The following is a 57,671-nucleotide window of genomic DNA, read 5'->3' as shown; positions in this document are numbered from 1 at the left end:
GAAAATGTAGCTGTTTCTACAGAGATCAAAACATATCCTACCGATTTTTCTGCTAAATATGGTAAAACAAAGTTAGGTTCCGGAGGATCTCATACTTTGATGCATATCAATGTAGATGAAATTACTACATTTTTAGACGGTAATACAGAGGCCTTCAAATATTCCAACATAGCGGTGGGCACTGGCGCATCTTTGGGATCTGGTATTCTTGAAGGGAGAGTATCTGCTAAAACCATTACCAAAAAGTCAGATAATTCAACGGTGTTTACTTCGGATCCAGGACTTAGAATCCGTTTAAATAAAGATTTTTTTCAGACCAAGATTCTTGACAAAAACGGCAAGCCGGAGCTAATGGATGCTGCCAACTTTACAAGATATTTTAAGGGAATAAGACTTTCCGTAACGGATACAGACGGATATCTTTTACAGATGTCTCCTGATAATATGGAAATTATCATGTATTATACCAATGAGAAAAATACTAACGGAACTATTACAAGGCCGCAATCTACATTTAAATTCTCGTTGGCAGGAAATATTGGTAACGCACGTATCGGCCAGTATGAATATGACAGAACGGGTTCTGCTTGGGATGCTGCAAGGAATTCAATCAATCCAACGACCGGAGATAAGAAACTTTATCTTCAGGGAATGGGGGGGCCTTCAGTGCGCGTGAAAATACCGGAAGAAACCATTGAAGATCTTAAAACATTATATGAAAAGAATAAAGTAGCCATTGTAAGTGCTAAGATCAGAATTTATACAGATACTGACACTTGGAACAATAAATATAAGAGAACAGCTAATAACTTTACTCTTCTTCCTTTAACGAAGGATCCAAAGACAAACTTGGAGTTGCCTAAAGATTTTCTGACTGATACTTCTGTAGGCTTTAACTGGCTACAGTCTTATGATCTGGATAAAAATCCTTCTTATTATGAGTTTACAGTGACAAAAACAGTAAAAGATATTGTTGAAAAAGCAGCTGATGGAACAACTAAGGAAAATAAACCATTATTGCTTAATATGGGGAGATTTATCCTGTCTGATGGTACTACCAGGATAGGATACAGATTTACAGAAAGAGCATTTGCTACAGAAAGAGGGGTTTTTGTAGGATCAGATGAAAATAACCCTGAAAGAAGAATTCAGTTAAAAATCATTTACGGTACTAAAAAATAGTACAGATAAAAAAATAAACAAACACTATACAAAATAAAAATATGTGCGGAATTGTAGGATATACAGGGTTTCAAGATGCGTATGATATTGTAATCAACGGTCTTAGAAGATTGGAATACAGAGGATATGACAGTGCGGGAATTGTTTTAGAAGGTTCAAATAATAAATTTGAAGTAGAAAAAACAAAAGGCAAGGTCGATGATTTGGTGAATATTTCAGCGCAGTTGAAAGGTACAGCTAAAATAGGGATGGGACACACCAGATGGGCTACCCATGGAGTTCCAAGTGATCGAAACTCCCACCCTCACTTATCAAACAACGGAAAAATTGCTCTTGTACATAATGGTATTATAGAAAACTATGATACGATTAAAACAATGCTTAGCGAAAAAGGATTTACTTTCAAATCCGAAACTGATACGGAAGTATTGGTGAATCTTATCCAGTATTTCATGGATCTGAAATCTGAAACAGATTTCCCGACAGCTGTAAGATATGCTTTGAATGAGGTATACGGAGCATACGCTATCACTGTACTTCATGAAGATTATCCGGGAGTATTGGTAGTGGCAAGACTAGGTTCTCCATTGGCAATAGGATTGGGAGATAAGGAATATTTTATTGCTTCCGATGCTTCACCTTTCGTAGAATTTACCAAAGAAGCGATCTATCTTGAAGAAGGGCATATGGCTACAATTTCATTGGAAAATGGAGTAGATATCAGAACTATTAATGATAACTCAAGAATTGAACCTGAAGTTCAGGAGCTTAAATTAAGCTTAGAGCAGATTGAAAAAGGCGGATATGAGCATTTCATGCTTAAAGAGATCTTTGAACAGCCTAAATCTATCCATGATACGATGAGAGGGAGACTTCTTGTAGATGAAGGGATTATAAAAATGGCAGGTATCTGGGATCATTTAGAACGGTTTAAGAATGCCAACAGAATCATTATTATTGCCTGTGGTACTTCATGGCATGCAGGTCTTATCGGGGAATATCTTATTGAAGAATATGCAAGAATTCCGGTAGAGGTGGAATATGCATCAGAATTCAGATACAGAAACCCGATTATTACTGATAAAGATGTTGTTATTGCGATCTCCCAATCAGGAGAAACAGCAGATACAATGGCTGCATTGAAGCTGGCAAAAGAAAAAGGAGCATTTATATATGGTATATGTAACGTAGTGGATTCGTCTATTGCAAGAATTACAGATGCCGGTTCATATACTCATGCAGGGCCGGAAATCGGTGTGGCTTCTACAAAAGCATTTACTGCACAGCTTACCATCCTTAGCTTAATTGCGTTAAAATTAGGAAAACATAATGGTAATTTAGGAAATGCTGAATTCATGAGCTTAATTGCTGAATTGGATGCTATTCCTAAAAAGATCGAAGAGGTATTAAGTACAACCCACGAGCTGACTCAACACATTGCAAAAGACTTTATAAACACAACAAACTTCCTATATCTGGGAAGAGGATACAATTATCCTGCGGCATTGGAAGGCGCTTTAAAGCTGAAAGAAATCTCTTACATACATGCAGAAGGATATCCGGCAGCAGAAATGAAGCACGGACCTATTGCCCTTATTGACGAGAACATGCCAATCGTTATTATTGCTCCTAAAAAAGGACATTACGATAAGATTGTGAGTAACGTTCAGGAAATTAAGGCCAGAAAAGGAAAAGTCATTGCGGTAGTCAATAAAGGAGATAAGCAGGTAAGTGCAATGGCAGATTATGTTATTGAAATCCCGGAGACTTCAGAATGTTTCTCGCCAATCGTAGCATCAGTACCTTTGCAGCTATTAGCTTACTACATTGCTGTATACCGAGGAGCGAATGTAGATCAGCCGAGAAACCTGGCAAAATCTGTAACCGTGGAATAAAAAACAGTTGTAAATAAAATAAATTTAGATTTCTTCCGTTATTTCAAAAAAAATCTTAAAAGTTTCTTAAAAAAATTATATATTTACGGCTTAATTATAAAAATTAACATGAAAAGGATATTTCTTTTATTATTGTCTGCGTCGGTAGCATCAGTATCTTGTTCAGGTGGTGGCAGTTCTTCTGTAGGGAAACCTGGAACGAAAGGAGAATTGATACCAAGAGAAAAAACGAAATCATTTGTTGCGGAAAGACCATTTGGAATGGTTGGTATTCCTGCAGGTTCATTTGTTGCTGGTCTTGCAGATCAGGATCCAACAAATACTCCTGAAAAAGCTTCGTTGAAAACTGTTACTGTTTCCTCTTTCTTCATGGATGAAGCGGAAACTACCAATGCAGAGTACAGAGTATTTATCAATTATGTAAGAGATTCCATTGCGAGAACTCTACTAGCTGAAGCTGCTGGGGAAGGCGGTGAAGAAGGCGGACGTAGAGGAGCAAGCATCGGTGACTATGCATATCTTGCTAAAAAAGAAGAAAATTTAACACCTTATCAAGAATATTTAGAAGGCCAGGGAGGAAGAGAAGACGGAGGTTATGATGCAACGAAAAGATTAGACTGGAAAATCCCTTTACATTGGAGTACCGGAAAGTATCCTGATGTAGAATATGCGGAAGTTCTGGAATCTATGTATCTGCCTGCTTCTTCTAGAATCGGAAACGAAAGAGTTTTAGACGTTAGTAAATTAAAATATAACTATCAGTGGGAAGACATGGATGCCGCACTTGCTGAGAATGAAAGAGGAGCTAACTTCCTTAAAAGTTCCAGCATTGCGATTTATCCTGATACTACAGTGTGGGTAAAAGATTTCCACTTTGCATACAACGAGCCATTGTTCGAACAGTATTTCTGGCATAAAGCCTATAAGGATTATCCTGTAGTTGGGGTAACTTGGGACCAGGCAAGAGCTTACTGTAACTTCAGATCTAAACTGAAAACAGATTATAACGAAAGCTTAAAAAGAAAAAAACAAAGACCAATGAAATTCCGTCTTCCTACAGAAATCGAGTGGGAATATGCTGCCAGAGGCGGAATGCAAAATGCTACTTACCCTTGGGGAGGTCCATATTTAATGGATGACAGAGGTTGCTACCTTGCCAACTTTAAGCCTAAGAGAGGTAACTATATGGAAGACGATAAAAAAGGTACTTATACATATACAGCTCCAGTAAAGAAATTTAAGAAAAATGGATTTGGGTTATTTGATATGGCTGGAAACGTTTCTGAATGGACAGCATCTGCGTATAACAACTCTTCTTATGGATTCTCTTCTACGTTAAATCCTTCTACGAAAGATAAAAAGGATACGAAGAAGTCTGTAAGAGGTGGATCTTGGAAAGATATAGGATATGCACTTATGACTGGTGCCAGAGATTGGGAAAGAAAAGATTCCGCAAGAAGCTATATCGGATTCAGAACTGTACAGGATATTCCTGAAGCAGCTGTTAAGCCAAGAAGAGTTAACAGATAATTAACCAGACAATTTTTCAATAACAATTTTATTTAACATTAAAAAAACTAACTTAATATGTTTAAGACTAAAGATGCTTGGATGAATTTCTTTTATTCATTCGGTGCTGCAATTGTAATTCTTGGAGCTTGGCTTAAAATTACTCACATTACCTTGGGACCTATTAATGGTAATATCGCTCTTACTGTGGGACTTATTACGGAGGCTATTATCTTTATCATTTTCGCATTCGACCCTCCAAAATCAGAAGAATCTTATGCATGGGAAAATGTTTATCCTGAACTATTGGATAAGCATGCTAACCCAAACCCTTTACATTCTAATGTGTCATCCAAAAACAATGCACAGCAGTTTGCAGAATTAGAAAACTCTCTTTCAAATAAATTAGACAAAATGCTTCAGGAAGCAAAACTGGATGTTCAGTTATTTGACAGATTAAGAACAGGTATCGACAAGTTCTCCAACTCTGTTGATCAGATCAACCAGACTGTTGACGTATCTGCTTCTACTCATAAATATAACGACCAGCTTAACAAAGCAGCTCAGCATATGGAAAGTATGAATGCTTTATATGCCATGCAGCTGGAAAGCGGTAAAAGACAATCTGAATTTGCCAACAAATATGTTGCTGATATGCAGAAATCTGCAGAGCAGTCTGAAAAATTCAACCAAGAATTACAAGGTTTAACAACTAATCTTAACAGCTTAAACAGAGTTTATGGCGGTATGCTTACTGCTATGAAGTCTTAATTCCTAACCATTTCTAAATTAACTACTTAATCAAAAACTAAAAGAAAAGAGAATGGCACAAGGAAAACAGACCCCTCGTCAGAAGATGATCAACCTGATGTATTTGGTGTTCATCGCGATGATGGCCCTAAATATTGATGCAGAAATCATCAGATCATACTATGACTCTACCAGAGCATTGAATGAAACGAGAACTTTAACAGAAAATAAGAACGAAAAGATATTTGAAAAAACGCTTGAGGCTAAAGCACAGCAGGTTCCAGATACCTATGCGCAGCCTTGGGGACAGTATCAAGTTTTAAAAGGTAAAATTGATGCCTTAGTTTCTTCTGCTCAGGGAATCAAAGATGCTCTGAAAAAACAGTCGGATTTTCATGATAAAGATCCGAAAACTGGAAAAGATATTGATGTAAGCGAAAATTTTGCAGCATTAAATAATAATGAAGCGACTACAGAATATTTCTTCAAAGAAGGAGAAGAAAACACCCCTTCAAAAGGAGCTTTAGATTTAAAAGCTAAAATTGATGACGTAAGAAATTACATCAACGCAACTTTTGGCGGAAATCCACAATTAAAAGATTTGGTAGACAGAGCTAATAAATCTCTGATTGCAGAATATCCAAAAGGAAAATCTCCGAATGACAAGACTTGGTTTCAGAATAAATTCTATCATCAGCCGTTAATCGCTGCGATCTCTAACCTTGAGATCATCCAGAATGATGCCAGAAACGTACAGTCAGATGCATTGGCATTATTACTTCAGGAAAAAGTGGATGCGAATATTAAATTCTCAAGCTACGAACCTATCGTTTCAGGTCCGGTGGATATCCAGGCTGGAAAACAAGCAGAAGTAAAAGTAATGTTAGGTACTTATTCCAATAGCAACAAGATCAGTATTACTGGTGTTGGCAGAGTGGAGAATGGTAAAGGTATCACTTCAATATCAGGTTCTGGTATTGGTGAGCATAAACTTGGAGGAACAATTACTTTAATGGATGCTTCAGGAAAACCTCAGAGTTTCCCATGGACACATACCTATAATGTAATTGCAGGACCGAGAGAAGTAAAACTTGAAAAAGGATTATTACTTTCTGCTGATAAAATGAATGTAATGTATAGAGGACTTGAGAACCCTGTTTCAGGATCAATCTTAGGTGCTGATAATTCTAAACTTTCATTATCTGCTCCGGGAGCATCTGTAAGAAATACAGGTCCAGGAAAATGGATCGTTAAGCCTACGACAGGTAATACAGTTAGACTGACATTATCAGGAATAGACCCTTACGGAAAATCTGTATCTCAGGTGTTTGAATATAGAATTAAAAATGTTCCGCCGCCACAAGGTCAGATGAGAGGACAGAATGTATTGTCGATGCCGGCAACTTCTATTCCTAACCAATCTGTACAGGCAGCGATTCCAGACTTTGACTTCCCAGTTTCATTTAATGTTACCCAGTTCATGGTTAGAATTCCTGGAAGAGCAGCATTATTGGTTCACGGAAATTCATTAAACGATGCAGCAGGATTAGTTAAAAATCTTAGATCTGGAGATGTAGTTTCAATTTTCGAAATTAAAGCTACAGCACAAGGATTAGAAGGACAGCAGATTAAAAACATTACTCCTATAATTATTAATGTTCAATAGGACTAAAATTGTAATTTATTATGAAAAAATATATTAGCAGCCTTTTAGTATTAGTTTCGGGATTTGCTTTATCCCAGACTATTCTGAATGCTTCTTCTCCAGAAGAGTTCAGACAGATGAGAGAGGAAAACAAACAAAAAGTTGGTGATACTATTATTGATAACACAGTAAAGCCTCTTGAATATGGTTTTGTAGAAGATAAAGATATCCTTAAAAGTATGTTTGTTTGGGAAATCATTGACATGAATGATAAGATCAACCAGCCATTCTACTATGACAATCCGGATGGACTTCTTGCTACGCCTACCAGATCTTTGTACCAGTTATTATTGGACGGTGCATTAACCGGTAAGATCGAGCAGGTTTATGATGATGAAAACTTTACCGTGAAACTTTCACCGGAAGGTATTCAGAAAAGACTGGAAAAAGTAGTAATTAATGATGCTGCTATTGATATCCTTAACTCCGGAAGACAGTTAACTGAACAGGAGAAAAAAGAATATACCGACGTTTTCAAGACGACTACTGAAAAAGTAAAAGTTCTTAAGATCATGGGAATGTGGTTTATCGACAAGAGAGACGGACAGATGAAATACAGACCTCTGGGAATTGCAGCAATGGGACCAGATCCTGCTGTACAGGGAGTTATAGGACCAGATGGTAAGCCAATTGCAAGTAATGATGAGCTGATTGACTTATTCTGGATCTACTATCCGAATGCAAGAGATATTCTGGCAAACAACTATGTTTACAACAGAAAGAACTCTTCTGCTGACCTTTCGTTCGATGATATCATCAATGCAAGAAGATTCTCTTCAGTTATTTACAAATCATCAAGCGGTTTAGGTGACGGTACCATCAAGGACTATATTCCTAAAGATGCTGAAGATCAGTTGGATGAAAGCGAAAGAATCAAGGCGCAGATCCTGAGCATGGAAAACGATATGTGGAATTACTAAGATTTCACTTGATATTTATACAAAACCTGAGTACTTTTACTCAGGTTTTTTTATTATGAAACATATAGACTATATTATCGTTGGAGATGGATATGCAGGATTGTTCTTTGCTCATCAGCTCATTAAGAACAACAAATCTTTTGTACTCTTTTCAGAGGGCAGAAAGAGTGCTTCTCAGGTTTCTGCCGGAATTATCAATCCGGTAGTTCTCAAAAAATTCACGACCTTCTGGAAAGCACAGGAACAAATTGACTTTCTGAAAGAGACTTTAAATGAAATAGAATCTTATACCGGGAAGAATTATCTTATCAATTCCCCCATCCACAGAATTTTTCATGATGAGAACGAACAGAACCTTTGGCTGAAGAAATCAGATAATGAAGAACTTTCCGGCTTTCTTGACAAAAAATTCGATCATTTAGAGGTGGTAAAAAACGACTTTCAGACAGGAAAGGTCAATCAGTCTGCCAGGCTTCAGGTAAATGGTTTTTTCATGGATCTATTCGATTTTTTAGAGAAAAAAGAATTCTTGATCAAAGAAAAGTTTGATTATGAAAAATTAGATGCTTCTTCAACTGCTTATAAAGATTTTCAGTTTAAACATATTGTATTTTGTGAAGGAATGGGAGTGAAAGAGAATCCGTTTTTCTCAGATATTGCGGTAATTCCAAATAAAGGACATCATATTAAGGTAAAACTTTCCGAACCCATTCCAAAAGATAGGACGATCAAAAAGAAACACTTCTTATTTCCAACAGATAATGGGCTTCATTTCTATGGCGGAACCTATGACAGAGAACAGCTTCACCATCATGTTGACGAATCTGCAGTTACACAGCTTGTGAACGGGCTGTCAGAGATTTATCCCTATGATTTTGAAGTTGAAGAAGTAAATTTCGGTTTCAGACCGACAGTAAAAGACAGAAGGCCGATTATCGGAAGACATGCTTCATACAGAAATCTGTATGTATTCAATGGCCTTGGAGCAAGAGGAATTCTGAATGGCTGCTATTTTTCAAAAAGCCTTTATCAGTTTATTGAAGAAAATATTCCACTGCACGAAGAAGTTTCCAGTGACAGATTTAAATAAATGAAAGCTGAAAAGAGAGGTATTATTCGGCTTTATTAGTAAAATTTAATGAAACATTAAAAAAAGAACTGAAACTATGAATGAAAATATCCTGGGCATAATAGCTGGAGTCCTTACTTCCGTATCCATGATTCCCCAACTGATCAAAGTTATCAAAGATAAAAATGTAGATGATATTTCCCTGGTAATGCTTCTGGTCCTCATCACCGGACTTTCACTTTGGGTCTGGTATGGATTTATAAAAGATGAGCTGCCTATTATTTTATCAAATGCATTTGCTGTTCTGGTCAATATAAGTCTCCTGATCTGCTATATGATCTATAAAAAATCTTAAGAGAATTTATGATAAAAAAGACGTTTCACAAATGGTAAAACGTCTTTTTCTATGTCGTAAAATTTTAAATTCAGTTATGGTTGAAGAACAAATTTAGCCAAAGGAGCCATTCTTGCCTTATTCAATGTCAGCGTATTGCCGTTTACAGAATAATTATCTGCAGCAAGCACTGCTTTTGTAAATAATTGTTCAGTTTCAAGATCCTCGCAGGCTATCATCGTAGACATTCCCTGGTTGAATTTGATTCTCATGACATCAGGCTTAATTTCAAAAGTACCTCCAAATCCGTTACATCCTGCATGACCTTCATATCTCATACCTTCTGTATTGAGCTTGAAGTAAGGGTTGTTTTTCGGATCTTTAAGCTTGATCGGCTGCCCGTTCAGCTCCGTAAGTTTCCATGTCTTTCCCATAATGTCAGCTGTTTTTGGAGCTGAAGAAGTTTTACATGCCGTAAGAAAGACAAGTAAAAAAAGAGCGGATAAGTAATAATATAAGTTTTTCATAAATATTATTTTGTAAAGTTGGTGATTAAATTAATAAGAAGCCATTTTTGCAGAACCGGATCCTTTTGTTTCACGTTTTGCATGGAACAGAACCATATCTACATTTTTTTTCAGCAAAGTGATATTTCCTTTGATGTTCGAATACTGATATTCTGCGTTGCTTGCAGTGTACTCAGGAAGAGCATCACTTTTTTTCAGATCATAGGTTTTACCCTCCAGATGTACTGTTGCCGTGCTTTTTGTATGATTGATGATGACCTCAATTTTTTCCCCATAACTGTCGGTGAAAACTTCTTTAGTGGTTTCATCTTTGTTTTCCGGTACTGCCTCCGTAAGGGTCTCTGCCTCTTTGCCAGGATGCTTACACGCTGTTGAGGAAAGGACTGCCAGCCCGATAAGGACCGATGTGAATAGTTTTTTCATAGTGATAAGTGATTGGTAAGTGTATCATGAAATAGTGGTATTAATACTACATAAATTTACAAATATTTTTAATAAATATATGTTAATTTTACATAAATTAATCTGATTTTTCTATCTGTTATGCATTACAGTTCTTTTACACTCGTTTTTATAAATCATAAAAAGGCCATGTTTTTAAAGATTTGTAAAGATAATACCGCAGGAGCCGCCGGTTTTAAGAATGAAATAGTACAGTTTTTTTCATAGTTACATTTGTTGTTTTAACTGAGTGCAAAAGTATTAAAATTATATGATGCTGATACACAGTAAAAAGTGATTTAAATCATACAGCTGAGAATTCCTTTTTTTCCCATGTTCAGTAAAAAATCATAAAGCAATTTTAGGTTGCCGTCAGATAGGAGTTCCCAAGAGAACTGCAGTACTTTTTTAATTACTAAAGTTCTTCTTCAGCTAATTTAAAGGAGAGTTAAATTTTGTTAATCTGCTATGACGATATATATATCTAAATGTACATTTGCCACTTCAAAATGAGAAACTTTATAATATATTTTTTAACAGGTCTTTTTTTGCTCTTCGTAGTAGAAAGCAGGCTTAGCGTTAAAACGCTCCGAAATGATTATTCCGGTCGTGTTTCTCATCATATGCCTAAAAAAGCCAATAAACTGAACCAGACTTTCGAAAAGCTTTCAGTACAGCAGATGGCAGACAATATTGATAATACCACCCTTGAACTTGCTGAAGATGATTTTCAGTTATCTGATACCATTCAGATGATTGCCGTATTTGCAGGGGTATTCAGTCTTGTCTATATTTTTGGCCTTCGTTCTTTTAAAAGCGGAAAACCTGATATTAATGGTTTTCTTTCGCTGTATTCCCATGTTAAAACATTCATTCTGATCCGTTCTATCAGAATTTAAAAACTCACTTTTCACGATCTGTTTTCTGTCCAAAATCCGGGCGGGAGATATGCTGCGTTGTATATGCCGGTAATCGTTATGGCGCAGGATCTCTATTACCGTTTTTATTTCCATTCAAACATTAACGATTTATATTAAACTCTAGAATTATGATCAAAAGAGTTGCCTCAGGCATTGCGATAAGCACCCTTTTACTGACTGTCGGCTGCAGTAAGAAGAAAGAAGAAAAAGAAGAAGCCACGGTATATCCCGTCACCAGTCCTGTAAAAATGGATACGGTGATTAACAAAGAATATGTAGCCCAGATCCAGTCGGTGAAAAACATTGAAGTCCGGGCACAGGAAAAAGGATTTCTTGAAAAAATTTACGTAGATGAAGGCCAGTATGTACACGCGGGCCAGACCCTGTTCAGAATTATGCCTCAGCTGTATCAGGCTGAATTATTAAAAGCTAAAGCAGAAGTGGAGCAAGCTGCCATAGAATTAAAGAATGCCAGCACCCTGGCAAGCAACAACATCGTTTCTAAAAACGAAAGATCAATGGCTAAAGCCAAACTGGATGCAGCCAATGCTGAAATGAAACTGGCACAGATTCATTTATCTTTTACCGATATTAAAGCACCATTTTCAGGAGTGATCAACAGAATTCCTTTAAAGCTTGGAAGCCTTGTGGATGAAGGAGATCTGCTGACCTCTTTATCAGATAATACCAATGTTTACAGTTATTTTAATGTTTCGGAGCCGGAATATTTAACCTACCAGACCCATGCTGCCGACAGAGGAAGCAATCAGGTGTCTTTAATTATGGCTAATGGCGAAATGCTTTCTCAGAAAGGCGAAATTCAGACCATAGAAGGAGAATTCGACAATGAAACAGGAAATATCGCATTCAGAGCAAAATTTCCCAACCCTGAAAAACTCCTTAGAAACGGTGAGACAGGAAAAGTGCAGATGACCATGCCTGTTCACAATGCACTGATCATTCCGCAGAAAGCAACTTATGAAATTCAGGATCAGAAATATGTATTCATCATCGATAAAAACGGAACGGCAAAATCCAGAAATATCAAGGTGGCTTATGAACTGGCGGATCTTTATGTCATAGGTTCAGGGCTGGCGGAAGGAGATAAAATCCTTTTAGAAGGCGTACAGAAAGTAAAAGACGACCAGAAAATACAGACCAAATTCCAGGATCCTAAAAAAGTTCTTCAGTCATTGAAACTAAAAGCAGAGTAGTCTACTCGTAAAACGAAGCAGTATGTTTAAGAAATTCATCCGCAGACCTGTTCTGTCTATTGTGATCTCGCTGATCATTGTATTTATGGGAGTGCTGTCACTGGTAAAACTTCCGGTAACCCAGTTTCCCTCTATTTCACCTCCTAAAGTAAATATCACCGCAGAATACCCGGGAGCCAACAACGAACTATTGATCAAATCCGTGGTCATTCCCCTCGAAAGAGGTCTGAATGGAGTTCCGGGTATGAAATATATGACGTCAGATGCGGGTAACGATGGCGAAGCTTCCATTCAGATCGTATTTGATCTCGGAACAGATCCCAATGTTGCTGCAGTAAACGTTCAAAACCGCGTGTCTTCCGTGGTCAACAAGCTGCCGCCTCTGGTAGTGCGTGAAGGGGTAAAAATTACCCGTGAAGAACCTAATATGCTGATGTACATTAACCTGTACAGTGATGATCCTAAAGCCGATCAGAAATTCCTTTTCAACTATGCTGATATCAATGTGATGTCAGAATTGAGAAGGGTAAGTGGAGTAGGTTTTGCAGATATCCTCGGAACCCGTGAATATGCCATGCGTATCTGGCTTAAACCGGACAGGCTTACCGCTTATAATATTTCTGCGGACGAAGTAATGGAATCCCTGAACCAGCAGAGTCTGGAAGCTTCTCCCGGAAAAACAGGGGAAAGTTCAGGAAAGCGTTCCCAGTCCTTTGAATATATTCTGAAATATTCCGGGCGTTTCAACACCGAAAAAGACTACGGGAATATTATTTTAAAAGCAAAGCCGGGCGGAGAATTTGTAAGATTAAAAGATGTGGCAGATATAGAATTCGGTTCCTCAATGTATGATATTTATTCTACACTGAACGGAAAGCCTTCTGCAGCTATCACTGTAAAACAGTCTTACGGTTCCAACGCAAGTGACGTTATCAAAAATGTAAAAACATTGATGAAAGATCTTGAGAAAAACAACTTCCCGAAAGGAATGCATTACGATATCAGTTATGATGTTTCCAGATTCCTGGATGCATCTATGGAAAAGGTTATTCATACTTTGTTTGAAGCTTTTATCCTTGTGGCAATCGTGGTATTCCTATTCCTTGGAGACTGGCGCTCGACCTTAATTCCGGCACTGGCTGTTCCGGTTTCATTGGTTGGAACATTTGCTGTCATGTCTGCATTTGGAATCACATTGAACATGATTTCCCTCTTTGCATTGGTAATGGCCATCGGGGTTGTTGTCGATGATGCGATTGTGGTGATTGAAGCGGTTCATGCCAAGATGGAAGAAAAAGGACTTTCTCCATTAAAAGCTACGGAAGAAGCAATGCACGAAATCAGTGGGGCTATTATCGCGATCACTTTGGTTATGGCATCTGTATTTATTCCGATTGCATTTATGTCCGGTCCGGTTGGGGTATTTTACCGTCAGTTTTCTATTACTATGGCTTCTGCGATTATCCTTTCTGGGGTTGTAGCCTTGACACTGACTCCTGCTTTATGTGCTTTGATCTTAAGAAATAATCATGGGAAAGCTAAAAAGAAAACTCCAATTACCATTTTCCTGGATAAATTCAACAGTTTATTTACGAAAGGGGCCGGGAAATATGAGAAAATGCTGAATAGAACAGTGAAGAAAAAATCTATCACCCTTCCTTTACTGCTGGCATTTTGTGCATGTACATACTTCTTAAGCAACTCACTTCCTTCAGGATTTATTCCGGCGGAAGACCAGGGGATGATTTATGCCATTATCCAGACGCCTCCGGGATCTACTCTGGAAAGAACCAACCAGATAGCCAAAGAATTATTAAGAGAATCTGAAGATATTGATGGTGTGCAGTCGGTTTCTTCACTGGCTGGTTATGAAATCCTGACAGAAGGTACCGGATCGAACTCAGGAACTTGTCTTATCAACCTTAAAAGTTGGGAAGAACGTAAAGAATCTGCTTCCGAAATCATTGAAAAGCTTGAAGAAAAAGCCAAGAATATTCCCGGAGCCAATATAGAATTTTTCCAGCCGCCATCCATTCCCGGTTATGGTGCTGCAGGAGGTTTCGAGCTCCGTCTGTTGGATAAGGCAGGAAGTGGAGATTATCATAAAATGGAGCAGGTAAGTAATGATTTTGTAAGAGAACTGAAAAAACGTCCTGAGCTTGGATCTGCATTTACATTTTATTCTGCAAGTTTTCCCCAGTATATGCTGAAGGTAGATAATGACCTTGCTGAACAGAAAGGAGTAACAATAGAAAATGCGATGGATAATCTGTCTACATTGATAGGTTCCAACTATGAAACCAGTTTCATCCGTTTTGACAGGCCTTATAAAGTCATTGTGCAGTCAGGCCCTCAATACCGTGCCTTGCCAACGGATTTATTGAAATTATATGTTAAAAACGATAAAGATCAGATGGTTCCGTATTCTGACTTTATGAGGATGGAAAAGGTATATGGCTTATCAGAAATCACCAGACACAATATGTACAATTCTGCGGAGGTAAGTGGCACTCCTGCACCGGGGTACAGCAGCGGGCAGGCCATTAAAGCAATCCAGGAAGTGGCAGATAAAACACTTCCGAGAGGCTTTGGTATAGACTGGGCCGGTATTTCCAAAGATGAAGTGAGCAGAGGAAATGAAGCTGTATTTATCTTCCTGGTCTGTCTCGGATTTGTGTATCTGATCCTTGCAGCACAGTACGAAAGCTTTATTCTGCCGTTACCGGTCATTTTATCGCTTCCTACAGGTATTTTCGGAGCATTCTTATGTCTGAAGTTATTAGGTTTGGAAAATAACATCTATGCTCAGGTAGCCATGGTCATGTTGATTGGTCTGCTAGGTAAAAATGCGGTATTGATTGTAGAATTTGCCGTTCAGAAGAAAGCAGAGGAGGGGATTCCTGTAGCTAAAGCAGCTATTGAAGGGGCGGCGATCCGTTTCCGTCCGATCCTGATGACTTCATTTGCCTTTATCGCCGGTCTTATTCCACTGGTGATGGCTACCGGCCCGGGAGCTGTAGGAAACAGAACGATTGGTACTGCCGCCGCAGGAGGAATGCTGATAGGAACTATTTTCGGACTGATGATTATTCCGGGGCTGTATTATATTTTCGGAACCATTGCAGAGAAATCGAGACTGGCAAGATATGAAGAGGAGAATCCTTTAACAGAACAAACTGAACCTTATCAACACGATAACAAACATGAAGATTTATAATAAATATATAGCAGCCATTGCTCTATCGCTTACCCTCGTAGGCTGTAGAGCTCCGATGGCCACCGTTATAAAAGATGAAGTAAAAGAAAACCTGCCTCAGAATTTCAATCGGGAAGAGCAGCAGGATGTTAATGCAAACAGTGGGACAACTCCCTGGAGACAGTTTTTTACAGATCCGAATCTGGTGGGCTTAATTGAAACCGCTTTGAAAAACAATCAGGAATTACTGATCACGCTTCAGGAAATTGAAATTGCGAAAAGTGGTGTTTTGGCTAAAAAAGGAAAGCTGACTCCAACGGTATCAGCCGGAATAGGAGCTGGGCTGAAAAAAGCAGGCCGTTATACCAGTGAAGGTGCCGGAGATGCCACAACGGAAATAGAACCGGGAAGAGAAATGCCGGATCCGCTGGGTAATTTTGAAGGAGGATTGATGGCCAACTGGGAGATTGATATCTGGAAAAAGCTAAGAACTGAAAAAGAAGCCGCTGTTGCCCACTATCTTTCTACCGTTGAGGGGAAAAACTTCGTATTATCCAATCTTATTGAAGAAGTAGCGGATAATTATTATGAATTGCTGGCGTTTGACAATCAGTTGGATATCATTCAGCAGTACATCAGGTTACAGGAAAGAGCACTGGAAATTTCAAAAATTCAGAAAGAAGCTGCCGCCGCTACGGAACTTGCTGTGAAAAAATTTGAAGCAGAACTGGCAAAATCAAAAGCGGCAGAATATACAATTCGTCAGGATATTACAGAGAAAGAGAATCAGATCAATGCACTTTTGGGCCGATATCCGCAACCTATCGTGAGAACGAAAGAAAGCTTTATGTCTACGATGCCACAGACTGTTTACACAGGAATACCGTCTCAGTTATTAGCTAACCGTCCGGATATCAAACAGGCAGAATTGGAGTTGCAAGCCGCAAAACTGGATGTACAGGCTGCGAGAAAGGAATTTTATCCGTCACTGGAAATTTCTGCAACGTTAGGACTGGAAGCTTTCAAACCTTCTTATCTGGTTAAACTGCCGGAGTCTATTGCTTATAATCTGGCCGGAGAACTGGCCGGGCCACTAATTAATAAAAGTGCAATCAAAGCGAACTTTCAGACTGCTGATGCTAAACAGATACAGTCCTTGTACGAGTATGATAAAACGATTCTCCACGCTTATCTGGATGTAGCGAATCTAATGTCAAAAGTCAAAAATATTGATCAGTACTATCAGATGAAGTCGCAGGAAACAAAAGCACTCGACGAGTCTATTGATATAGCAAATCAATTATTCAAAAATTCAAGAGCGGATTATCTCGAGGTTCTTTTGAATCAAAGAGATGCTCTGGATGCGAAAATGGAGCTGATTGAAGCGAAGCAGAAACAGCTGAGCACTGTTGTAGACATCTACAAAAGTTTAGGCGGCGGCTGGAAATAAGACATCATAATTCTATCAATAAAACAGTTAATGTTTTGAGCTGATCCTTTTGGGATCGGCTCTTTTTTATACGTGACGTTTTGTTTATATGGTTGATTTTATTCAATTATTTATTGAAATAAATATAAAATATTCTTGTATATGGAAATTTAGATTAAATCTCAACGTTGGGACTTGAAATGAGTTAAAAAATGTTAAATTTGCGAGAATATAAAAACTAAGTACAAACAGATGAAGAAAATTTACTCTGGTGCATGTATTCTATGCACAGTTCTAGGGCTATCTGCCCAGGAAGTATTATGGCAAAGAGATATCAAAACCTCTACACAGGATTTTCTAAGCCAGGTGACCACAACAATAGATCAACAATATCTTATAACAGGAAGCTCCATTCATCCTTCGACAAGCTCAGGAACCTCAAACGGGAAACAAAACAATGGCTACGATTTCCATTTAGTCAAGCTTAACCAACAAGGCGAAGAGGTCTGGGAAAAATATTTCTCCGGAAATAACCACGACTATCTTTCTGCTTCCATCGCTACTCAGGAAGGAGGCTTTCTTTTGGCCGGGACTTCTTATTCAGGGAAAGGACTTGATAAAAAAGACGATTCCAAAGGCGGATCCGATATTTGGCTGATTAGGCTTAATGAATTCGGAGATGAACTCTGGCAGAAAACATTAGGATCAGCATCCGATGAAGAAGCACGATCAGTCATTCAAACAACAGACTTAGGATTCTTTGTAGCTGGAAATGTCACCCTTCAGGCTCAAGGGCCTACTAAAGGTTACGGATCCAAAGATGTTTTGGTTGTAAAACTTGATAAGAATGGAAAAGAACTGTCTCAGTTTATTTTAGGCGGGAAAGGTTTGGATGAAGTTGAAAAAATAATTCCTACCAAAGATGGAGGTGCCTTGCTAGGGATCTATTCCAGAAGCACGACAGGCGGCTCAAAGAAAACAGAAAACTTTGGAGAAGGAGATTTTTGGGTGATCAAGCTAGATAAAACCGGAAAAACAGAATGGGAAAAGAATTTTGGAGGAAAAGGAGATGACCATCTGAGAACTCTGGCCTTAACATCCTCAGGCTATTTAATTGGTGGCGAATCCAGATCCGAAAGATCAGGAAATAAAACGGCAGGCATAGAAGAGGGAACTGATTTATGGTTGATTTCTTTAAACGAAAGAGGTGAAGAGATCTGGCAGAAATCCTACAATTTCGGAAACAGGGATGTTCTGATGGGAACAAGCGTGCTTCAGGCGGCAGATGATAAGTCTTCCAAAGGAATCCTTCTAGGTGGTTACACACAAGCAGAAGGTCGTATAGAAACAAATGATGAAACTTTCTGGATGCTGTATTTGGATCAGAATGGCAATGAACAATGGAGAAAACATGTAAAAGGAGAATCCAGAAAACGAGAAGAGAGACTTTCTGATATAAAATTAAACAGGGATGGTTCCATTATACTGGCAGGAACCAGCGCAGAAGAACTAGGAAAAGAAAACTGGAAGATTGTAAAGTTAGGAGATAAACAGCTGGATCAATTAATAGAAAAACAGGATATTAAGATTTATCCTAATCCAGTATCAGACTATGCTTATGTGGAAATAGGCTTTGAATTTAAAGAAGCGGATATTTTGTTGTACGATATGGGAGGAAGGCAGCTTCAGAGTTTGAAAACCAAGAATAAAGTGACTAAGATTAATACTCAAAACTTAATTCAGGGAGCTTATTTGGTGACGATAAAAACGGATACAAATAAAACGGCTAGTGCAAAAATTATAAGAAAATAAATACAGATGAAAAAACTTAAAAGATTAATATTTCTAATTTCAATTTCACCAGCTGTAACAGCTTTTGGCCAAACAAATAATCCTTTAATACAGAATGCTGTAAATAGTATAGCCGTTCAATCACCAAATGCAGCTGCTTTATTCAGATATTCAGAAACACCTGTTTCGCTGTACACAGGAGTTCCTGACATATCAATACCTATTTACACTATAAAAGAAGGTGATATTGAAGTACCTATCTCAATATCTTATCATGCAGGAGGAATAAAGGTAAATGATGAGGCATCTTCAATTGGTTTAGGGTGGTCTTTAAATGCAGGTGGAAGAGTTTCACAGATTATGACTGGAGGTAATGATTTTGGTTACCGTGGGTATTATTATAACAGTAATGTAAATTTAGGACAAATGGCTTCCGCTTCAGAAGGCTGTTTTAATGATCCGAATCTCAATGTAACAAGTCAAGTCAGCTCATTTTATACACAAGATATAGGAATGTATGATAGTGGTGGTAAAACATATTATATGACAGATTTACAGCCTGATCTATTTTTAATTAATCTTCCAGGCAAAACTTATAAGGCGTACTTAGATAGAGCGAAAACTGTCCAGACCGATTATCCAAAATTCCTCATATTGGGGCAAGAAAATATTAATTTTAAATTGATTCCAAGTTCAGGATATGTTCCTAATCAAAATGGAAATAATTTCAATGTAATTAATGAGATTGGTACAACTTATTTTTTTGATGGGGCACAAGAAGTAAGTACACCTCTAACAGGGACTTATATAACGGGTGCATCCAAATATTTAACTAAAATTAAGGATGTATCAGGTAAAGAAGTTAAATTTTCTTATTTGCCAATGTCGCATTCTGATAGGTTGTCAGGTTGCAAAAACACCAGAATAGATAATACCATGTATTATACTAATGGATATACTCCCAAAGGAGGTATTACTAAGTGTAATAAACAGACAATAGATGAAGGTTATATTGAAAAAATTGAATTTAGTAATGGCAAAATTGAATTCGTCTGGTCTGGCAGAGAAGATGTTAATAATTCAAAAAAATTATCTTCAGTTAAAATCTATAATAATTATAAACTAATAAAGCAATTTGACTTTAGCTATGATTATTTGATTGCAACTGATAATTTGGATACAAGCTCAATTGCCTCATGGCTGGGAGCTCCCAATAATAAAATATTTACACATAGACTAAAGCTTCAAAATGTAACCGAATCCATAGCTAATCAAAAATATTCATTTGAATATAACTCTACTAATCTTCCAAATAAATTAAGTTTTTCGCTCGATTTTTGGGGATACTTTAATGGACAGAATAATAGCGATACCTATATTCCTGATCCAAAAAAATATTTAAAGGGATATACATTTAATAACATTACTTCTTTTGATAATGATGCTTTAGGATATTCATATACTGATGGGGGCCTAACAGCTGGACAGGTTCAAAATGATATTATGACGATTAACTGGGCTACTAATAGCAAACATTATTTAGCAGACAGAAGAACCTCATTACAGTCTTTAGCAGGGATGCTGACTAGTATAACTTATCCTACAGGTGGTAAAACAGAATTTGAATATGAGCCTAATACTTTTTCCAATTACCCTTTACAGTCTTTAATAGATAATGCAAATCCTGCTATTGAAAATAATTATAGTTCAGGTGGAGGAGTGAGAATTAAAAGTATCAAGACAAAAGAAAATCCAGGAGCTGCTCCTATGATTAAGAATTACATTTATGATGAACTCACTAATAATGGAACAAAAATAACTTCAAATGGTATTTTAGCTGAACTTCCTAAGTACTATGAAATAGAAAATCGATGTTTTAAAATCTTTGACATTGGTTCGACCTGGCCTGTTGAGCCAAATCCTGATTGCGGTATGGCTTGGGCCCCAGGAGCAATGAAACCTTTTAAAATATCCATTTATGAAGGAATTCCGTCTCAAGGAATGTCAACTCTACCTCAAGGTACTGCGGTGGGCTATTCCAAAGTAACAGAACAAATGACGGGAAAAGGAAAAACTGAAAGCTATTTTTACAATACTTTTCAAAAATCATGCATAAACATGACTTCTAAAGGAGGGTTACAGTTTTTAGAAAATGGGAATTTAGTTAAGAGCCTTAGTTATGATAGCAATAATCAGTTAATTAATGAGAAAATATATAATTATAAGAGTAATTTTAATGATAACTTAAACACATATTTTCTAGAAGGCAGAATTCTTGATTTCAGTGGACTGTACATGGATGGAGTTGGAACTTCTCCAGCTAACATTCATGCAGGACTCATTCATAACTACACATTAAGCTTGTATAAATCTTTATTAGAATCAACCACTACTAAAGAATATTTTCCAGCAGGGTCAGGTAATTATATAGAAACAAAAACTTTAACTACGTATAATAACAAATACCAACCAAGTATACAAAAAACTACATATCCAGACACTTCATTTACTGAAACTAATTTTAATTATGCTCTGGAAAAAAGTAATCAGCTTTTGATTAGTAAAAATATGGTAGGAATTCCATTAGAAACTATTGTAACACAGACTAATAATGGAGTAAGTAAAACATTGTCAAAAACAGAAACGGTTTATCCTACTTCATTACCTGATTCACAAATTGGGAATTTTATACTGCCAAAATCTATAAAATCATATGATCTTTCAAACAGCTCTACTGCGTTTACAGAAGTAACATTGGATAAATATGATACAAAAGGAAATCTTATTCAATATAGGGCAAAAGATGGAACGCCTGTATCCGTTATCTGGGGATATAATTCTACACTACCAATAACAAGAATTGAAGGTGCTACGTACGATAACATCGCAATGTATGTTAATGATATAATTTCAATATCCAATAATGATGCATTAAATCCTGTAAATGAACAGACCTTAATAACAGCAGAAGATAATTTAAGAAAAAATGCCAATTTGGCTAATTATCAAATTACAACTTATACTTATGACCCTTTAATTGGCGTGACAAGCATTACACCCTCTTCAGGAATTAGAGAATATTATAAATATGATATGACTAATAGATTGGAAAAAATTGTTGATATCAACAATAAGATATTAAAAGAGTTCAAGTATAGATATGCAACAATTGCATCTACGAATTATCCAAACGAAGAAAAAAGTGAGACATTCACAAGAACAAATTGTACAGGAAATGGAATTGGAGGGACATATACTTATATTGTTCCAGCAGGCACTTATACTGATGTAAGCATATTAGCAGCTAATCAAAAAGCATTAGACGATATTAATATTAACGGTCAAAACATGGCTAATCAAAATGGGCCCTGTTTTTTTCCTGTTTCATGTAGCTTTACATTTTCCTCGGTTATAGGCAGCCCGCAGTTTAGTAATAATTCTACTACAACAGTAAACGGAACTGTTTATTTTAAAGTTTATTTCTCAGGTTATGGTATTTGGCAGAATTGGGCAAATGGTGTGAATATAGGTAAGGTGGGATCAGAATGTGTACCATCTGTAAATCGAACAATAACATATAATGAGAGCAGTTTTAATCGTAAATGGAGCATTTTTATTGACACAACAGGAAATTGTACTGCAACACTGATCTCAGGAACTGTAGATGCTTCCTCTACTAATCCTTTAAATTTCTTATTTGAATATCAAAAATAAATACATTCATGAAAAAAATAATATTCATTACAAATATACCTATATCAGCAGGAGTTGTAAATCCTGTGGCAGTTCCACTATTGGGCAATAATCAGTTACAAGAACAATTCCCGATCATTAAATCCGGTATCAACTAAGATTATGCATAAAAAAATATACATAAGCATAGGATTAATACTGGGTATTTATCACTATGGTCAGGTGGTCCTGAATTCTCCTCCTGCACCTAATACAGAAAAAGTAGATCCTCAAAGTATACGTATGCTTCCGGGATTCAGCTTCAATTCAGCTAGTGGGACATTTCGGGCCTATATCGGGGGATCTTCTTCCAATAATCCGGGGAATACCTATACGCCTATCACCGTTGACTATTCCACTAATATTTCAAATACTGAAAATTATGTCTATACCAGACAGTATTTAGTGCCTACCGAAGTTTCAAACGGATCTTTGCAGCAGATACAGAGCGTACAGTTCTTTGATGGACTTGGAAGACCTAAACAGTCAGTGAGCATTAAATCTACTCCTACGGGAAAAGATCTGGTGACCCATATTCCTTATGATGGATTTGGAAGACAGGTAGACAGCTGGCTTCCTGTTCCTATGTCCTCGCAAAATGGAAATATTCAGACTGGAGTAGAAGGAAGTGCCAATGTGTATTATCAGGCAAACGGTATTAATGATTCCTTTCCATTCAGTCATAAAAATTTAGAAAACTCTCCGCTCGACAGGCTTCTGAGCCAGAAAAATCCAGGTGCCGACTGGCAGAACAAACCTGTTGTTTTCGGGTATGATACTAATGTAGCCGGAGAAGTGAAAAAGTATACAACCGTTACGAACTGGATCGAGGGGGCTACCGCTTCTGAATTAAATGTGCCAGGAACTTATGGGGAAGCACAATTGTATAAAAATACTGTTACGGATGAAGACAATAATAAAACCATAGAATTCAAAAATGGAAAGGGACAGACTTTGTTGGTCAGAAAAGTTATAAGTGCTTCAGAAAATGCAGATACCTATTATGTATATAATGAATATGACCAGCTGGCGTTTGTGATTCCACCATTGGCTTCTGCTTCCGCATCAATATCAGCTTCCGCTTTGGAACATCTATGTTATCAGTATAAATATGATGGCAGAAACAGGCTTGTAGAAAAGAAGATTCCGGGGAAAGGCCTGGAACAGATGGTTTACAACAAAAAAGACCAGATTATTCTATACCGGGATATTGTTCTGAAAAATGGAATACCTAATTTTACAGCAATCAACTCATGGGCTTTTACCAAGTATGATCAATTTGGAAGAGTGGTTTATACCGGAATTTCAAGAGACGGAACTTCCAGGCAGAATATCCAGAATTATGTAGATAATCAGGCTGCAAATGTTTCTTACGAAGCCCGTGGCGGTAGTTTTGCCTTGAATGGAATCAATACGGAATACGGAAATGTTTCTTATCCTACAAGTATCGACAAGATTCTTACCGTCAGTTATTATGATACCTATCCTCAGGGGGTACCGGCAGTTCCCGGGACAGTTTTAGGTCAGGAAGTTCTGCCTCAGACTGCCCAGAGTTCCGGAGTGAGTACCAAAAGCTTACCTACAGCATCCTATGTAAGAAATATTGAAAATGAAAGCTGGACAAAGTCATATACCTACTATGATAAAAAAGGACGGGTAGTATCCACTCATTCTGTGAATCATCTCGGAGGGTATACCAAAACTGAAAGTTTTCTCAAGTTTTCAGGGGTTCCGGAATATACGCTTACCGAGCATAAAAGGGCAGCGGACGGAACGAAAATAAACATCAAAGAAACTTTTGAATACGATCATCAGGAAAGACTGGTAAGACAATGGCATGAAGTGAATGGAGGAGCTAAAGAGCTTCTTGCTGAAAATCTGTATAATGATCTCGGCCAAATACAGACCAAAAATGTAGGAAATACCACAGGAAGCCCGTTGCAGAGTATTAAATATGCATACAATATCAGAGGATGGCTCACAAAACTTAATGAACCTTCCGATCTGCAGAATAAGCTCTTTGCTTATGAGCTGAGGTATAACAAACCTAACAGCCAGTTTTCCGGCTCTGCCAGGTACAATGGAAACATCTCACAGATGTCATGGATTACCCAAAACGATGCTGTACTGAGAAACTATTCCTATGAATATGACGCCATTAACCGTCTTAAAGAAGGACGCTTCTGGGATGCCATGAATTTAGACAGAGGTGAGTATCATGAGCAGCTTACTTATGACCTGAACGGAAATATTAAATCCCTGCTCAGAAGAGGGAGACAGCTTCCCGGCTATACTGCTCCTGAAGTGATGGACAACCTTGAATACCACTATGAAAATGGTGAGCAGAGTAATAAGTTAGCTTATCTTAAAGAGGTGGGAACGGGTAATGCTTTAAGCGGTTATCCCCTTGCATCAGGAAGTACCGGAAGTACAATCAGCTATGACCTGAATGGAAATATGACGGTTCAGCAGGATAAAGGTATTTCTTCCATTCAATATAATTATTTAAATTTACCGGGAAAGGTTACCCAGAATTCCAAAGTAACGGATTACACGTATAGGGCAGATGGAGTAAAAGTAAAAAAAATCTTCGGTACAGGAACTACAGATTATCTAGACGGTTTCCAGTATGAAAACGGCACATTGAAATTTTTCCCTACCGCAGAAGGTTATTTTAATTTTGAAACCGGGAAGTATGTGTATAATTATACTGACCATTTAGGAAATACAAGGTTAAGCTATTTTAAAAATGGCTCAGGAGCAGAGATCATTGAGGAAAGTAATTATTATCCGTTTGGCTTGAAGCATGAGGGATATAATGTTTTGTCGGGAAATCCTGCGTATAAGTACAAGTACAATGGTAAGGAACTTCAGGAGACGGGTATGTATGATTATGGGGCAAGGTTTTATATGCCAGAGATTGGAAGATGGGGCGTACATGATCCTCTATCTGAAACGACTTTCCAGCCGTATAGCTATGGAGATAATAATCCTATTTTTTATAATGATCCGACAGGTATGATTGCACAACAACCTGAAGCACACGCTACAATATATAAGAACAAAAGAACAGGAGAAGAAGTGAATATCAACGATGGAGTAAATGAAACTGTTTTAGTTAATGGACATGATTTTGCAAAAGCAAAGACTTATGCTAAATACTATAATTCTAATAATAGTATTTTTGGTGGGGGTAATGATTATGAAGTAAATCAAGGGTACATAGATTTTTATTATAATACTAGATATGGCAACGGTTTTAGCTTTGTATCTTTATTTGATTCTGGCCCAGATAAAAGAAAGATGCCTACAAGTGATGAAGATACTATGATATTGCTTGAAATGCCAGATATAGGTAAAGGACCGTTAAAAAGTAGTTTGAGGGCAGTAGGAAAAGCTGCTGGAAAAGCACTTGCCAAAAAAGATGCTAAAAAAACTTCAGGCTGGGTAATCAGAAAAGTTTTTGATTCTTTAGATCCTAATATACAAAAAAAAGTTAAAAATGCAATTAGTAACGGAATAGTTGCTCCTGAAGGGCAACAAGGTATAATAAGGTTATCAGCAACAGAAGCTGCTACAACAGGTTATAAATATAAGCTAAAAATATTAGGAAAAGGAGGCGATTATAGAATTTATGGTAATCCAAATGCAAATGGACACATTGTTTTTGATAAAGTAATGGGTCATTAATACATTAAACTTATGAAAATATTAAATAGAAATATAGAAAAGTTATTTGTGATCTCCTCAGAGTATATAAATAATGTTTTAAAAGATGAAGATGTTTTAAATGATTTAAAAGAATCTTGTCAAGAAGGAGATTTAAAACTAATAAACAAAAGTATTGTTTATGTTCTATACGAGAAAAACGAGCTGTATATTAATAGTTTTAAAATTGAAATAGATATAGAATGTAAAGAAAAAAAAATAGGTTTTTATATTCTATATTTAGATGAAGATGAAAATTTTATTGATGAATTCTTTGTTATAAAATGAGATTACTGTTGGTATGAGTGTCCTCGCTCGTGCTGCCGAATAAAATAAACTACTGTGAAAAAACAGTGGTTTATCGTTAATAACAAGAAACGTTATATACAATAGGTAGAGTAAAAAGTTAAAAAAGATCTTCGGTACAGGAATTACAGATTATCTAGACGGGTTCCAGTATAAAAACGACACACTTAAATTTTTCCCTACCACAGAAGATTATTTTAATTTTGAAACCGGAAAGTATGTTTATAAATATACCAATCATCTTGGAAATACGAGACTGAGCTATTTTAAAAATGGCTCAGGAGCAGAGATCATTGAGGAAAGTAATTATTATCTGTTTGGCTTGAAGCATGAAGGATATAATGTTTTGTCAGGAAATCCTGCGTATAAGTACAAGTACAATGGAAAGGAGCTACAGGAGACGGGTATGTATGATTATGGCTGGAGAAACTACATGCCGGACTTGGGAAGATGGGGTGTGATAGACCCGAGAAGTCAGTATACTCATGAGGCTTACAGTTACGTTTGGAATAATCCAATAAACCTTTGGGATCCTACTGGAATGGAGGGAGAATTAGCAACGTGTCCAACGTGTCCAAACACACCGGAATTTCAATCGTATATTAATGATCCGAACAATGTATATGTTTATGAATCTGAAACGAACACTGCTATAAAAGAAATACAAATCCAAGAAGTTACTTTTACTGGAAAAGCTAAAAGCAGTGATTCTGGTCCTGGTAGTTTGGCTATGACAGCTTTATTAGTTTCGCAGGCTGATTCTCCAGTACCAGGTCCTGCTGATGTTGTTGCAGCAGGAATGTTAATAGGCGCTGGGGTTTGGTGGACATATAATCAGTTTACACCTCCAAGTACAGGATATACTACCATTGCAGATCCCGGTGCAGGTTACAGAAGTATGAATACCGAAGATAGTGCAGAAGAAGATAAAGATGTAAATGGAACTGATGTTCCTCAAGAGCAAAGGGGTGATGGTAATGGTAAACCTACTAGATCAGAAAGAGCACAACAGAAAAAAACAAAAAATGGAAACAATGGTGCTGGTGAGTATAATCAAGAGGCAGAACACAAAAGAGGTGCTAGGGGATCTACAAAACAAACTCATGAAAATGGACAAGCTAGAAAAGCTAGAGATAAAGGAGGAGAAAAGGGTGATCGAAATAGAAAACGATATAAATAAATTATGGAGCAATATTTTTTAGAAAATAGAAAACTGGGTATTAATGGCATCTGTTTTAAAGACGAAAAAGCTTTAACGGGTATAATTTTTAATCCTGTTGATTATGTAATAGATGGCATGAAATTTATCAATTCAGGAAAGATTAAAAATGTAGTTGTTGAGACAGATGAATTTAAGGAAAAAATCATGACGAAGAAGTTCCAAAAATATTTTGATGATGTAAATAAAAAAATACTTAAAACTACCGAAATTCAAGATTTTCAAAGCTTGTTCACTCTTATTAATTCTATGGATATATTATGTGAACTATCTTTAAGTCAAGAGGATGTTGTATATGTTGGAAAAGTTATAAATGTATATGATGATTCTATTGATATCGATTTTTTCAATACTGAATGTAAGCTTATTGACAATGCTTTTGTTGAGTTTGAAGATATAACAACTGTATCCATTTTTTCTGATTATTTAGATACACTATCTGAAGTAATGAAAGATGATGCTAATAAATAATAGTTTTGACTAGTCCTGAAATAACGATACAAATTAAAGGACAAAAATAAATAATTAAACCAGAGTAAATTTATTTTTGCTTTGGTTTTTTTATTTTATAAGTTTTCATTTTTAATTTTGATTGTTTATGCATTTGATTGGTGTTAAATAATGATTTGAAAAATGCGGTCTGAATTCATTATAAACACTAATAGACTGATCCACAATTTTTCTTCTCATTGAGGTATCAATATTATATTTAGTCAGTGTAGCAATATTTTTATTAAAGAAGCCATTAAATTTTTTTGAGGTTTTTTCAATAAATAATTCAAAACAGACTATAGAAAAATTCAGCCTGGAAAATAACAATGCATTTTTTGATATCAATTCCGGAATTTGGAAGTAGCTATAGTAATTTATATCTAGTTCTGGGGAAATACTTGGGTTTTACTGCAATTATAGCAGCTTTCTTTGGTATATTTGTTAGACAATCACCACACAAAATCTTATTGCCATGAAAAAGTTCCTTTTAATCATTCTCGGAATCCTTGTTATTTTGGTTGCTGTATTGCTCATCAAAATGTATACGTATCCTTTTAAAAAAGCCGAAGCAGGAACTTCTGAAGGATGGAAGCCTGTGAAGAATGATTCTGCTATAATGAGGCTGTCAGGCGGTATCAAAATCCCTACGGTTTCCACCGGAAGCCTTGGTGAGTTCAATTATGCGCCGTTTGATCAGTTTAAAGAATACCTGAAAACATCTTATCCGTTCGTTTACCAGAATACAGAAAACAATGAGATTAATACCCATGCTTTGGTTTTCAGGCTTAAAGGAAGCGATCCTTCACTGGAACCTATACTTTTTCTTTCTCATATAGACGTGGTTCCTCCCGGTGATGCCGACGTGAAAAATAAAGAACAGAATATTTTCAGACCTGATGACAAGCCTCTGCCTCCGGTTGCTAAAGTAGCGGAAGACTGGGATTTTGAACCCTTTTCAGGAACTGTGGCTAATGGCAGGATTTACGGAAGAGGAGCCATCGATATGAAAGGCATGCTCTTTTCCCTCATGGAATCTATGAATACCATGATTAAAAGTAAAAAAGTTCCTAAACGCGATATCTATCTGGCTTTCGGTTTTGATGAAGAAGTGGGCGGACAAAAAGGAGCTGTACAGATCGCTGAATATTTTAAGAAAAAAGGACTTCAGTTTGATACAGTGTATGACGAAGGAGGTCTCATTATGCAGAAAGGCAATGTAGCAGGCGTAAATGCCGACGTAGCTGCTGTTGGATGTGCAGAGAAAGGTTTCTTTTCTGCAAAGATAAAAGTCAAAGGGCTTGGAGGGCACTCCTCAATGCCTCCCATGGAAAGCGCAATAGGAAAAGCTGCTGTGATCATGCAGCGGCTTGAAGATGACCAGATGAAACCTTCTGTAACACCGCTCATCAAAGAATTCTTTAGTAATATTGGCGGTGCGATGCCCTTTACTTCCAGGCTGGCCCTTTCCAACCAGTGGCTACTAAAGCCCCTTCTTTTATCCCAGCTTACCAAAAATAATACAACCAATGCTCTGGTACGTACCACAACCGCTTTAACGATGATGAAAGGGAGCGACGGCACCAACGTACTTTCTCCCGAAGTGGAATTTGTGGTCAATTTCAGGCTTCTTCCCGGAAATACGGTGAAAGATGTCCGTGAGCATATGGCAAAAGCGACAGAAGGCTTTGATGTTGAAGTAGAAGACATTGACAATACAAGAGAAGCTTCTGCCGTTTCTCCTTCCAATACAAAAGGATTTAAAATAATAGAAGCAGGAGTCAGAGAGATCTATCCGGGGGCCATTGTGACTCCATATCTTACTATGGCCGGTACCGATGCTTATAAATACCAGATTGTAAGCAAAAATATTTACAGATTCATGCCGATCAGGATCAACAGCTCAGAACAGCAGAGCATTCACAGCACCAATGAATACATCAGTATTGAAAACTACCTGAAAATGATCCATTACTTTGAATATATGATGATGAATTATGACAAATAGTGTTTGGAAATCGGAGTTCAGTAGGAGTTAGAGAGTCGGAGAGTTTGAGGGTTTTAGAGTTTTAATGTAGGTTTCGGATGGCCGGATTCATGTCTGAGAGTATCTATATATTGTTGACTCAAATAATATACAGCTTCACAAAATCTATTGCTGAAGTCTGACATCAGATTCTTTATCTTACCTTAATAAATATTTACAAAAAAAATAACACGTCAAGTTTTGTCGCATTACAGCAATAGCTTTGTCATATCAAAATTACAGAGCTATGGAATTGCCGTTTTACTTAACATTTAAAGAATTTGAAAGCCATTATTACGACACCCTTGAAAAATGGTTTGAAGAATATCATAATGCCAGCGAGATCGATTTTTTAAAGGCCCTGGCAGATCTTTACAGCCCTTATTTATACTACAGTTTTGCAGATGACAGACTTCTGGCCGATGCATCTATGGAGATCAAAGACTGTTTTTTTCCTTATCATGAAAAGATTGGAATCTCTTTCTGTACCAACTGTGAAAATGAAAAACATCCCAAAGCTGCCAAAGGAATGAACCATATATTTGAGTGGAAAACCATTACCATGATGGAATACGCGCAGCATATTCTGGATAAAATCAACAGACACCTGTCAAAAAATGGCAGCTCTGTGGACAGAAATAAAACGGTCTTGGACTATATCAATGACTGTGAGATTATTACCTCAAGAGAAGGAGCAGGATATTGTGTGAACTATAACAGGCATCAGGCTGCAGTTCCCTTTTTGAAAGCCTATCTTCCTTATTACGGTCAGACTGTAAATATTGCAGTGTATCGGGATTTCATTTTTTCTGTCGTACAGATCGCAGAATATATAGACTGGAAACTGAAATCCGTACAGGCCTTTGAGCACACCGTTTATGCTAAACTAAAATCAGAGGCTAAATTCAAAGTGCAGATGAGTCATCAGTTCTTGACAATTTGTAATTAAATTTTACACCAAACATTCATATCTAATTATATTGACGGAAGACCTTCAGCGGTTTTCCAGATAAATCCCGGCAGAAATCCCGGGATTTTGTTTTTATTCCATTCGTTCCATTATTTAATAAGTAGTATTGAACAAAATAAAAAGTCTTAAACAATTAAGTTTAAGACCTTTATATTCTTGCAGAGAGGAAGGGATTCGAACCCTCGATACAGTTACCCGTATACTACCTTTCCAGGGTAGCTCCTTCAACCACTCGGACACCTCTCTATTTGAGATTGCAAAAATAAGGTAATTTCTGGAATCTGCAAATTATATTTAAAATTACTCAGTAATTTCTCCACAAAGGCTCTTGGTGAAGTTGTCGGCAAAGCTTCCGGAATAATTCGGATTGTCTATCAGGTGCATCGCTTTACTGATAGCACTTTCTGCCGTCATATCTTTCCCACTGATGGCTCCGATCCTTGAGAAAATATTACTGTTCTCATACTTTCCGAATGAAATACCTCCTGAAATACACTGGCTTACCACAACGATTTCTGTTCCGTTATTTCTGATTTCCTCAAGCGTTTCCTGTGTTTTTTCACTGCTGAAAATAGTTCCCGAACCGAAAACCTGGAGAATTAAAACCTTCATTTTAGGGATTTCTTTAAAGTGGCTCAGATGCATGCCCGGAAAAATTCTCCAGAACAGAATATCCTCAGAAATATGTTCATCCACATGGAATTCTATCTCAGGATCACACCGGTAAAGATTATCCTTGATGATATTTAAATGAACGCCGGATTGTCCTAGTAGTGGGTAATTTGGACTCGCATAGGCGTCAAAATACTCCGCAGAATATTTCAGGGTTCTGTTTCCCCTTAATAATTTATATTCAAAATAAACCGCAACCTCCTGAATAACCGCTTCATCGTTTTCATAAAGACTGGCATAATAAAGGCTTGTCAGAAGGTTCTCTTTCGCATCCGTTCTCAGATCACCAATCGGAAGCTGTGAACCCGTCATAATTACAGGCTTTCTCAGTCCTTTCAGCATAAAACTTAAAGCAGAAGCTGTATAAGACATCGTATCTGTTCCGTGAAGAATCAAAAAGCCGTCGTACAGTTCATAATTTTTGAGAATGTAGTTAGCAATAACCTTCCATTCCTCAGGTCCCATATCCGAAGAGTCCAGCGGCTTTGCGAAAGGATGTACAAACACTTCACATTCCATTAATTTCATCTCGGGCATTTTTTCGAAAATATTTCCAAAATCAAATGCGCGGAGGCTTCCGGTTTCATAATCTTTTTCCATACCGATGGTTCCTCCGGTATAGATGAGCAGGACTTTTCGTTTCATGAATTACTTTTTTCTAAGAAATTGAGCCTCGTTCAGGTTCATAGCCCAAAATTACGTTAATTTGCAAAGATTTGAAAATGAATGAAAGATTTAGCGCAAACTTTTGAATACTTAAAACAGTTTTTAACAGAGGAAAGACTCTCAAAAATAGAACACTTCTCCAAAGAAAGTTCCGATTTTGTTCTTCCTGTGATGGATGATGTCTACCAGTTCAGAAATGCAGCAGCCATTATAAGATCCGTAGAAGCCTGTGCTTTCCATAAGGTGGCAGCGATGGAAGAGGAAAATGTTTTCGATCCCAACCTTACGGTGACAAAAGGTGCTGAAACCTGGGTAGAAGTAGAGAAAATGCCAAAAAATATAGCTTCACTGCAGAATATCAAAGACAGAGGATATAAGATTCTGGCCGTATCCCTTGAAAAAAATGCGGTGATGCTTCCTGACTATCAGATTACAGAACCTATTGCTCTGGTATTCGGAACCGAGATGGAAGGAGTTTCGGAAGAAGTTATAGATTTTGCGGATGAAACACTGGCCATTCCGATGTACGGACTGACAAGAAGCTATAATGTTTCCGTAGCCGCAGGCATCTGTATGTATGAACTGAAGCAGAAACTTATTAAATCAGATATTGATTATAAGCTAAGCGAAGAAAAACGGATGAGAATGAAAATCCGGTGGGCTGTAAACTCTATGCGAAGCGGCCAGCAGATTTTCGAGAAATATCTTAGAGATCATCATCTGAAAATATAGGCTGATGTGGACAATTCATGATGCAGCTATGTTCACGTCCTTTTTTCTAACTTCTAACTTCTAGCTTCTAATTTCTAACCTTTCATCATATTAAAATAATTCCACGCCGCCACAAATACGCCGGCCGTTTCTGTTCTCAGCCTTTGATTTCCAAGTGAAACTGCTTTTACATTACTGCCGGACAGGAATTGAATTTCCCTTTCTGAAAAATCCCCTTCAGGGCCAATCAAAAAAGTGACCTGTTCAAGAGAAGGGATGTTTTTAAGTTCAATTCTTTCAAGATTTTCGTGGCAGTGTGCTACAAAAGTGTGTTCCGGATCAATGGTTTTTAAGAAATCTGTAAGCTTCACCGCATCATTAATGACAGGGAAATGAAACCTTAGACTTTGCTTGGAGGCGGCTACAGCCTGCTTTCTGATCTTATCAATATTGATATTTTTACGTTCAGTTTTCTCTGTAATAATAATACTGATTTCTGAGATACCCATTTCCACAGCTTTTTCCACAAAAAACTCAATCCTGTCGATATTTTTCGTCGGAGCAATGGCAATATGAAGTCGGGGACTAAAATCCGGAGTATTTGTTTTAATTTCAGAAACTTCCAGACCGGCTTTTTTTCCTTCAATAATTAATTTTCCGGAAGCAATATTTCCCTTTCCGTCTGTTACGTGAATTTTTTCACCATCTTTCATACGAAGAACTTTCACAATATGCTGCTGTTCTTCCTCATTAATTATTGCTCTTCCGTTATTGATTTCACCAAAAAAAAGTTTCATATATTGATATTAAAATGCACCTGAATTTATTTATAAGTGATAATTAAAAGGTAATTTCATTCTCGCTTAAAAATGCTACACCGGTTTTTATCGTGGTATAAATATCACCTTCACAATCTCTATATGAACATGCGTAAATTTCTTCAACCCACTTATTATTCATAAAAATTAAATTCAGATATTCGTTTTTTCTTAAATTATTTTTGATGGATAAGTAATCTCCTTCTTTGGGTTCATAAGTAAAACTAAATACATTTTCTGAATTGATTTTCTCTACGATCTCTTCCTTTATATTTTGAACATATCCAATTTCTGAACTTATCATTAAATAATCTTCGTCTTCAGATTTTTCTGTCACTTCATTTTTTCCTATAACGGTTTCTAAAACCCAATAATATTTTGAGTTCTTTTTAGAATGCGTTCCCAGTATTTTTTCTTCTAATAGTATTTTCATAAATCATATTTTGCAGTTGCGGAAGTTCTCAGATCCGTAAATTCACCTCTTTCAAACTTCAATTGAGCAACCATGGCAATCATCGCAGCATTATCAGTCGTGTATTCAAATTTTGGAATGTAAATATTCCAGCCTAATTTTTCATGATTGTCCTCCATTACTTTTCTCAAAGCAGAATTGGCAGAAACTCCACCGGCGATGGCTACTTCTTTTATATTTAATTCTTTGGCAGCTTTTTCAAGCTTAGTCATCAGAATTTCAATAATTGTTCTTTGAACAGAGGCACACAGATCATTCAGATTTTCTTTAATAAAATCCGGATTTTTTTTCACCTCTTTCTGAATAAAATAAAGAACGGAAGTTTTGATCCCGCTGAAAGAATAATCATAATTTTCCATTCTAGGTTTGTTGAATGTAAAAGCATCAGGATTTCCTTCTTTGGCCAGTCGGTCTATGATAGGTCCGGCAGGGTAATCAAGATCAAAAATCTTTCCAATCTTATCAAAAGCCTCGCCTGCAGCGTCATCTATTGTTTTCCCGATAATTTCCATATCAAAATAATCCTTCACCAATACAATCATCGTATGCCCTCCGCTTACCGTAAGACACAGGAAAGGGAATTGAGGCGGCATAGGATTTGCATCCTCAATGAAATGGGCTAAAATGTGTGCCTGGAGATGATTTACTTCAATTAATGGAACATTTAAGCTCATTGCCAAAGACTTAGCAAATGATGTTCCTACAAGAAGTGATCCTAAAAGTCCGGGACCGCGTGTAAATCCTATAGCTGAAATAGCATTTTGTTGTATATTTGCTTTAGTAAGAGATTTTTCAACAACGGGGATTATATTTTGCTGATGCGCTCGCGATGCCAGTTCAGGAACCACACCGCCATATTCTTTGTGGATGGCCTGATTCGCAGCAATGTTGGACAGAATACAGTTTCCCTTGATGATAGCTGCTGAGGTGTCGTCGCAGGACGATTCAATACCTAAAATTATAGAGTCGCTCATAATAATGGCAAAGTTAGAGAATAATAACGAGAATGAGAATAAAAAATCAGTAGCTGAGAACCTAAGTGATCAGGTACAGAAGACTGTTGAAGACGTAGAAGGCGCTGTAAAGGAGACCGTTAAGGAAGCTTCTGAGCTGGCGTCTGATGCTATTCATCATCCTGTGGAGACCGCTGAGGAATTTGGGAAACAGGCGGTGAAAGATGTCACCAGCTATTCCTGGTGGGCAAAGCTCCTCCTGATTCTTTTTTGGTTGGGAGTTATTCTTGTTGGAGGTATACTTATTGCCATTAATCTTCCGGTAACCAAACGATGGGCGGCCAATCAGGCACTTCAGATTGTAAACAAAGACTTTAAGGCGGGAATGTCTACAGAAAGTGTAGAAGTAGATTATTTTGGAGACGTCACCATAAAAGGATTAAAAATAAAAGACTACAAAGGTCTGGAATTCATTAAAGCAAGAGAGTTCCGTGCCAATTCAGATTGGATGGCTCTCGCTTACAATGCTATTTCAGGGAACAGCAATTCACTAAGCTTTAATTCCCTTACTCTTGTTAATGCGGATGTAAAGGTCATCACCTATAAAGGAGACAGTATTTCCAATTTTATCAGGTTTACACAGCTCTTCGACAGCGGAAAGAAAAGAGACCCGAAAAAGCCTCCATTCCAGTTGGATTCCCGTGTACAGATCATTGATTCAAAGGTTTCCATTGTGAGTCAAAACTCTCCGGGAGATCCTGGAAAATGGCTTACTGCCACAAAATTTAATTTAAAAGCACCTAATGTAAAGATCAACGGAGCCAATATTTCGGCACTGATCAATAATATGTCCTTCGTCACTAACAGATGGGGAAAATCTCATTTTGTAGATACATTTTCTACTGAACTTTCTTTAACGAATGAATTTCTGTCACTCAAAGATCTTACCCTGAATACGGATCATTCACTGCTTCAGGGGAATATCAAATTTAATCTTCATGACGGTTCATGGTCTGATTTTGCAGACCGTGTACGCTGGGATATGGAAATTCAGCAGGGAAGTCAGCTGAGCGGATATGATATCAGCTACTTTGTGACGAACTGGGATAATTTTAAACCATTCAACCTTGCCGGAAAAATGACCGGCCCACTGAATAAATTCCATCTGGAAAATTTCCTGATCAGAAATCCTGATGTTAATATCGCAACGAAAACCATGAAGGTTGACAGGCTGCTGGAAGGAAATTTTTCTATTGAAACAAACGACCTTTCTACCGATTTTACTTATAAAGATCTTAAAGCGATGATGCCTTCATTTATTTCTAAAAAGATGAAGAACTTTGCAGATGATTTTGGAAAACTGAAGTATAACGGAACGGCAAAGGTGAACCCGGAACAGGTATATGTTGCCAGTGGAAACCTGATGACCGGAATAGGACAGGCCAAAATCACTAAACTTTCGCTTACCGGATACAGCACAGCAATGCCCAAATATTCCGGATTTGTGGATGTAAAAGATCTTAATACCGCTGTCATCACCAAAAGTAAGGCTGTTGGTCTGATCTCCGGTAAATTTGATATTAACGGGCAGAGTTTTGATGTCAATACAATGCGCCTGACCACGAAATCACAGATTACCAGCATCGAAATTATGGATAAGCAGATCAGTAATCTGTATCTGGATGGGCTCTTAGACCACAAAAAATATAACGGACTCATCACGGTTAATGACGAGCAGGCCAAAGCAACGATTAAAGGACTTATTGATTTCAGTACTTCAAGGGTTGCGATGGATGTAAATGCGGATGTCACTTACCTGAATATGAATTATTTTACCAATAAATCGGGAAGCCAGATTGTGAGCGGACGGGTAGAAGGTAAAATGTCCATGTCTGATATCAATGATCTTACTTTGGATGTGGATGCCAATGATCTTCACTTTGCGACAGCCACACAAAAATATAGTATTCCTACAGCAAAACTAAAAACTTTTGTGGAGACCGGCGGACGTGTCATAGATGTTGATGCTCCCGGTGCTGCAAGCGGTAAAATATCAGGAAAATATAACCTTGCCGATCTCGCGGGTATGGTAGAGAATGGAATCGGAAGAATTCTGGTAGGCCCTCCGCCAAGAAAATTATACAGAGGTCAGAATTTTAAGATGAATTTTGATGTTCAGCAGGGTGTTGTGAATTATTTTCTGCCTGATCTGAAACTTCCGCAGGGTGCTATAGTAGAAGGAGAGTATAACGGGGATTCAAATGACCTGATACTAAATCTGGATGCCGCCTCTCTGAAATATATTATGACGAAGAAGGAAGAAATTTCGGATGCGGACAAAGCTTTGGCGGCAGCCAATCCTGAATATAAGATTAATGACAGAAATAATATTTCCAGAGACAGTGCGATGATCGACAGCGTTATGGTGAGGGTTAATACGGCAAACCTTGATGAACAGCTGTATGCAAGAATCAGCAAACTGGTATACAATAACAATATTATCAAGGATTTTGAACTTAAAGGTAAAAATGAAAACAATACAGCGCTTCATCTGGCTACTACCTTCAAGCATGGAAGTCCGGAAGATGAGCTGAATGAAAACCTTAAGGCTTATGCCATTAATGTAGATCAGTCTACGAATGCTGCCGGTGACTATGTTTTCAGATTTGAGCCTACAGAAGTTAAATTCAATGAGGTTACTTGGGCAATAGATACAAGCCCCGAGCTGGATCATTCCATTACATACAGAAAGGATGAGGGAGATTTCGATATCAGGAACCTGCGTATTTATTCAGATAAAAGTGCTCTGTTTATCAAAGAGGCCCAGTTCAAATCCGCTAAAGACTTTTATGTAGACGCGGATATTGAAGAATTTGCTGTTGAAAAGCTTCTTGAAATGCAGTCCGGAGGAAATCCTATGGGAATAAAAGGACTTGCGAACGGAAGCGTAAAGATCAAAATGGACAAAAGCACTCTTCAGCCACTCGTAGATCTTACCGTAGATGATATCGTTATGAACGGAAATCAGATGGGTGATCTTAGTATTTCTGCGACCAACGGTTTTTCTCTGAATGTTTATGACGTAGATGTAAAAGTGGCTTCGGCAGGGATTCTGGGGAATAATAACCTTCATCTGACAGGAACTGTAAATAATAACACCGCTTCTCCTACCATTGATCTGACGGCGGAAATGCGTGATTTTGACCTTGCCTTTACCCAGCAGTTTGTTCAGACTGTTTTCGGAAATATCAGAGGAAAAGCGACTGGTGATCTGAAGATCAACGGAAAATTAAGCGATCTCGATTATAGCGGAGATATTGCTTTAAAAGGTTTCGGCTTAAAGCTCCTGTTTACCGGAGTAGATTATTCATTTGATGATACTGTGATTCCGCTTTCCCGCGGGCTTGCCATTCTTAACAATATTGAAGTTCATGACGGGAGATCCAATTCTAAAGGAACAATTTCCGGTGCGATCCAGTTTGAAACAATTTCGTCAATGGGGGTCAATCTGGTAATGAGGGCTGATAATCTTCTTATGCTGAATACAACCCAGAAAGATTATGATCTGTTTTGGGGAAGAGTTTACGGCCAGGGAGATTTGTATGTAGACGGACCTGTCTCCGGACTGAGTATTTCAACTCCTAATATGAAGGCGCTGAACGGAAGTAATTTTACCTTTAATTCCAGTTCAACGTCCAATGTCGAAGAATTCAAAATGCTGAGGTTCCTGAAAGAAGGAAAAGACGGGCTTATCACACTGGAAGAAAAGAAGAAGACTGGAGCTAATATGCGTATCGATTTCAGCCTTGATGTGGATAAAGGAACTACAGTGAATGTTCTTGTAGGTGACGATGTAGGGAATATTACTGTAAAAGGAACTGCCGACAGGCTGAGGTTCCAGATGGGCAGACAGGGTGGAATTGCCATGAATGGTACATATAAAGTAGATAACGGAACATTTGTTTCCAAAGCTATTCTTAATAAGACATTCCAAATAGAAAAGAACAGCAGCATCAGATGGGACGGTGATGCAATGAAACCTGCACTGGATATTACAGCCAATTATGTAAGAATGGTTTCCAATGCAGGCGAATATTTAAGTATGGGGAAACTGCAGCCGATCAGTGTACTGCTTCAGGCCAATATTACCCAGTCTCTAATCAACCCGAAAATTGACCTGAATGTGACTGCCCTTGATGTTTCCAGCCAGGTAAAAGAGACATTGGCGGCCAAGATGAGTCAGGAAGGTGAAAAAGTACTCCAGTTTGGCTCTGTCCTGCTGCTGAGCACCTTTAATGTATCCAACAGTGGAGGAGTAGATTTTGATGTGGCAGGTGTAGCAGAGTCTTCCGGATACAATATGCTTCTGAAGCAGCTGGGATCAGTTCTTAACACAATGAGTAACGAATTCCAGATCGATTTGAATTATGTAAAAGGTGACCAGAATTCCAATACTGGTGACCGGGCCAATGCCGGGGTAAGTGTGGCTCTTTCGCCAAGGATAAATATTAAAACAGGACTGGGAATTCCGCTGACAAAAACGGAAGGTACACAAACCAATTATCTTTCTGGCGAGGGATCTATTGAATATGACATTTCTAAAAAAAATGACGGAAGTCTTGTTCTAAGAGGGTATTCAAAGCCTACCAATATTGGAATGGTAAGTACCAATGGTTCTGCAAATCAAGCCTATGGTGGGGGAGTAGTGTGGAGTAAAAGCTTTAATTCTCTCTTTAAAAAGAGGAAAAAAGATAAAAAACAGCCGGAAGCTAAAACGGAAATAAAAACAGATTCTACAAAATCAGCTAGTAAATAATCGTAATATTTTAATGATTTTTATCATCCGTGTTAATTATTGTTAATATTTAATATAATTTTTTTAGTTAAATTATTTTTTATAAATTTGCAACAAATACATAGATTTTTTAAGAAAATTGTAATTTAACTAATATGAACTATCAACTGGACGAAATAGACAAGAAAATTCTTGATTTCTTAGTCGAAAACACAAGAATGCCTTTTACTGAAATTGCAAAACAGATGGATGTTTCCGCTGGAACAATTCACGTAAGAGTGAAAAAAATGGAGGATGCAGGTATTATTTTGGGATCATCTCTTAATATCGATTATGGCAAGCTGGATTATCACTTTACAGCTTTCATTGGAATCCTTTTGACAAAATCAAACCGCACTCAAGAGGTATTGAAGGAACTTTCGGTACTTCCAAATGTAATCGAAGCTAGCGTTATTTCAGGAAAATATAACATTTTCTGTAAAGTAAGAGCTAAGAATACGGAGGATGCGAAGAGAATTATTTATCAGATAGACGATATCCAAGATGTAATGAGAACCGAAAGTATGATTTCTATGGAAGAGTACTTGAGCGACAAAAACAGATTGATCAACGCTATTTCTATATAATTCAAATTTTAAACGAATATTATATTAAAGAACTTATGAAAATATTCATAAGTTCTTTATTTTTGTACCTATGGAAGAATACAGTTACTTTGACGAGGATCCAAAGAAAGGATGGGGCTTTATTTTAGCATTTGCAGCATTGATGCTGTTCACCATTATGGGGTTGGGAATTGATATCGATGAATATCTTCAGCATGAATATCTTCAGATCCCGAGATGGTATTTTTTCGTTATCTTTTCCATTGACGTCCTGATGATGATCGGGCTTATCCTGATGTTCTTTTACAGAAAAATAGGGATCTTCATGTTCCCGGCATTGCTGGTACTGCATTTCTTTATGCATAATTATTACCTGTCCACATTCCTGTATACGGATGTCACCAATCTTTTCCTGTTTACAGGCTTCGGGATGCTGGCGATTATTCCTAAATGGAAATTCTTCCGCTAGAGGACTACTGCATTTAGGTTTTAATTGTTGTTTTTAAAGGGTTCTTGCTCCATGCTTCCCATTTTCCTGTATAGGGATCATAACCGCATTTCAGAGGCTTAGAAGTGTCTAATCCTTCACTGTTTGTATGATTACGTTCCGTATAGGCTCTGCAGTCTGTGCAAACATATCTGAACTCACAGTCTTTACAGATTTCTATCTTATCTTTGGTAAGATTCCAGTATTTTCTGAAACCGGGTTTTATGAACGCATCTTCGAGACTGATATTATTAATGTTGCCGAAATTTTCAGCCATTAAAGGGCAGTTTTTGATGTTGCCGTTTATATCTATTCCTATTTTTTTGTGGAGGCAGGAATTATGGTTTACCGCTTCTGTTACTTTTGAGATATTGGTGTTGAAATATTTCAGATCTACTTTTCCACAGGAGGAAATTTTCACCTCTTCTTCAGTAAAATATAAGCTGAATCTGAATTCATCCTTTATTTTGAGAGGTTTTTTTCTGCAATTATAAAAAATGATATTATATATTCTCTCCGTATTCTTATGAAGAGTATTTACAAAGAGCTTATTCACATCCTCATGGAATGGAGAAAAGATTTCTATTCCGGATAAAACGGAAGTGGCAAAGATCTGATCAATCTCTATAAAATCTTCAGCGGTGAACTTTTTCGTGCTGTAAAGGACGAGATGCTTTATTCTAAGATTTTCTACTGATCGTTTTATTTTTCTCAAAACAGAAATTTCTGAAAACTCTATAAAAATCTCTGAAAGAACACTGGGCTCGTCATATTCATAGGAAAGAGCAGAGAAATTTTTGTCCCAATTATTCTCTGTAATAAATCCATATTCATTTTGCAGTAAAATATTTAAATATTCATTGACCATTACTTGAGATTCTTCATCATAACCATCGATGATATTTTCTATACAATCATTCTTTAACTCCTGAATGACATCATACAATTCCAAAGGGTAGAGTTCCGATACATTCCTTTGAAGGTCTGATATTAAAATTCTACATGCTCCTTTTGTAACGAGTATGTTTGAAAATAGATTGAAATATCTCATAATAATCGGGTCAGTGGTTTTACAGGCTTCTCCCTTACATAAAAATTACTTTGGTATTTCTCACTTTTCAGGATGTATATAATTTTTTTATCGCTCCTTTTACTTGTATGATCACAATATTCCATATGTTTAAATGATAAAGGCAGCTTATGCTTTTCGCCAAAATTTTCTTTCATAAATAATCAGCAATTTTTTTAAATAGGGGATAATTACAATGGTAGGCTACATTCGCAAACTGTCCTACAGGATTTACCTCCAGAAAATAATAGAAATCTCCACTTTTAATAAAATCCAAAGAACCGCAATTAAGATCCTGTATCTGCATCAGCTTTTGAATCTTGACTTCTATATCTTTCGGAAGGCTATATCTGATATTTCTGTTAGGCTTTTCATTATTATACTTTCTGAAATCTGTTTTAGTCTGGTCATCATTTTGAGAAATAATAGCCATTGAATAACATTCTCCATTCAAATAAAAAGTTCTGATCTCAAAATCCTTTTCTATTTTTTCCTGAAAAAAAGAAATGAAGAATGACTCTTTCTCCTTTTTATCGATGATACTGGTATACAGCATTCCATCTTTATTTTCTGAAATATTATCCAGAGAGGCATTTCCGGTAATTGCTTTTGTGATGGTTTTTCCGGGAATTATTTCATCGGTATTTTCTGCTAAAAAATACTCAGGAACATTGAGTCCTACATTCTGGGCATACTCCAATACAAGGAGTTTATTGACATGGCTGTTGCTTTGTTTGTTAATATGCCTTTTGGATTCTAAAGTCTTAAGTATATAATCTTCCAGCCAGTGCTGGGTTTCATTCATATAGATCTTAATAGAATTATTGCTGTACTGATAGCGTTTGAAGAAAAGCCCGCCTCTCCTGTACCAAACGCTTTGTATATCATCAATAAAAAAGCTGTTTTTTTGGCTTTGCAGAAAGAACCGTTTTTGATCAACTTTAATATCAAAAAATTCATCATCATTCACAAGAATAAAGTCTTTGTTAAGTGCTGCCAGCCAACGTATGACTTCTATTGTTGTTCTGTCGTTATTATCAGATAATATCAGTATCATTTGTTTCTTAGACTGTCCGCCAGATCTTTTGCTAATTTATTTCGATATTTCAGGCTTGGAAGACCAATGCTTTTCCTGTTCCGGTTTACTTTAGCAGAATCAGTTATATTTTGATATCCCTGATAAACACCGTAAGTATAGGGGACTTTATGATGCAGGTTATTCCGGTCCACCATAGCAGCATAATCCCGCGGAGGACATTCACCGGACTTTACATATTCCAGTATTTTTGTTTTGAAGTACGGATGGTATTCATCATAATCTGCCATATGAAGAATGATTACATCTATAGGCATAAAAATATCCTTGTAGTATAGACCGATTTTTTGTTTGGAAGGAAAACCATGGTTCTCAAATGTCCATTTCAATAGTTCAGCATTTTTCAGGTCATTTTCAGTACGATCAGAATCATTGAGGCGTCCTCGATATTGATCCCTACCAATTGCTACTACAAAAGAATCGATCATCATCTTGTTATGTTTACTTTCCCATTGCGCAACTTTCTGTTCTATATTCAGACTGTCAATTCCATATTTTCTATAAAGCTTAATGAATTCCTTATCTTCTTTTTTATATCTCCAGTAAGGAGCAATTAAAGGAATCAGCCGGTAAAGGCTTTTCTGACCTCCGAAATTTTTGCCATACCTGTCTGAAATTCTGATATAGGTTTCATATTCTTCTATACGTTCCTGATTGAGAGGACGGTATTTCCTGAACAGTTTTTTGTATTTTTTTATCGCTTTTTCAGGCTGTTTGGCCATTCTGTAAATGCTGTCGATCTCGTTTACTTTGTTGTAGTAAATGATATAATTTCTGCTTTTACAGCAGTAAAAAAGAAAGAAAATAATTAAAGAACTTAGACCCAGGTATCTGATATTTTGATTGTGTTTCATATGCTGGTTTTGTTATCACAAGAATTAATCATTAACATCATTGAACAGATAAACAAACAGGACCAAGACGGTCCTGTTTGTAGTCCTAAGCCTATTTAATAAGCAGTAGTAGGATTAGCTCCCTCAATGGTTAAGGTCATTGTTTTGACACCATCTTTATAGTATGCAGTATCAGAACAGTTGCTGCCACATTCAGTTTGTGATGAAGTTCGTGCTGAATCATCTCCTCCATGAATTGACTGTAAATTTTTCAGTTTTTTGTTTTCCAATGAAGAAAAGTTCTTCATTCCATTTAATTTTTTCATAATAGAATAATTTTTTGTTAAAATCTGTGTTGCCATATAAACCCTGACATGGGTTTTGTTATTCTTAATTTCATCCTATACTGTACACTTACAGGTGAAATGCTGAACTTTAATCAACGTTGATCTTTCCAAAACTATAAATAATTATATCCCTTTTATGTGACTAAATATGTAGTTTTTTTGTGGATTTATAAGCGTATTGTACAGATTAAAATAAATCTTAAAAATAGAATTGTCGTGAAATTTTATCCATTACTGATTATGGCATCAGAGGTGTGGATCTTGTAAAATGGAGTCATCAGATAAAACTCTGATATTACGGTTGTATAAGATGATGATTTATTGTACATACAAAAAAATGACGTACAAAATACATTAAATCATGATTAGATCATTTATATTTTTCATATACTTTTGCAGATTAATAGTTATCAACAAACCGAAATGACAAAATGAACGTATGGAAAACCTTAAACAACTCAATATTGAGTTAAAAAATTACCTTGAAGAAATTAAAGAGGAGCTTATTAAAGATCTTGTACAAATGCTCAAAGGAGAAAATGTAGATTATCTCGGAGGAAACACTAAAACAGATATCAAAGCCCTGTATTTTGAATATGACTGCGATTTTTTGGACATCATAACCTGGGCTGCAGATCAAAAAGGAGATATCATTACCCAGACAACGGCTCTGCCCTGTCAAAAGAAAAAGCAGGCTGATGAAAATGAGGACTGGAATTCTTTTTTGCCTGAAAAGATATGGACTGCAACTTCAGACTTTCAGGAGCAATATGAGGATGAAGACAACTTTGATGATCTTTGCGACGAATATAGTGGTGAAAAATACAGACTGTTTGAAAACTGGTTCTTTGACTGCTGGAAAAAGGCTACAGGACATACCCAAACTCATGTTGATGCCTATTTTTCAATACACGACAGCTATTTCAGAACAGATCTGAATACTTTAAAAACCATTAATGACGATGAAATTGCAGAACGTTATACATACAATTTAAATAATTAAACATTAAAATACATTACTATTTATTATGAACACCTATCAATTTTACAAACAAGAAGGAAATCTTTTTATCTTTAAAAACCAGCCTATATTTAGTGTGGTATTGGCTACTCTTATATTGATTGCTGCAGGGCTTTCTTATAAATATAATTTCCCTTTATTGGGCTTATTCTTAATTGTGTTTGCAGGGCTTATCATTGCTAATTTCTTTGCTAAAAAGTTTGTGATTGATCCGCAACAGCAGACCATTACCTGTAAACCAAGTGTTTTTGTTGGCGTAAAGACCTATGCTTTCCAGGATTTTACAAATTTTGAAGTTTTGACGACGAAATATCTTGGAGTCATTCCTATGAATGTATTTCTAAATATTCATTTTGAGGTGAATGGAAAAGAACAAAAATTTGCGATAGGACAGGCTCTTAATCATAAAGCAATACAAAAAATGGTAAACGAAACCGAAGATATTATGGGTTTAAATGAAAATTTACGATGAATACCAGAGACCGATATAAATTTGAAGATAACGGCAGTGAAATAAGTTTTATGCCTAATTACAGCTTTCTGCACACCTTAAAATGGTGGCTGGGCATAGGTATTCTTGCCATTCCGGTAATGTATTATTTCAGAAATATACTGTCTGAAAATAACTTTACCATTGCCTTGGTTATATGGGGAGTCTATATGGTTTATTTTTTATGGGATCTTATTTTTAAAGTTCCCATAAAATATATTTTCGATAAACGGGAAAAGAGTATTTACAAAAAATTATTTCTTACCCAAAAAATTATGAGCTTTGATGAGATGACTTATTTCATTAATGATGAAAGTGGCGCATACTATTATGTTATCGGAAAAAAAAGGAACCAGTTTGTCAAAAACTACAGGATCAGTAATTATTTTTCGGGTTCAAAAGCATCACGCATAAAAGAAGAGGAATTCCTGGAAAATATATTATACCCGGTGCTTGATGTCCTGGATATTCCTGTAAACAGACCACAGTGATCATATTAATGACAAAGACAAGAGTTAATATTATCCTCAAATGAGTACTTCAACTATTTCGGAGTGGCAAATCAAGATTTGACGGATAAAAAAATCCCGGGCTGTTTCGAAGAAACAGCCCGGGATTTTATGATATAATTGATCTTAGTTCGCTAAAATTCTCTTCACAGCCTCTTTTACAGCAGTTGCATCAATCTTATATTTTTTCATCAATTCTGCCGGAGTAGCAGATTCTCCGAACGTATCGTTTACCGCAACAAATTCCTGTCTTGTAGGTCTTCTTCTTGCAAGCATTCCCGCAACAGATTCCCCTAAACCGCCAAGATAGTTGTGCTCTTCAGCTGTAACGATCTTACCTGTTTTTTCAACAGATTTAATGATGATCTCTTCATCCAGAGGTTTAATGGTGTGGATATTGATCACTTCACAGGAAATACCTTCTTTCTCAAGCTCATCAGCTGCTACGAGAGATTCCCAAACAAGATGTCCGGTTGCAACAATCGTTACATCAGTACCTTCCTGAAGAAGAATTCCTTTTCCAATTTCGAAAGGCATATCTTCAGGAATGAATACAGGAACTGTAGGTCTTCCGAATCTTAAATATACAGGACCGTCGTGTTCAGCGATAGCGATAGTAGCCGCCTTGGTCTGGTTGTAGTCACAAGGGTTGATGACCGTCATGCCCGGAAGCATTTTCATCATACCGATATCTTCCAAAACCTGGTGGGTAGCACCGTCTTCCCCTAAAGTAAGACCGGCATGAGAAGCACAGATCTTTACATTTTTCCCGGAATAGGCAATAGACTGGCGGATCTGATCATACACTCTTGAAGTAGAGAAGTTCGCGAAAGTTCCTGTAAAAGGAATTTTTCCTGTAATGCTCAAACCTGCGGCAATTCCCATCATGTTAGCCTCTGCAATACCTATCTGAAAGAATCTCTCCGGAGCTTTTTCAATGAATTTCTCCATTTTCAAAGAACCGATAAGATCTGCACAAAGTGCCACTACATTAGGGTTTTTGTCGGCAAGCTCTGCTAATCCGGCTCCGAATCCTGAACGCGTATCCTTTTTTTCTGTATATGTATATTTCATTTTTACTAAAGTTTTTGATAGTTGATCAATGATGCTTTTCCTTAAAGATTTAAATCATCATTCATCATTTATTATTAATAATCGGAAGGAGCTTCCAGGTATAATTGTTTAAATGCGGTGTCAAGCTGCTCATCATTCGGAGCTTTTCCATGCCATGCGTGAGATCCCATCATGAAATCTACACCAGCACCCATCTCTGTATGAAGAATGATTACTACAGGCTTTCCTTTTCCTGTTTCAGTTTTAGCTTTCTCCAGAATAGCAATAACAGCTTCAAGATCGTTACCGTTTTTCTCTTCTAAAACAGTCCATCCAAACGCTTCAAGTTTAGCGTGTAAGTTTCCTAAGCTTAATACATCGTCAGTATCGCCATCGATCTGGCGGCCGTTGTAATCAATAGTTGAGATGATATTGTCCACCTTCTTAGCTGCAGCATACATCAAAGCTTCCCAAACCTGACCTTCCTGAAGCTCACCGTCCCCGTGAAGTGTATAAACAAGAGACTGATCTCCGTCCAGTTTTTTTCCTTGTGCTACACCAAGGGCTACAGAAAGTCCCTGACCAAGAGATCCGGAAGCAATTCTGATTCCTGGAAGACCCTCATGGGTCGTAGGGTGGCCCTGAAGTCTTGAGTCCAGTTTTCTGAAAGTTCTCAATTCATCTACCGGAAAGAAATTAAATCTCGCTAAAGTAGAATAGTAAACCGGCGAAATATGCCCGTTTGAAAGATAAAAATGATCCTCATTTTTCCCCTCCATAGTGAAAGGAAGACTGTAGTTCATTACATTGCCAAAAAGTGCTGTAAAGTATTCCGTACACCCTAAACTTCCGCCCGGATGTCCTGAATTTACAGCGTGAACCATTCTTAAAATGTCTCTTCTGACCTGCGTAGTAAGAGATTTTAACTCTTCGATACTTTTACTCATTATATCTGATTTATTTGCACGCGAATTTACAATTTTTTAACGGCTTACGGAAATACAAAAATCTGGATTGATGATCCGGATTTAGAATTATTTAGAAGAAATACCAATTTTATCAGTCATGGTGTAATGATGTTGTTAATAAAGTTAAAAGAAAGCTGTGTTCCCACGTCAGGATCTTCCAAATTATTTATTCTTAATGGAATACGGGAATTTTTAATAAATTAAAACAGCTTATTGTTACTTTAGCAGTAAGCCGTGATTTCTTATTTTTTTCCTAATGCTTTATTGACAGCACTTTTAATCAGGGGTTCCATGATGCTGTAACCTGCGGGCTCAGGGTGAATGCCGTCTTTTGAAAGACCTTCACGCATACCGCCTTTTTCATCGCGCATAGCCTTATTATAATCGATAAAAGTGAGCTTATGGTTGAGCGAGTATTGTTTTAACCTGCTGTTTAATGCGTCCACTTTCTGAGGTACATCAGTGATTTCTTTACGCCAGGGAAATGCAGCTGCAGGAAGTACAGACGCAATGATGACTTTAATTCCGTTGCTTCGGGCAATATCAGCCATTGCTTTAATATTGTTAAAGGTAAAGTCCGGATCATAAGTTCCCGAGTTTTGAGCAATATCGTTTGTGCCTGCATTAATTACCACCAGCCTTGGTTTTAAGGCAACAACATCATTCTGAAACCGCAGGAGCATTTGTGAGGAGGTTTGTCCGCTAATGCCCCTGCCTATATAATTATTCTCAACAAAAAATGCTGGATGGGCTTTTACCCAGCCTTCAGTGATGGAATTACCCATAAAGACCACATCCACTTTTTTCTTTGTATTTAAAATGGTTGTATTATCCTCTTTGTACTTGGCAAGATTAGCAAAATCAACAGCGCTTTGTGCGTTTATAAATTCGCCTAAAAGCAGGGCAATAGCCAGGAATATTGATGATTTCATAATATATTGTTTTTAAGTGATCACATGTCAGGACAGAAAACCATAGAGATATGATTAAGGCTTTAAAACGATTTTCCTGATTATACTACTTTTAAATACTGTTTGTTCTTTACCAGCCATAAACCAATAAAAGTAAGCAGACCATTAAGAACAATCAGTTCCACACCGATTCTGTAATCCGTATAAGTAGTCACCGATAGATTGATTAAATAAGTAATAACAGGTGCTAAAATCGTAACAGCAAGAATAGCATACTTTTTTGAAATTTGAAATTTGGTGAAAATTCCGAAGGCAAAAAGTCCCAAAAGAGGTCCGTACGTATAGCCGGCAATTTCCATAATCAGATAAACGATAGATTTATCATTCATGGCTTTAAAGACCATAATCAGGATGAAGAAAACTACGGTGAAAGTCAGGTGAACCTTCATACGCAGATGTTTTTTTTCCTTTTCGGTTTTGGTTTTATCTTCATTAAGGCTTAATAAATCCACACAGTATGAACTGGTTACTGCTGTCAGGGCACCGTCAGCCGAAGGGAATAATGCCGAAATCAGTCCGATGATAAAAATAATAGAAATAGGCATTGGAAAATGTCCCTGTAGCGATAAAGCCGGGAAGAGGTCGTCTCCCATAATATTTTTTATATTTCCTGCTGCATCTTTGAATCCGAAAATATTGGTTATTGTTTCGGATTTTGCCAATCCATATTCTGCACCGTTCTGCAAAGCAAAAAGATAAAGTAATCCCCCTAAAAACAGGAAGGCAAGATTGACAAAAAGAAGAGTTCCTGCGAAAGTCAGCATGTTTTTCTTTGAATTCTGAAGATTGTCTACAGAAATATTTTTTTGCATCATTTCCTGGTCCAGACCCGTCATAGCGATGGTAATGAAAATTCCTCCTAAAATGGTTTTGAGGAAAAATGTTTTGGAATTGGGATCAAAATTGATAAAATGAGTGTAATTTTTCTGTTCTAAAATAGTGTAAGCTTCACCAAAAGATAAATTCAGATTGGATAAAATATAAACGATACAGGCAATCAAGCTGATGATCATAAAAGAAGTCTGCAGTGTATCAGTAATTACAATGGTTTTTACGCCGCCTTCAAAAGTGTATAAAAGAACCATCAGCAAAAGTACAAGAGCTGTTACCCAAAACGGAACACCCAGACCTTCAAGTAGGAAGATCTGCAAAACATTGACCACTAAATATAATCTTGCTGTAGCACCAATAGCCCGGGAAATGATAAAAAATATCGAACCTATCTTATGAGCTTCTACATTAAATCTTCTCCCTAAATACGTATAAATGGACGTAAGATTCATCTTGTAATATAACGGAAGCAATATGGCGGCAACTATAAAATACCCTATGAAAAAGCCAATAACCATCATATAGTATTCAAAGCCTCCGAAAATATATTCGCTGCCCGTCATTTTTCCGACCGTACCCGGAACCGAAATAAAGGTAACACCGCTCAAGCTGGTTCCTATCATCCCGAATGCAACGAGCCACCATTTACTTTTTTTATTGCCAATAAAGAATGACTGATTATCAGAATTCCGGCTTGTGAAATAGGAAATCACCAAAAGACCAACGAAATAGATAAAAACAAATAGCAAAAGGATAGTTCCTGAATTCATGCTGAAATTTTAAATTTTAGCAAATATAGTTTTTTTCTGTTCTGGTCAAAAAGAAAAAACCTTTCAGAGTAAAACATCTGAAAGGTCTGTATCTTTAGGACAAAAATTAGTATCAGTTGACTAAAACATCCTGCAGTTCTTCACTTTTCTGAAAACTTGCTTTGGCAAACGGGCAGAGCGGAATGATCTTTTTATTGTTTTTCCTTGCGAAATCTACTGCTGCCAGAAGCATTTCTTTTCCTACACCTTTTCCATTGTAGGCTTCTTCCACCTCTGTGTGGTCTATGATGAATCTTTCTCCTCCAGCCCAGGTATAAGTCATGATTCCTGCGCGTCTTCCATCTATGAAAGCCTCAAAACTTCCGTGTTTTTCGTCGTTGTTTTGTTTTACTTCGGTCATATTATGAAAATTTGGTTAGTATTTCTATGTCGTTGGTTAATATTTTGTGTACAGGGCAGGCATCAGCAATAGTATGCAGCCTTTTCATCTGCTTGTCATCCAGGGTTCCCTCAAAGCTGATATCCCTTTTGAATACAGCTCTTTTTGTTAAAGGAAAATTTTCAAGCTCTACTTCTACGCTGATGTTTTCCACATCCCATTCCTTTCTTTCAATGTACATTCTTAAAGTAGCTGCAGTACAGCTTGCCAGAGATGTTGCCAGAATTTCCATGGGATTGAAACCTTTATTCTGACCGCCTTTATCTACGGGTTCATCCGTAATGATCTGGTTTTCGCCGGCCGTTACCTCAGTATAATATTTTGTTTTTCCTAAACTTGCTTTTACGGTTACCGCCATTATTGTTGTGTATTGAATTTATAACTTAATGCTCCTGAAGGGCATTGGTCTATCTGATTTTTAAGTTCTTCCGGACTTGCATTTTCAGCTTTTATCCAGGGTCTGTCTTTAGGATTGTAGACTTGGGGAAGCATTTTTACGCAGACAGCCGAGTGGATGCATTTCTGAGGTTGCCAGATGACAGTGATGCTGCCGTTGGGATATTCGTGTGTTTCCATATCAATTTTCTTTTAGTGATTTTTCGATTCTACGGTCCGGAATCAGCCATATGAGAGCCACGAGATAATAAAAACCTATCGCAATATAAGGATAAAAAAATGAAACAGTGATTCCGAGAACATAAAATATAATCGAGGCATATTCCTTAAACTTTGAATGTATAGCTTCTTTAAGCTTAGAATCTTCCCCTTCATGCCGGATGATCAGGCTCTCTAAAATATTATAGGCTACCGCTGACATGATCAGGCAGATCCCATAAGTTGCCACAGGGTTCTGGGCAAAATGAGTGGTTCCAATCCATTCTGTAGCGACCGGCATCAGTGACAGCCAGAATAACAGGTGAAGATTGGCCCAGAGAATACTTCCGTTCACTTTTTTTACAGCCTGAAACAGATGATGATGATTGTTCCAGTAGATTCCTACATAAATAAAGCTGAAAATATAAGCGAGAAACCTGGGCAGGAGAGGCTTGAGGCTGGCCCAGCTGCTTCCTTCCGGAACCTTCAGTTCAAGAACCATAATGGTAATGATGATCGCCAGAACACCATCGCTGAAGGCCTCCAGTCTTCCCTTAGTCATGGGGTTTAATTTCGTTTTTAAAGTTTTCTATTTTATCCTTAAGCTCTTTAAGCATATCAGGATGGATGACCCCGCTTTCCATGTCAAAATTTTCATAAAACTTAGGAAGCGAGAAAGTATCTTTGATATCTGCTGCAAATTGCGGGAAAAATGTTTTCGCCGTATTCATGACATTACCGCCTCCATACCCTCCCGGAGAAGTACTCATCAGAAGCATCGGCTTGTTTTGAAATACCTTTACATTGATCCTTGAAGACCAGTCGAAGACATTTTTAAAAGCCGAACTGTATGATCTGTTATGTTCTGCAAGCGAGCAGATGATCACGTCACATTCTTCTATCACTTTTAAAAAGTTGTGAGCTTCATCCGGAAATCCTTTCTTTTCAAGATCCACAGAGAAAACCGGCATGGTAAAATCATTAAGATCTATCAGATTGATTTCTTCATTCTGAAAATCCTTCAGAACAAACTTTACAAGCTCCCTGTTGATCGAAGTAGAAGATGTACTTCCTGCAAATGCTAATATTTTCATAGTGTATTGATGTGACCGTTATTTTCTGTTTAAAATGGCCTTAGGAAGCGGAACATATTCTTTTTCATCGCCGGGAACGAGAGGAAATGCATCATGGTTCTGATCATTCCAGTTGACTTTAGCCTGATCAATCATTTCTTTATCCGAATTCACGAAGTTCCAGAATATAAAACGTTCTTCATCAAAGGGTTCGCCACCGAAAAGATACACCGTGCCGTTTTCACTCATCTCGAATTCACAAAGTTGGGTGTCTTTGGCGATCATCAGCTGTTTTGAACCGTAAGAATTTCCTTCTGTGGAAACCGTTCCGTCCAGTACATACATGGCAGCTTCACCATAAAGATCCTTTCCGATGCTTATTTTCTTTGCTTCTTTGGTCTTGATCTCTATAAAAAACAGTTTACTGTGAACAGGAACTGCAGATTTTCTTCCGAATGCCTCACCGGCAATCAGTTTATACTGAATTCCGTCTTCTTCCCATACCGGGATTTCATCTGCTTCAATATGGTGGAAAGTAGGTTCCGACTGTTCCAGATGCTTTGGAAGGCCTACCCAGATTTGAAATCCGTGAAGCCTTTTATCGCTGTTTCTTAAATACTCAGGAGTCCTTTCCGAATGTACCACACCTTTTCCGGCGGTCATCCAGTTTACAGCTCCCGGTTTTATTTCAACGGCGCTTCCAATGCTGTCCCTGTGAAAAATAGATCCTTCCAAAAGGTAAGTTAAGGTAGATAATCCAATATGCGGATGAGGCGGAACATCAAGATTCTGGTAATCCTTTAGTTCAGAAGGTCCCATGTGGTCGATGAAAACAAAGGGACCAACCGCTCTTTTTTCACGGAAGGGAAGAAGTCTCCCCACCAGGAAGTTCCCTATATCTGCAGCTTTTTCTTCTATAATAAGTCCAATATTTGACATGATAAAGTAATGTTTTTGAATTTTGTTTAAGTGAATGAAATAATTTTAGAAATGCTTTACAGTTTGTTGTAGCCTTCAAACCTCTCATCAACAATACGTTTCCATTCAGGATGTTTTTTAATATAGGCAAAAACATATGGACAGAATGGAAGAAGTTTTTTTCCATTCTCTTCAATATAAGCTAATGTTTTCTCTACCACAGCTGTGGCTGCTCCGGTTCCGGCAAGTTCCGGATCCGTTTCCGTGTGTACCAAAGCAATCTGGTGACCCATCTCACGGTAATCGATAAATGCAAAATGCCCGTCGATTTCTATTTCAAATCTTTTGCCCGCTTTTACAAGAGGAATATTTTCAAATTCTGGTTTCATAAATTTTTGTATTGTAAGTAGGCTGGCGGAATTGCAAAGACACAGAATGGCTTGAACCGTGAGTCTTTGCATTTCACCAAACACAAGTATATAAAGTTAATAAAAAAGGAAGAATCTAAGATTACGATATATTTAATTCTTTAGTCTTCCAGATAGCCGAACTTGCCGGTATTGAAATCTTCGAAAGCCTGCATGATTTCCTCTCTTGAATTCATTACAAAAGGCCCGTGAGGATAGATAGGTTCATTAATAGGTTCTCCGCTGATGATCAGTATTACTGCATCTTCCTGAGCTTCAATACTGAATGCTTCGCCCTCATTTTTAAACAGGACAAAATGATCTGCCGTGGCTTTTTCTTCCCCGTTTACCGTAATGCTGCCTTCAATGACCAATGCAGCTGTATTGAAGTGAGCAGGAAAACTGAATTCAGCTTTTCCACCGGCTTTTAACTTGGCATTCATCATATTCAATGGGGTAAAAGTTTGTGCCGGACCTTTATGTCCGTTATATTCTCCTGCAATAAGCTCGATAAAACCATTTTCACTCAGATCAACACGTTCCATCGCTGAATTTTCTATAGCCTGATATTTCGGGCAGCTCATTTTATCTTTGGCAGGAAGATTAACCCATAGCTGGACCATCTGGAAAATACCGCCTTTTTTAGACCATTCAGTTTCATGATATTCTTTGTGGAGAATGCCTTTTGCTGCAGTCATCCACTGTACATCACCTTCACCTATGATTCCGCCTCCGCCGGCACTGTCATGATGCTCTACTTTACCCTGATAAGCTATAGTCACGGTTTCAAAGCCCCTGTGTGGATGAACTCCTACACCTCTTGGCCTTTCAGAACCGTTAAAATGGAATTTTGAATTGTAATCAAGCATGATGAACGGGTCCATTCTTTTCATATCCAATCCCTGTACCCCTGGTATAAAATTATGAACTCTAAAACCATCCCCTACAAAATGGGCAGGTTTTGGAGATGCTACGATTTCTACTTTTTTCGTTGTCATAATATTGTGAATTTTATATAACAAAAGTACGCTAGCTGAGATTGAGGTGCATTGATCTGTGTTAAGTTCGTAAAAGGATAAAAGGTAGGAGATACCGCTAATCTTCCTTAGATTTCATATTCTTCCCATCTGAAATATGGAGTCTTCTGAAAACAAAACCCGATATAATGGTCAATATGCCTACGGTAAGAAAGGTATAGCGGAAAGCATTATGCATTTCTCCCTCAATAAGGTCCGAATTTTCAAATAATTTTAAAACAATCAGTCCGAAAGCGATTCCGAATCCGATAGCCAGCTGCTGGTTGACTGATATTAATGAGTTGCCGCTGCTGGTCTGGAAATTCCTGAGATCTGCAATAGAAATTGTGTTCATCGAAGTAAACTGTATGGAATTGAAAAATCCTAATATCGCAATGATAGGTACGAACCAATATAGAGAAGTATGGATGTTAGGAATGGCAAGGAGGCAAATCAGGGTTCCGATAATGAATGTATTGACCATTAAAGTCTGCCGGTAACCGTATCTATCCAAAATTTTAATGACGGATGATTTCCCGAATATAGCGGTCAGGGCCATTGGAGCAATAATCCACCCGGAAGTCACTGCCGACTGTTTGTAGGCAATTTGTATCATAAGAGGAAGCAGAAGCGGAACGGAGCTGATCCCCAGACGGGTAGCCAGGTTTCCGACAATTCCTACACGGAAGGTTCTTACCTGAAACAGGTCCAGAGGGAAAATAGGATTTCCGCCTCTTTTTGCATGTCTGTAATAATAGTAAAGGAATAAAAAGCCGAGAATAAAGACAAAAAGTACGGGGCTGATATTCTGCATATCCCCGAATAATTCCAGTGAAATAGATAACAGAAGTGATGCCGCTGCAAAAATTAAAAATCCTTTTAGGTCAAAGTCAACATCCGTGGATTTGTAATTCGGCATGTATTTTAAGCCTAGAATAATTCCTAATACTCCGATGGGAATATTGATCAGGAAAATCCAGTGCCATGAAAGGTAATCTACCATATAACCTCCTACCAGCGGACCAAGTACAGGTCCTATCAGCGCAGGGATGATGGCGAAGTTCATTGCTTTAAGCAATTCGTTTTTATCGAAAGTCTTGATCAGTGCCAGCTTTCCTACCGGGGTCATCAGACTTCCTCCGACCCCCTGGATTACCCTTGAAATAACCAGATGGGTGAGATTTTGCGATAGGGAACAGAACAGTGAACCTAAGCTGAAAAGGACCAGGGAAAATATAAATACTTTTTTGGTTCCGAACCTGTCTGCCAGAAAACCGCTTGCAGGCATAAAAACCGCCAGGGTCAGAACATAGCTGATGATAGCATTCTGCATATTGAGCGGAGATTCATGCAGGTCTTTGGCAATGGAGGGCAGGGAAGTGTTCAGGATCGTGGAATCCAGCATCTGCATAAAGATAGCAGTGGCCAGAATGAGCGGAAGTATTTTTTTTACAGAGGTCTGCTGCGGATTTGTTTCTGTCATTGGATATAGACTGGAAACCTGATGAGGTCCAGATTTATTTTTATTGAATCAGTTTCTGTTTTTAAACAGTCTGATCTTTAGATAAAGAATTTCATATAAAATTAAAAAAGTCCTGTGAATTTTCACAGGACTTTTTAATTTATTTTCTTGTCTAGTCCTGAAATATCGATACACAAAAAAAGAATCGTTATGGAAGAACATTTAGAAACCGCGTACATCAAACGTACACAGAGAGATTACAATTTAAGTTTAAAGCTTCAAATTGTAAGAGA

General features: G+C 37.4%; 50 protein-coding genes and 1 tRNA gene (1 of these 51 running past the window's edge). 27 read left to right on the top strand and 24 right to left on the bottom strand.

All coding sequences use genetic code 11. From position 1 onward, the window contains the following. The 8 genes from J4Q03_RS19680 to J4Q03_RS19645 all read left to right on the top strand — a co-directional run. Window positions 1-1,182, top strand: partial view of a DUF4270 family protein gene (locus J4Q03_RS19680; RefSeq protein ID WP_426049816.1) — the 3' portion only. Its footprint begins 453 nt before the window's first position; the window shows 1,182 of its 1,635 coding nt (coding positions 454-1,635); its start codon lies off the left edge, out of view; the stop codon is at window positions 1,180-1,182. A gap of 41 nt (window positions 1,183-1,223) precedes the next feature. Next, window positions 1,224-3,077: a glutamine--fructose-6-phosphate transaminase (isomerizing) gene (glmS, locus tag J4Q03_RS19675; RefSeq protein WP_426049815.1), complete on the top strand. Its 1,854-nt coding sequence runs from the start codon at window positions 1,224-1,226 to the stop codon at window positions 3,075-3,077. A gap of 108 nt (window positions 3,078-3,185) precedes the next feature. After that, on the top strand, window positions 3,186-4,607 hold the full coding sequence (gene gldK, locus J4Q03_RS19670; RefSeq protein WP_426049814.1) for a gliding motility lipoprotein GldK: 1,422 nt from the start codon (window positions 3,186-3,188) through the stop codon (window positions 4,605-4,607). 57 nt (window positions 4,608-4,664) lie between these two features. After that, the gene (gldL, locus tag J4Q03_RS19665; RefSeq protein WP_426049813.1) at window positions 4,665-5,357 is read left to right on the top strand and encodes a gliding motility protein GldL; all 693 of its coding nucleotides are present in this window, start codon (window positions 4,665-4,667) and stop codon (window positions 5,355-5,357) included. Window positions 5,358-5,409: 52 nt separating this feature from the next. Further along, window positions 5,410-7,002 (top strand): GldM family protein, encoded by a 1,593-nt coding sequence (locus J4Q03_RS19660; RefSeq protein ID WP_426049812.1) that lies wholly within the window; start codon window positions 5,410-5,412, stop codon window positions 7,000-7,002. A gap of 20 nt (window positions 7,003-7,022) precedes the next feature. Then, the gene (gene gldN / locus J4Q03_RS19655) at window positions 7,023-7,961 is read left to right on the top strand and encodes a gliding motility protein GldN (RefSeq protein ID WP_426049811.1); all 939 of its coding nucleotides are present in this window, start codon (window positions 7,023-7,025) and stop codon (window positions 7,959-7,961) included. Between the two features lie 55 nt (window positions 7,962-8,016). Further along, the gene (locus J4Q03_RS19650) at window positions 8,017-9,051 is read left to right on the top strand and encodes an NAD(P)/FAD-dependent oxidoreductase (protein ID WP_426049810.1); all 1,035 of its coding nucleotides are present in this window, start codon (window positions 8,017-8,019) and stop codon (window positions 9,049-9,051) included. A gap of 76 nt (window positions 9,052-9,127) precedes the next feature. Continuing rightward, on the top strand, window positions 9,128-9,385 hold the full coding sequence (locus J4Q03_RS19645; RefSeq protein WP_426049809.1) for a SemiSWEET transporter: 258 nt from the start codon (window positions 9,128-9,130) through the stop codon (window positions 9,383-9,385). Window positions 9,386-9,459: 74 nt separating this feature from the next. Here J4Q03_RS19645 and J4Q03_RS19640 read toward each other — a convergent pair whose 3' ends face one another. Next, entirely contained in the window at window positions 9,460-9,891 is a 432-nt protein-coding gene (locus tag J4Q03_RS19640) for an META domain-containing protein (RefSeq protein WP_426049808.1), read from the bottom strand. Between the two features lie 30 nt (window positions 9,892-9,921). After that, a complete protein-coding gene (locus tag J4Q03_RS19635; RefSeq protein WP_426049807.1) occupies window positions 9,922-10,314 on the bottom strand; it encodes a hypothetical protein in 393 nt (130 codons plus the stop codon). 527 nt (window positions 10,315-10,841) lie between these two features. Here J4Q03_RS19635 and J4Q03_RS19630 point away from each other — a divergent pair. From J4Q03_RS19630 to J4Q03_RS19575, 12 genes are all read left to right on the top strand, one after another. Continuing rightward, a complete protein-coding gene (locus tag J4Q03_RS19630) occupies window positions 10,842-11,231 on the top strand; it encodes a hypothetical protein (protein WP_426049806.1) in 390 nt (129 codons plus the stop codon). 149 nt (window positions 11,232-11,380) lie between these two features. Further along, the gene (locus J4Q03_RS19625; protein WP_426049805.1) at window positions 11,381-12,466 is read left to right on the top strand and encodes an efflux RND transporter periplasmic adaptor subunit; all 1,086 of its coding nucleotides are present in this window, start codon (window positions 11,381-11,383) and stop codon (window positions 12,464-12,466) included. 22 nt (window positions 12,467-12,488) lie between these two features. Further along, the gene (locus J4Q03_RS19620) at window positions 12,489-15,683 is read left to right on the top strand and encodes an efflux RND transporter permease subunit (RefSeq protein ID WP_426049804.1); all 3,195 of its coding nucleotides are present in this window, start codon (window positions 12,489-12,491) and stop codon (window positions 15,681-15,683) included. After that, complete coding sequence (locus J4Q03_RS19615; RefSeq protein WP_426049803.1) at window positions 15,670-17,112, top strand: TolC family protein; 1,443 nt, start codon at window positions 15,670-15,672, stop codon at window positions 17,110-17,112. The genes J4Q03_RS19620 and J4Q03_RS19615 overlap by 14 nt, the downstream gene beginning before the upstream one ends. A gap of 231 nt (window positions 17,113-17,343) precedes the next feature. After that, window positions 17,344-18,903, top strand: coding sequence for a T9SS type A sorting domain-containing protein (locus tag J4Q03_RS19610; RefSeq protein WP_426049802.1), 1,560 nt, complete (start codon window positions 17,344-17,346; stop codon window positions 18,901-18,903). A gap of 6 nt (window positions 18,904-18,909) precedes the next feature. Continuing rightward, window positions 18,910-22,596: a DUF5977 domain-containing protein gene (locus J4Q03_RS19605; protein ID WP_426049801.1), complete on the top strand. Its 3,687-nt coding sequence runs from the start codon at window positions 18,910-18,912 to the stop codon at window positions 22,594-22,596. Between the two features lie 141 nt (window positions 22,597-22,737). Beyond that, window positions 22,738-26,304 carry a DUF6443 domain-containing protein gene (locus tag J4Q03_RS19600; protein ID WP_426049800.1) on the top strand — a complete coding sequence of 1,189 codons (3,567 nt, stop codon included), beginning with the start codon at window positions 22,738-22,740 and terminating at the stop codon, window positions 26,302-26,304. 12 nt (window positions 26,305-26,316) lie between these two features. Then, the gene (locus tag J4Q03_RS19595) at window positions 26,317-26,610 is read left to right on the top strand and encodes a hypothetical protein (RefSeq protein WP_426049799.1); all 294 of its coding nucleotides are present in this window, start codon (window positions 26,317-26,319) and stop codon (window positions 26,608-26,610) included. A gap of 127 nt (window positions 26,611-26,737) precedes the next feature. Next, a complete protein-coding gene (locus J4Q03_RS19590) occupies window positions 26,738-27,808 on the top strand; it encodes an RHS repeat-associated core domain-containing protein (RefSeq protein ID WP_426049823.1) in 1,071 nt (356 codons plus the stop codon). Between the two features lie 3 nt (window positions 27,809-27,811). Next, window positions 27,812-28,318 (top strand): hypothetical protein, encoded by a 507-nt coding sequence (locus J4Q03_RS19585; RefSeq protein WP_426049798.1) that lies wholly within the window; start codon window positions 27,812-27,814, stop codon window positions 28,316-28,318. A gap of 493 nt (window positions 28,319-28,811) precedes the next feature. Next, window positions 28,812-30,344 carry a M20/M25/M40 family metallo-hydrolase gene (locus J4Q03_RS19580; protein ID WP_426049797.1) on the top strand — a complete coding sequence of 511 codons (1,533 nt, stop codon included), beginning with the start codon at window positions 28,812-28,814 and terminating at the stop codon, window positions 30,342-30,344. Window positions 30,345-30,609: 265 nt separating this feature from the next. Next, the gene (locus tag J4Q03_RS19575) at window positions 30,610-31,311 is read left to right on the top strand and encodes a hypothetical protein (RefSeq protein WP_426049796.1); all 702 of its coding nucleotides are present in this window, start codon (window positions 30,610-30,612) and stop codon (window positions 31,309-31,311) included. A 180-nt stretch (window positions 31,312-31,491) separates the two neighbouring features. Here the strand turns inward: J4Q03_RS19575 and J4Q03_RS19570 are convergent. Continuing rightward, window positions 31,492-31,578, bottom strand: a tRNA-Ser gene (locus J4Q03_RS19570). 54 nt (window positions 31,579-31,632) lie between these two features. After that, window positions 31,633-32,649 (bottom strand): asparaginase, encoded by a 1,017-nt coding sequence (locus J4Q03_RS19565; protein ID WP_426049795.1) that lies wholly within the window; start codon window positions 32,647-32,649, stop codon window positions 31,633-31,635. Window positions 32,650-32,730: 81 nt separating this feature from the next. Here J4Q03_RS19565 and J4Q03_RS19560 point away from each other — a divergent pair, with 81 nt between their 5' ends. Continuing rightward, window positions 32,731-33,402: a TrmH family RNA methyltransferase gene (locus J4Q03_RS19560; RefSeq protein WP_426049794.1), complete on the top strand. Its 672-nt coding sequence runs from the start codon at window positions 32,731-32,733 to the stop codon at window positions 33,400-33,402. 74 nt (window positions 33,403-33,476) lie between these two features. Here the strand turns inward: J4Q03_RS19560 and J4Q03_RS19555 are convergent, their stop codons facing one another. Genes J4Q03_RS19555 through tsaD form a run of 3 tightly spaced genes read right to left on the bottom strand, consistent with a single transcriptional unit; the run spans window position 33,477 to window position 35,645 of the window. Further along, window positions 33,477-34,178 (bottom strand): RsmE family RNA methyltransferase, encoded by a 702-nt coding sequence (locus J4Q03_RS19555; RefSeq protein WP_426049793.1) that lies wholly within the window; start codon window positions 34,176-34,178, stop codon window positions 33,477-33,479. A gap of 43 nt (window positions 34,179-34,221) precedes the next feature. After that, window positions 34,222-34,632 (bottom strand): hypothetical protein, encoded by a 411-nt coding sequence (locus tag J4Q03_RS19550; protein WP_426049792.1) that lies wholly within the window; start codon window positions 34,630-34,632, stop codon window positions 34,222-34,224. Next, window positions 34,629-35,645: a tRNA (adenosine(37)-N6)-threonylcarbamoyltransferase complex transferase subunit TsaD gene (gene tsaD, locus J4Q03_RS19545; protein ID WP_426049791.1), complete on the bottom strand. Its 1,017-nt coding sequence runs from the start codon at window positions 35,643-35,645 to the stop codon at window positions 34,629-34,631. Before tsaD ends, J4Q03_RS19550 begins: the two co-directional genes overlap by 4 nt. A 4-nt stretch (window positions 35,646-35,649) precedes the next feature. Between tsaD and J4Q03_RS19540 the strand changes: the two genes are divergently transcribed. The 3 genes from J4Q03_RS19540 to J4Q03_RS19530 all read left to right on the top strand — a co-directional run bounded on the left by J4Q03_RS19540 (window position 35,650) and on the right by J4Q03_RS19530 (window position 41,493). Then, a complete protein-coding gene (locus J4Q03_RS19540) occupies window positions 35,650-40,440 on the top strand; it encodes a translocation/assembly module TamB (protein WP_426049790.1) in 4,791 nt (1,596 codons plus the stop codon). 134 nt (window positions 40,441-40,574) lie between these two features. Beyond that, window positions 40,575-41,045 carry an Lrp/AsnC family transcriptional regulator gene (locus tag J4Q03_RS19535; RefSeq protein WP_034703315.1) on the top strand — a complete coding sequence of 157 codons (471 nt, stop codon included), beginning with the start codon at window positions 40,575-40,577 and terminating at the stop codon, window positions 41,043-41,045. A gap of 70 nt (window positions 41,046-41,115) precedes the next feature. Next, entirely contained in the window at window positions 41,116-41,493 is a 378-nt protein-coding gene (locus tag J4Q03_RS19530; protein ID WP_426049789.1) for a hypothetical protein, read from the top strand. A gap of 13 nt (window positions 41,494-41,506) precedes the next feature. Here J4Q03_RS19530 and gwsS read toward each other — a convergent pair whose 3' ends face one another. From gwsS to J4Q03_RS19510, 4 genes are all read right to left on the bottom strand, one after another. Beyond that, window positions 41,507-42,562, bottom strand: a complete 1,056-nt coding sequence (gene gwsS / locus J4Q03_RS19525; protein WP_426049788.1) for a grasp-with-spasm system SPASM domain peptide maturase — start codon at window positions 42,560-42,562, stop codon at window positions 41,507-41,509. 172 nt (window positions 42,563-42,734) lie between these two features. Continuing rightward, entirely contained in the window at window positions 42,735-43,637 is a 903-nt protein-coding gene (gwsG, locus tag J4Q03_RS19520; RefSeq protein WP_426049787.1) for a grasp-with-spasm system ATP-grasp peptide maturase, read from the bottom strand. Then, window positions 43,634-44,530 (bottom strand): hypothetical protein, encoded by an 897-nt coding sequence (locus tag J4Q03_RS19515; RefSeq protein ID WP_426049786.1) that lies wholly within the window; start codon window positions 44,528-44,530, stop codon window positions 43,634-43,636. Before J4Q03_RS19515 ends, gwsG begins: the two co-directional genes overlap by 4 nt. Window positions 44,531-44,625: 95 nt before the next feature. Further along, window positions 44,626-44,835 (bottom strand): TIGR04139 family peptide modification target, encoded by a 210-nt coding sequence (locus J4Q03_RS19510; RefSeq protein ID WP_426049785.1) that lies wholly within the window; start codon window positions 44,833-44,835, stop codon window positions 44,626-44,628. A gap of 460 nt (window positions 44,836-45,295) precedes the next feature. Between J4Q03_RS19510 and J4Q03_RS19505 the strand changes: the two genes are divergently transcribed. Genes J4Q03_RS19505 through J4Q03_RS19495 form a run of 3 tightly spaced genes read left to right on the top strand, consistent with a single transcriptional unit; the run spans window position 45,296 to window position 46,858 of the window. Further along, window positions 45,296-45,859 carry a hypothetical protein gene (locus tag J4Q03_RS19505; protein ID WP_426049784.1) on the top strand — a complete coding sequence of 188 codons (564 nt, stop codon included), beginning with the start codon at window positions 45,296-45,298 and terminating at the stop codon, window positions 45,857-45,859. Window positions 45,860-45,884: 25 nt separating this feature from the next. After that, a complete protein-coding gene (locus tag J4Q03_RS19500) occupies window positions 45,885-46,349 on the top strand; it encodes a hypothetical protein (protein ID WP_426049783.1) in 465 nt (154 codons plus the stop codon). After that, on the top strand, window positions 46,346-46,858 hold the full coding sequence (locus tag J4Q03_RS19495; RefSeq protein ID WP_426049782.1) for a hypothetical protein: 513 nt from the start codon (window positions 46,346-46,348) through the stop codon (window positions 46,856-46,858). Before J4Q03_RS19500 ends, J4Q03_RS19495 begins: the two co-directional genes overlap by 4 nt. A gap of 144 nt (window positions 46,859-47,002) precedes the next feature. On the opposite strand, the gene J4Q03_RS19490 is transcribed toward J4Q03_RS19495, so the two are convergent. The 13 genes from J4Q03_RS19490 to J4Q03_RS19430 all read right to left on the bottom strand — a co-directional run bounded on the left by J4Q03_RS19490 (window position 47,003) and on the right by J4Q03_RS19430 (window position 57,399). Further along, window positions 47,003-47,950 (bottom strand): transketolase family protein, encoded by a 948-nt coding sequence (locus tag J4Q03_RS19490; protein WP_426049781.1) that lies wholly within the window; start codon window positions 47,948-47,950, stop codon window positions 47,003-47,005. Window positions 47,951-48,024: 74 nt separating this feature from the next. Beyond that, window positions 48,025-48,879 carry a transketolase gene (locus tag J4Q03_RS19485; protein ID WP_426049822.1) on the bottom strand — a complete coding sequence of 285 codons (855 nt, stop codon included), beginning with the start codon at window positions 48,877-48,879 and terminating at the stop codon, window positions 48,025-48,027. Window positions 48,880-49,139: 260 nt separating this feature from the next. Next, a complete protein-coding gene (locus J4Q03_RS19480) occupies window positions 49,140-49,829 on the bottom strand; it encodes an SGNH/GDSL hydrolase family protein (RefSeq protein WP_426049780.1) in 690 nt (229 codons plus the stop codon). 80 nt (window positions 49,830-49,909) lie between these two features. Next, window positions 49,910-51,469 (bottom strand): sodium:solute symporter, encoded by a 1,560-nt coding sequence (locus tag J4Q03_RS19475; RefSeq protein ID WP_426049779.1) that lies wholly within the window; start codon window positions 51,467-51,469, stop codon window positions 49,910-49,912. A gap of 112 nt (window positions 51,470-51,581) precedes the next feature. Continuing rightward, window positions 51,582-51,869 carry a GNAT family N-acetyltransferase gene (locus J4Q03_RS19470; RefSeq protein ID WP_426049778.1) on the bottom strand — a complete coding sequence of 96 codons (288 nt, stop codon included), beginning with the start codon at window positions 51,867-51,869 and terminating at the stop codon, window positions 51,582-51,584. Between the two features lies 1 nt (window position 51,870). Then, complete coding sequence (locus tag J4Q03_RS19465; RefSeq protein WP_426049777.1) at window positions 51,871-52,266, bottom strand: OsmC family protein; 396 nt, start codon at window positions 52,264-52,266, stop codon at window positions 51,871-51,873. Continuing rightward, window positions 52,266-52,484, bottom strand: a complete 219-nt coding sequence (locus tag J4Q03_RS19460) for a (4Fe-4S)-binding protein (RefSeq protein ID WP_426049776.1) — start codon at window positions 52,482-52,484, stop codon at window positions 52,266-52,268. Before J4Q03_RS19460 ends, J4Q03_RS19465 begins: the two co-directional genes overlap by 1 nt. 1 nt (window position 52,485) lies before the next feature. Further along, window positions 52,486-53,064, bottom strand: a complete 579-nt coding sequence (locus tag J4Q03_RS19455; protein WP_426049775.1) for a TMEM175 family protein — start codon at window positions 53,062-53,064, stop codon at window positions 52,486-52,488. Beyond that, window positions 53,057-53,596: an NADPH-dependent FMN reductase gene (locus tag J4Q03_RS19450; protein WP_426049774.1), complete on the bottom strand. Its 540-nt coding sequence runs from the start codon at window positions 53,594-53,596 to the stop codon at window positions 53,057-53,059. The genes J4Q03_RS19455 and J4Q03_RS19450 overlap by 8 nt, the downstream gene beginning before the upstream one ends. 18 nt (window positions 53,597-53,614) lie before the next feature. Next, window positions 53,615-54,514 (bottom strand): pirin family protein, encoded by a 900-nt coding sequence (locus J4Q03_RS19445; protein ID WP_426049773.1) that lies wholly within the window; start codon window positions 54,512-54,514, stop codon window positions 53,615-53,617. 56 nt (window positions 54,515-54,570) lie between these two features. Next, the gene (locus tag J4Q03_RS19440; protein WP_426049772.1) at window positions 54,571-54,882 is read right to left on the bottom strand and encodes a GNAT family N-acetyltransferase; all 312 of its coding nucleotides are present in this window, start codon (window positions 54,880-54,882) and stop codon (window positions 54,571-54,573) included. Between the two features lie 140 nt (window positions 54,883-55,022). Continuing rightward, window positions 55,023-55,898, bottom strand: coding sequence for a pirin family protein (locus J4Q03_RS19435; RefSeq protein WP_426049771.1), 876 nt, complete (start codon window positions 55,896-55,898; stop codon window positions 55,023-55,025). Window positions 55,899-55,995: 97 nt separating this feature from the next. Continuing rightward, on the bottom strand, window positions 55,996-57,399 hold the full coding sequence (locus J4Q03_RS19430; RefSeq protein ID WP_426049770.1) for an MFS transporter: 1,404 nt from the start codon (window positions 57,397-57,399) through the stop codon (window positions 55,996-55,998). Window positions 57,400-57,671: the final 272 nt, after the last annotated feature.

It is taken from the genome of Chryseobacterium sp. NFX27, assembly GCF_049887855.1.
Lineage (GTDB): Bacteria > Bacteroidota > Bacteroidia > Flavobacteriales > Weeksellaceae > Chryseobacterium.
The sequence above is the reverse complement of the archived record's forward strand: the minus strand, read 5'-3'. Positions and strand labels throughout refer to the sequence as shown.

Coding starts and splice junctions, on each gene's coding strand:
- glmS (WP_426049815.1), top strand. CDS start 1,224: ATGTGCGGAATTGTAGGATATACAGGGTTTCAAGATGCGTATGATATT.
- gldK (WP_426049814.1), top strand. CDS start 3,186: ATGAAAAGGATATTTCTTTTATTATTGTCTGCGTCGGTAGCATCAGTA.
- gldL (WP_426049813.1), top strand. CDS start 4,665: ATGTTTAAGACTAAAGATGCTTGGATGAATTTCTTTTATTCATTCGGT.
- J4Q03_RS19660 (WP_426049812.1), top strand. CDS start 5,410: ATGGCACAAGGAAAACAGACCCCTCGTCAGAAGATGATCAACCTGATG.
- gldN (WP_426049811.1), top strand. CDS start 7,023: ATGAAAAAATATATTAGCAGCCTTTTAGTATTAGTTTCGGGATTTGCT.
- J4Q03_RS19650 (WP_426049810.1), top strand. CDS start 8,017: ATGAAACATATAGACTATATTATCGTTGGAGATGGATATGCAGGATTG.
- J4Q03_RS19645 (WP_426049809.1), top strand. CDS start 9,128: ATGAATGAAAATATCCTGGGCATAATAGCTGGAGTCCTTACTTCCGTA.
- J4Q03_RS19640 (WP_426049808.1), bottom strand. CDS start 9,891: ATGAAAAACTTATATTATTACTTATCCGCTCTTTTTTTACTTGTCTTT.
- J4Q03_RS19635 (WP_426049807.1), bottom strand. CDS start 10,314: ATGAAAAAACTATTCACATCGGTCCTTATCGGGCTGGCAGTCCTTTCC.
- J4Q03_RS19630 (WP_426049806.1), top strand. CDS start 10,842: ATGAGAAACTTTATAATATATTTTTTAACAGGTCTTTTTTTGCTCTTC.
- J4Q03_RS19625 (WP_426049805.1), top strand. CDS start 11,381: ATGATCAAAAGAGTTGCCTCAGGCATTGCGATAAGCACCCTTTTACTG.
- J4Q03_RS19620 (WP_426049804.1), top strand. CDS start 12,489: ATGTTTAAGAAATTCATCCGCAGACCTGTTCTGTCTATTGTGATCTCG.
- J4Q03_RS19615 (WP_426049803.1), top strand. CDS start 15,670: ATGAAGATTTATAATAAATATATAGCAGCCATTGCTCTATCGCTTACC.
- J4Q03_RS19610 (WP_426049802.1), top strand. CDS start 17,344: ATGAAGAAAATTTACTCTGGTGCATGTATTCTATGCACAGTTCTAGGG.
- J4Q03_RS19605 (WP_426049801.1), top strand. CDS start 18,910: ATGAAAAAACTTAAAAGATTAATATTTCTAATTTCAATTTCACCAGCT.
- J4Q03_RS19600 (WP_426049800.1), top strand. CDS start 22,738: ATGCATAAAAAAATATACATAAGCATAGGATTAATACTGGGTATTTAT.
- J4Q03_RS19595 (WP_426049799.1), top strand. CDS start 26,317: ATGAAAATATTAAATAGAAATATAGAAAAGTTATTTGTGATCTCCTCA.
- J4Q03_RS19585 (WP_426049798.1), top strand. CDS start 27,812: ATGGAGCAATATTTTTTAGAAAATAGAAAACTGGGTATTAATGGCATC.
- J4Q03_RS19580 (WP_426049797.1), top strand. CDS start 28,812: ATGAAAAAGTTCCTTTTAATCATTCTCGGAATCCTTGTTATTTTGGTT.
- J4Q03_RS19575 (WP_426049796.1), top strand. CDS start 30,610: ATGGAATTGCCGTTTTACTTAACATTTAAAGAATTTGAAAGCCATTAT.
- J4Q03_RS19565 (WP_426049795.1), bottom strand. CDS start 32,649: ATGAAACGAAAAGTCCTGCTCATCTATACCGGAGGAACCATCGGTATG.
- J4Q03_RS19560 (WP_426049794.1), top strand. CDS start 32,731: ATGAAAGATTTAGCGCAAACTTTTGAATACTTAAAACAGTTTTTAACA.
- J4Q03_RS19555 (WP_426049793.1), bottom strand. CDS start 34,178: ATGAAACTTTTTTTTGGTGAAATCAATAACGGAAGAGCAATAATTAAT.
- J4Q03_RS19550 (WP_426049792.1), bottom strand. CDS start 34,632: ATGAAAATACTATTAGAAGAAAAAATACTGGGAACGCATTCTAAAAAG.
- tsaD (WP_426049791.1), bottom strand. CDS start 35,645: ATGAGCGACTCTATAATTTTAGGTATTGAATCGTCCTGCGACGACACC.
- J4Q03_RS19540 (WP_426049790.1), top strand. CDS start 35,650: ATGGCAAAGTTAGAGAATAATAACGAGAATGAGAATAAAAAATCAGTA.
- J4Q03_RS19535 (WP_034703315.1), top strand. CDS start 40,575: ATGAACTATCAACTGGACGAAATAGACAAGAAAATTCTTGATTTCTTA.
- J4Q03_RS19530 (WP_426049789.1), top strand. CDS start 41,116: ATGGAAGAATACAGTTACTTTGACGAGGATCCAAAGAAAGGATGGGGC.
- gwsS (WP_426049788.1), bottom strand. CDS start 42,562: ATGAGATATTTCAATCTATTTTCAAACATACTCGTTACAAAAGGAGCA.
- gwsG (WP_426049787.1), bottom strand. CDS start 43,637: ATGATACTGATATTATCTGATAATAACGACAGAACAACAATAGAAGTC.
- J4Q03_RS19515 (WP_426049786.1), bottom strand. CDS start 44,530: ATGAAACACAATCAAAATATCAGATACCTGGGTCTAAGTTCTTTAATT.
- J4Q03_RS19510 (WP_426049785.1), bottom strand. CDS start 44,835: ATGAAAAAATTAAATGGAATGAAGAACTTTTCTTCATTGGAAAACAAA.
- J4Q03_RS19505 (WP_426049784.1), top strand. CDS start 45,296: ATGGAAAACCTTAAACAACTCAATATTGAGTTAAAAAATTACCTTGAA.
- J4Q03_RS19500 (WP_426049783.1), top strand. CDS start 45,885: ATGAACACCTATCAATTTTACAAACAAGAAGGAAATCTTTTTATCTTT.
- J4Q03_RS19495 (WP_426049782.1), top strand. CDS start 46,346: ATGAATACCAGAGACCGATATAAATTTGAAGATAACGGCAGTGAAATA.
- J4Q03_RS19490 (WP_426049781.1), bottom strand. CDS start 47,950: ATGAAATATACATATACAGAAAAAAAGGATACGCGTTCAGGATTCGGA.
- J4Q03_RS19480 (WP_426049780.1), bottom strand. CDS start 49,829: ATGAAATCATCAATATTCCTGGCTATTGCCCTGCTTTTAGGCGAATTT.
- J4Q03_RS19475 (WP_426049779.1), bottom strand. CDS start 51,469: ATGAATTCAGGAACTATCCTTTTGCTATTTGTTTTTATCTATTTCGTT.
- J4Q03_RS19470 (WP_426049778.1), bottom strand. CDS start 51,869: ATGACCGAAGTAAAACAAAACAACGACGAAAAACACGGAAGTTTTGAG.
- J4Q03_RS19465 (WP_426049777.1), bottom strand. CDS start 52,266: ATGGCGGTAACCGTAAAAGCAAGTTTAGGAAAAACAAAATATTATACT.
- J4Q03_RS19460 (WP_426049776.1), bottom strand. CDS start 52,484: ATGGAAACACACGAATATCCCAACGGCAGCATCACTGTCATCTGGCAA.
- J4Q03_RS19455 (WP_426049775.1), bottom strand. CDS start 53,064: ATGACTAAGGGAAGACTGGAGGCCTTCAGCGATGGTGTTCTGGCGATC.
- J4Q03_RS19450 (WP_426049774.1), bottom strand. CDS start 53,596: ATGAAAATATTAGCATTTGCAGGAAGTACATCTTCTACTTCGATCAAC.
- J4Q03_RS19445 (WP_426049773.1), bottom strand. CDS start 54,514: ATGTCAAATATTGGACTTATTATAGAAGAAAAAGCTGCAGATATAGGG.
- J4Q03_RS19440 (WP_426049772.1), bottom strand. CDS start 54,882: ATGAAACCAGAATTTGAAAATATTCCTCTTGTAAAAGCGGGCAAAAGA.
- J4Q03_RS19435 (WP_426049771.1), bottom strand. CDS start 55,898: ATGACAACGAAAAAAGTAGAAATCGTAGCATCTCCAAAACCTGCCCAT.
- J4Q03_RS19430 (WP_426049770.1), bottom strand. CDS start 57,399: ATGACAGAAACAAATCCGCAGCAGACCTCTGTAAAAAAAATACTTCCG.